This window comes from Pseudomonas fluorescens (assembly GCF_902497875.1).
GTDB classification, from domain to species: Bacteria; Pseudomonadota; Gammaproteobacteria; order Pseudomonadales; family Pseudomonadaceae; genus Aquipseudomonas; species Aquipseudomonas fluorescens_BR.
Genome location: NZ_CABVHY010000022.1, coordinates 56,958 through 114,628, shown reverse-complemented (window position 1 = coordinate 114,628; position 57,671 = coordinate 56,958). Strand labels below are relative to the sequence as shown.

The 57,671-nt window shown below is 61.0% G+C and carries 51 protein-coding genes (2 of these 51 cut by a window edge); 32 read left to right on the top strand and 19 right to left on the bottom strand.

What is annotated here, in order from left to right:
- On the bottom strand, window positions 1-92 hold the start of the coding sequence (locus F8N85_RS21550; protein ID WP_150805548.1) for a LysR family transcriptional regulator. It extends 832 nt beyond the left edge of the window; the window shows 92 of its 924 coding nt (coding positions 1-92); it begins with the start codon at window positions 90-92; its stop codon lies off the left edge, out of view.
- A 125-nt stretch (window positions 93-217) separates the two neighbouring features.
- Between F8N85_RS21550 and F8N85_RS21545 the strand changes: the two genes are divergently transcribed.
- The gene (locus tag F8N85_RS21545) at window positions 218-964 is read left to right on the top strand and encodes a 3-oxoacyl-ACP reductase family protein (protein ID WP_150805547.1); all 747 of its coding nucleotides are present in this window, start codon (window positions 218-220) and stop codon (window positions 962-964) included.
- Between the two features lie 74 nt (window positions 965-1,038).
- Here F8N85_RS21545 and F8N85_RS21540 read toward each other — a convergent pair whose 3' ends face one another.
- Window positions 1,039-1,734 carry an HAD-IA family hydrolase gene (locus tag F8N85_RS21540; protein WP_150805546.1) on the bottom strand — a complete coding sequence of 232 codons (696 nt, stop codon included), beginning with the start codon at window positions 1,732-1,734 and terminating at the stop codon, window positions 1,039-1,041.
- A gap of 238 nt (window positions 1,735-1,972) precedes the next feature.
- Here F8N85_RS21540 and F8N85_RS21535 point away from each other — a divergent pair, with 238 nt between their 5' ends.
- The 11 genes from F8N85_RS21535 (at window position 1,973) to F8N85_RS21480 (ending at window position 9,837) form a co-directional block, all read left to right on the top strand.
- Window positions 1,973-2,227, top strand: a complete 255-nt coding sequence (locus F8N85_RS21535; RefSeq protein WP_150805545.1) for a type II toxin-antitoxin system RelE family toxin — start codon at window positions 1,973-1,975, stop codon at window positions 2,225-2,227.
- Window positions 2,208-2,531, top strand: a complete 324-nt coding sequence (locus F8N85_RS21530) for a helix-turn-helix domain-containing protein (protein ID WP_150805544.1) — start codon at window positions 2,208-2,210, stop codon at window positions 2,529-2,531. Before F8N85_RS21535 ends, F8N85_RS21530 begins: the two co-directional genes overlap by 20 nt.
- Before the next feature lie 307 nt (window positions 2,532-2,838).
- Window positions 2,839-4,050 (top strand): PepSY-associated TM helix domain-containing protein, encoded by a 1,212-nt coding sequence (locus F8N85_RS21525; RefSeq protein ID WP_150805543.1) that lies wholly within the window; start codon window positions 2,839-2,841, stop codon window positions 4,048-4,050.
- Window positions 4,047-4,589 (top strand): thiamine pyrophosphate-binding protein, encoded by a 543-nt coding sequence (locus tag F8N85_RS21520; RefSeq protein WP_150805542.1) that lies wholly within the window; start codon window positions 4,047-4,049, stop codon window positions 4,587-4,589. The genes F8N85_RS21525 and F8N85_RS21520 overlap by 4 nt, the downstream gene beginning before the upstream one ends.
- Window positions 4,590-4,642: 53 nt before the next feature.
- A complete protein-coding gene (locus F8N85_RS21515; RefSeq protein ID WP_191636231.1) occupies window positions 4,643-4,933 on the top strand; it encodes a hypothetical protein in 291 nt (96 codons plus the stop codon).
- Window positions 4,930-5,505 carry a DUF6162 family protein gene (locus F8N85_RS21510; protein WP_150805540.1) on the top strand — a complete coding sequence of 192 codons (576 nt, stop codon included), beginning with the start codon at window positions 4,930-4,932 and terminating at the stop codon, window positions 5,503-5,505. The genes F8N85_RS21515 and F8N85_RS21510 overlap by 4 nt, the downstream gene beginning before the upstream one ends.
- A gap of 34 nt (window positions 5,506-5,539) precedes the next feature.
- A complete protein-coding gene (locus F8N85_RS21505; protein WP_150805539.1) occupies window positions 5,540-6,469 on the top strand; it encodes a metal ABC transporter substrate-binding protein in 930 nt (309 codons plus the stop codon).
- Entirely contained in the window at window positions 6,466-7,230 is a 765-nt protein-coding gene (locus F8N85_RS21500) for a metal ABC transporter ATP-binding protein (RefSeq protein ID WP_150805538.1), read from the top strand. Before F8N85_RS21505 ends, F8N85_RS21500 begins: the two co-directional genes overlap by 4 nt.
- Window positions 7,230-8,129, top strand: coding sequence for a metal ABC transporter permease (locus F8N85_RS21495; protein WP_150805537.1), 900 nt, complete (start codon window positions 7,230-7,232; stop codon window positions 8,127-8,129). The genes F8N85_RS21500 and F8N85_RS21495 overlap by 1 nt, the downstream gene beginning before the upstream one ends.
- Window positions 8,130-9,104, top strand: a complete 975-nt coding sequence (locus tag F8N85_RS21490; RefSeq protein ID WP_150805536.1) for a metal ABC transporter solute-binding protein, Zn/Mn family — start codon at window positions 8,130-8,132, stop codon at window positions 9,102-9,104. It abuts the gene before it with no gap.
- A 379-nt stretch (window positions 9,105-9,483) separates the two neighbouring features.
- Window positions 9,484-9,837 (top strand): DUF6124 family protein, encoded by a 354-nt coding sequence (locus tag F8N85_RS21480; RefSeq protein ID WP_150805534.1) that lies wholly within the window; start codon window positions 9,484-9,486, stop codon window positions 9,835-9,837.
- Between the two features lie 208 nt (window positions 9,838-10,045).
- Here the strand turns inward: F8N85_RS21480 and F8N85_RS21475 are convergent, their stop codons facing one another.
- From F8N85_RS21475 to F8N85_RS21450, 5 genes are all read right to left on the bottom strand, one after another.
- Window positions 10,046-10,273, bottom strand: a complete 228-nt coding sequence (locus F8N85_RS21475; protein WP_150805533.1) for an MbtH family protein — start codon at window positions 10,271-10,273, stop codon at window positions 10,046-10,048.
- A gap of 81 nt (window positions 10,274-10,354) precedes the next feature.
- On the bottom strand, window positions 10,355-11,767 hold the full coding sequence (locus F8N85_RS21470) for an aspartate aminotransferase family protein (RefSeq protein ID WP_150805532.1): 1,413 nt from the start codon (window positions 11,765-11,767) through the stop codon (window positions 10,355-10,357).
- 120 nt (window positions 11,768-11,887) lie between these two features.
- Entirely contained in the window at window positions 11,888-12,394 is a 507-nt protein-coding gene (locus F8N85_RS21465; protein WP_150805531.1) for a GNAT family N-acetyltransferase, read from the bottom strand.
- 266 nt (window positions 12,395-12,660) lie between these two features.
- Window positions 12,661-13,986: an ATP-binding protein gene (locus F8N85_RS21455; protein WP_191636229.1), complete on the bottom strand. Its 1,326-nt coding sequence runs from the start codon at window positions 13,984-13,986 to the stop codon at window positions 12,661-12,663.
- Between the two features lie 2 nt (window positions 13,987-13,988).
- Complete coding sequence (locus tag F8N85_RS21450; RefSeq protein ID WP_150805529.1) at window positions 13,989-14,663, bottom strand: response regulator transcription factor; 675 nt, start codon at window positions 14,661-14,663, stop codon at window positions 13,989-13,991.
- A gap of 189 nt (window positions 14,664-14,852) precedes the next feature.
- Here F8N85_RS21450 and F8N85_RS21445 point away from each other — a divergent pair, with 189 nt between their 5' ends.
- The 4 genes from F8N85_RS21445 (at window position 14,853) to dsbG (ending at window position 19,304) form a co-directional block, all read left to right on the top strand.
- On the top strand, window positions 14,853-15,806 hold the full coding sequence (locus tag F8N85_RS21445) for a tetratricopeptide repeat protein (protein ID WP_150805528.1): 954 nt from the start codon (window positions 14,853-14,855) through the stop codon (window positions 15,804-15,806).
- Between the two features lie 140 nt (window positions 15,807-15,946).
- On the top strand, window positions 15,947-17,689 hold the full coding sequence (dsbD, locus tag F8N85_RS21440) for a protein-disulfide reductase DsbD (protein WP_150805527.1): 1,743 nt from the start codon (window positions 15,947-15,949) through the stop codon (window positions 17,687-17,689).
- Window positions 17,689-18,561, top strand: coding sequence for a TlpA disulfide reductase family protein (locus F8N85_RS21435; RefSeq protein ID WP_150805526.1), 873 nt, complete (start codon window positions 17,689-17,691; stop codon window positions 18,559-18,561). Before dsbD ends, F8N85_RS21435 begins: the two co-directional genes overlap by 1 nt.
- Entirely contained in the window at window positions 18,537-19,304 is a 768-nt protein-coding gene (gene dsbG / locus F8N85_RS21430) for a thiol:disulfide interchange protein DsbG (protein WP_150805525.1), read from the top strand. The genes F8N85_RS21435 and dsbG overlap by 25 nt, the downstream gene beginning before the upstream one ends.
- A gap of 142 nt (window positions 19,305-19,446) precedes the next feature.
- On the opposite strand, the gene F8N85_RS21425 is transcribed toward dsbG, so the two are convergent.
- Window positions 19,447-32,463, bottom strand: coding sequence for a non-ribosomal peptide synthetase (locus tag F8N85_RS21425; protein WP_150805524.1), 13,017 nt, complete (start codon window positions 32,461-32,463; stop codon window positions 19,447-19,449).
- A 373-nt stretch (window positions 32,464-32,836) separates the two neighbouring features.
- Between F8N85_RS21425 and F8N85_RS21420 the strand changes: the two genes are divergently transcribed.
- A complete protein-coding gene (locus tag F8N85_RS21420; protein WP_150805523.1) occupies window positions 32,837-33,385 on the top strand; it encodes an RNA polymerase factor sigma-70 in 549 nt (182 codons plus the stop codon).
- Between the two features lie 205 nt (window positions 33,386-33,590).
- Here F8N85_RS21420 and F8N85_RS21415 read toward each other — a convergent pair whose 3' ends face one another.
- The 3 genes from F8N85_RS21415 to F8N85_RS21405 form a co-directional block, all read right to left on the bottom strand.
- Complete coding sequence (locus F8N85_RS21415; RefSeq protein WP_150805522.1) at window positions 33,591-34,604, bottom strand: GNAT family N-acetyltransferase; 1,014 nt, start codon at window positions 34,602-34,604, stop codon at window positions 33,591-33,593.
- A gap of 100 nt (window positions 34,605-34,704) precedes the next feature.
- Window positions 34,705-35,487, bottom strand: a complete 783-nt coding sequence (locus F8N85_RS21410) for a substrate-binding periplasmic protein (protein WP_191636228.1) — start codon at window positions 35,485-35,487, stop codon at window positions 34,705-34,707.
- 107 nt (window positions 35,488-35,594) lie between these two features.
- Window positions 35,595-36,227 (bottom strand): TetR/AcrR family transcriptional regulator, encoded by a 633-nt coding sequence (locus tag F8N85_RS21405; protein WP_150805520.1) that lies wholly within the window; start codon window positions 36,225-36,227, stop codon window positions 35,595-35,597.
- Window positions 36,228-36,410: 183 nt separating this feature from the next.
- Between F8N85_RS21405 and F8N85_RS21400 the strand changes: the two genes are divergently transcribed.
- The 8 genes from F8N85_RS21400 to F8N85_RS21365 all read left to right on the top strand — a co-directional run bounded on the left by F8N85_RS21400 (window position 36,411) and on the right by F8N85_RS21365 (window position 45,738).
- Window positions 36,411-38,201, top strand: a complete 1,791-nt coding sequence (locus F8N85_RS21400; RefSeq protein WP_150805519.1) for an acyclic terpene utilization AtuA family protein — start codon at window positions 36,411-36,413, stop codon at window positions 38,199-38,201.
- A gap of 12 nt (window positions 38,202-38,213) precedes the next feature.
- Complete coding sequence (locus tag F8N85_RS21395) at window positions 38,214-39,083, top strand: SDR family oxidoreductase (protein WP_150805518.1); 870 nt, start codon at window positions 38,214-38,216, stop codon at window positions 39,081-39,083.
- A gap of 3 nt (window positions 39,084-39,086) precedes the next feature.
- Window positions 39,087-40,703, top strand: a complete 1,617-nt coding sequence (atuC, locus tag F8N85_RS21390; RefSeq protein WP_150805517.1) for a geranyl-CoA carboxylase subunit beta — start codon at window positions 39,087-39,089, stop codon at window positions 40,701-40,703.
- Between the two features lie 27 nt (window positions 40,704-40,730).
- Complete coding sequence (atuD, locus tag F8N85_RS21385; RefSeq protein ID WP_150805516.1) at window positions 40,731-41,888, top strand: citronellyl-CoA dehydrogenase; 1,158 nt, start codon at window positions 40,731-40,733, stop codon at window positions 41,886-41,888.
- Window positions 41,885-42,682: an enoyl-CoA hydratase/isomerase family protein gene (locus tag F8N85_RS21380; protein ID WP_150805515.1), complete on the top strand. Its 798-nt coding sequence runs from the start codon at window positions 41,885-41,887 to the stop codon at window positions 42,680-42,682. Before atuD ends, F8N85_RS21380 begins: the two co-directional genes overlap by 4 nt.
- A 140-nt stretch (window positions 42,683-42,822) precedes the next feature.
- Complete coding sequence (locus F8N85_RS21375) at window positions 42,823-44,784, top strand: acetyl/propionyl/methylcrotonyl-CoA carboxylase subunit alpha (protein WP_150805514.1); 1,962 nt, start codon at window positions 42,823-42,825, stop codon at window positions 44,782-44,784.
- Between the two features lie 52 nt (window positions 44,785-44,836).
- A complete protein-coding gene (locus F8N85_RS21370) occupies window positions 44,837-45,376 on the top strand; it encodes an exonuclease domain-containing protein (protein ID WP_150805513.1) in 540 nt (179 codons plus the stop codon).
- A 77-nt stretch (window positions 45,377-45,453) separates the two neighbouring features.
- Entirely contained in the window at window positions 45,454-45,738 is a 285-nt protein-coding gene (locus F8N85_RS21365) for a pyrimidine/purine nucleoside phosphorylase (RefSeq protein ID WP_150805512.1), read from the top strand.
- 76 nt (window positions 45,739-45,814) lie between these two features.
- Here F8N85_RS21365 and F8N85_RS21360 read toward each other — a convergent pair whose 3' ends face one another.
- Complete coding sequence (locus tag F8N85_RS21360; RefSeq protein WP_150805511.1) at window positions 45,815-46,621, bottom strand: MOSC domain-containing protein; 807 nt, start codon at window positions 46,619-46,621, stop codon at window positions 45,815-45,817.
- A gap of 90 nt (window positions 46,622-46,711) precedes the next feature.
- A complete protein-coding gene (locus tag F8N85_RS21355) occupies window positions 46,712-47,647 on the bottom strand; it encodes a chemotaxis protein CheV (RefSeq protein ID WP_150805510.1) in 936 nt (311 codons plus the stop codon).
- A 581-nt stretch (window positions 47,648-48,228) separates the two neighbouring features.
- Between F8N85_RS21355 and F8N85_RS21350 the strand changes: the two genes are divergently transcribed.
- The 3 genes from F8N85_RS21350 to F8N85_RS21340 all read left to right on the top strand — a co-directional run bounded on the left by F8N85_RS21350 (window position 48,229) and on the right by F8N85_RS21340 (window position 50,503).
- Entirely contained in the window at window positions 48,229-48,699 is a 471-nt protein-coding gene (locus tag F8N85_RS21350) for a hypothetical protein (protein ID WP_150805509.1), read from the top strand.
- A 254-nt stretch (window positions 48,700-48,953) separates the two neighbouring features.
- Window positions 48,954-49,847: a sensor histidine kinase gene (locus tag F8N85_RS21345; protein ID WP_150805508.1), complete on the top strand. Its 894-nt coding sequence runs from the start codon at window positions 48,954-48,956 to the stop codon at window positions 49,845-49,847.
- The gene (locus F8N85_RS21340; RefSeq protein ID WP_150805507.1) at window positions 49,844-50,503 is read left to right on the top strand and encodes a response regulator transcription factor; all 660 of its coding nucleotides are present in this window, start codon (window positions 49,844-49,846) and stop codon (window positions 50,501-50,503) included. Before F8N85_RS21345 ends, F8N85_RS21340 begins: the two co-directional genes overlap by 4 nt.
- On the opposite strand, the gene yegS is transcribed toward F8N85_RS21340, so the two are convergent.
- Window positions 50,487-51,410 (bottom strand): lipid kinase YegS, encoded by a 924-nt coding sequence (gene yegS / locus F8N85_RS21335; protein ID WP_150805506.1) that lies wholly within the window; start codon window positions 51,408-51,410, stop codon window positions 50,487-50,489. The two genes, F8N85_RS21340 and yegS, sit on opposite strands and share 17 nt — an antisense overlap.
- A gap of 291 nt (window positions 51,411-51,701) precedes the next feature.
- On the opposite strand from yegS, the gene F8N85_RS21330 reads away from it, so the two are divergent.
- On the top strand, window positions 51,702-51,926 hold the full coding sequence (locus tag F8N85_RS21330) for a hypothetical protein (RefSeq protein WP_150805505.1): 225 nt from the start codon (window positions 51,702-51,704) through the stop codon (window positions 51,924-51,926).
- Between the two features lie 53 nt (window positions 51,927-51,979).
- On the opposite strand, the gene glp is transcribed toward F8N85_RS21330, so the two are convergent.
- Both glp and moaB read right to left on the bottom strand, forming a co-directional pair.
- Window positions 51,980-53,206 carry a gephyrin-like molybdotransferase Glp gene (gene glp / locus F8N85_RS21325; RefSeq protein ID WP_150805504.1) on the bottom strand — a complete coding sequence of 409 codons (1,227 nt, stop codon included), beginning with the start codon at window positions 53,204-53,206 and terminating at the stop codon, window positions 51,980-51,982.
- Window positions 53,190-53,729, bottom strand: coding sequence for a molybdenum cofactor biosynthesis protein B (moaB, locus tag F8N85_RS21320; protein ID WP_150805503.1), 540 nt, complete (start codon window positions 53,727-53,729; stop codon window positions 53,190-53,192). The genes glp and moaB overlap by 17 nt, the downstream gene beginning before the upstream one ends.
- A gap of 79 nt (window positions 53,730-53,808) precedes the next feature.
- Between moaB and mobA the strand changes: the two genes are divergently transcribed.
- Window positions 53,809-54,411 carry a molybdenum cofactor guanylyltransferase MobA gene (gene mobA, locus F8N85_RS21315; protein WP_150805502.1) on the top strand — a complete coding sequence of 201 codons (603 nt, stop codon included), beginning with the start codon at window positions 53,809-53,811 and terminating at the stop codon, window positions 54,409-54,411.
- Window positions 54,412-54,488: 77 nt separating this feature from the next.
- The gene (locus tag F8N85_RS21310) at window positions 54,489-54,710 is read left to right on the top strand and encodes a YgdI/YgdR family lipoprotein (protein WP_150805501.1); all 222 of its coding nucleotides are present in this window, start codon (window positions 54,489-54,491) and stop codon (window positions 54,708-54,710) included.
- An 84-nt stretch (window positions 54,711-54,794) separates the two neighbouring features.
- On the opposite strand, the gene F8N85_RS21305 is transcribed toward F8N85_RS21310, so the two are convergent.
- The 3 genes from F8N85_RS21305 to F8N85_RS21295 all read right to left on the bottom strand — a co-directional run bounded on the left by F8N85_RS21305 (window position 54,795) and on the right by F8N85_RS21295 (window position 56,482).
- Window positions 54,795-55,685 (bottom strand): pseudouridine synthase, encoded by an 891-nt coding sequence (locus F8N85_RS21305; protein WP_150805500.1) that lies wholly within the window; start codon window positions 55,683-55,685, stop codon window positions 54,795-54,797.
- Between the two features lie 80 nt (window positions 55,686-55,765).
- Entirely contained in the window at window positions 55,766-56,086 is a 321-nt protein-coding gene (locus F8N85_RS21300; protein WP_150805499.1) for a transcriptional regulator, read from the bottom strand.
- Window positions 56,087-56,245: 159 nt separating this feature from the next.
- Window positions 56,246-56,482 carry a glutaredoxin family protein gene (locus F8N85_RS21295; RefSeq protein WP_150805498.1) on the bottom strand — a complete coding sequence of 79 codons (237 nt, stop codon included), beginning with the start codon at window positions 56,480-56,482 and terminating at the stop codon, window positions 56,246-56,248.
- A gap of 215 nt (window positions 56,483-56,697) precedes the next feature.
- On the opposite strand from F8N85_RS21295, the gene F8N85_RS21290 reads away from it, so the two are divergent.
- On the top strand, window positions 56,698-57,671 hold the beginning of the coding sequence (locus F8N85_RS21290) for a monovalent cation:proton antiporter family protein (RefSeq protein ID WP_150805497.1). Its footprint extends 985 nt past the window's final position; the window shows 974 of its 1,959 coding nt (coding positions 1-974); it begins with the start codon at window positions 56,698-56,700; its stop codon lies beyond the right edge, outside the window.

Genomic DNA, 57,671 nt, shown 5'->3' with positions numbered 1-57,671 from the left:
GCCGGGGTCAGACTCAAGCGCCGCGCGGCTTCGGCAAAGCTGCCGACCTCGGCGCTGCGGACGAAGCATTCGATACTGCTGAAGGTTTCCATGACCGCCACTATAAACTTTTAGTTTACACAGACTATAGCAATTACCCTCTACTCAGCTGGTAATCCGAGGTCGATACTCGACTCCAACAACAAGGCAGTCCGCCTTGAATTTTTTGGAGAACGACATGACCACGCAAAACCTCAGCGGTAAAGTAGCTCTGATTCAGGGCGGCTCCCGCGGCATCGGTGCCGCCATCGTCAAGCGCCTGGCCGAGCAAGGCGCCGCAGTGGCCTTTACCTACGTCAGCTCGACGGCCAAGGCTGAAGAACTGCAGAACAGCATCACTGCCAACGGCGGCAAGGCCCTGGCGATCAAGGCTGACAGCGCTGATGCCGCGGCCATCCGCAACGCCGTCAACCGCACTGTGGAAACCTTTGGCCGACTGGACATCCTGGTCAACAATGCCGGCGTTCTGGCGGTCGCACCGCTGGAAGATTTCAAGCTGGAAGACTTCGACCAGACCTTGGCCATCAACGTGCGCAGCGTGTTTATTGCGACTCAGGAAGCCGCCCGACACATGACCGAAGGCGGTCGCATCATCAATATCGGCAGCACCAACGCCGAGCGCATGCCCTTCGCCGGTGGCGGCCCGTACGCCATGAGCAAAGCCGCGCTGGTCGGCCTGACCAAAGGTCTGGCCCGCGACTTGGGCCCACGGGGCATCACCATCAACAACGTGCAGCCCGGCCCGGTCGACACCGACATGAACCCGGCCCACGGTGATTTCGCCGACAGCCTGATCCCGTTGATGGCGGTAGGTCGTTACGGCAAGGTCGAAGAAATCGCCAGCTTCGTCGCTTATCTGGTCGGCCCGGAAGCCGGATACATCACCGGTGCCAGCCTGACCATCGACGGTGGTTTTGCTGCCTGATTAACGGGCCATAAAAAACGCCGGGCAACCTCGATCAGGTTGCCCGGCGTTTTGCTGTATCGGTGTTGGGCCCATCAGGCCCATTCGAGCACCGGCAACCCGCAGGCACCTGGCTGGAACGCCTTCAGCGAACGGATAATCCGGTCTGCATGGGCGTATCTGGCGTCCGCCATCGCCGCATCAGGCACGGCAATCGCGGTCATCCCCGCAGCTTTGGCGGCCGTGACCCCAAAGGGCGAATCCTCGAATACCAGGCAATCCTGCGGCGCCACGCCTAACCGTCGTGCCGCTGTCAGGAAGATATCCGGCGCTGGCTTGGCAGCGCCCACCTCGGGATCGTCCGCCGTGACAATGGTGTCGAACAGCGCGAACCAGTCGCCATGCAGCGTGGTTTTCTGCCCGAAAGACTGGCTCGAGGAACTGGTGCCCACCGCAATCGGGATGTTATTGGCCTGCAGATGCCGCACCAGCTGCTGCGCCCCCGGCATCGCCAACGCACTCGGAAAACGCTCGCGCATCAACGGCTCGCGCACCCGCAGAAACTCCTCGGCGGTGATCGGCAAATCCAGCGCCTCGACGATATACCGCGCCAGATCCCCCGCCCCCAGGCCGATGATGTTCTGCTTGACGCTCCAGTCAAAGGTGCGGCCATAACGCTCGGCAATGATCTGGGTGACCTCGGTGTAAATCCCCTCGGTGTCCAGCAACAACCCGTCCATGTCGAAAATCACGGCCTTGATCGGGCCGAACTCATCCAGCTGTGCATTCATCGCATCTGATCCGTTAACAAAATACATCCCGGGAGCGGCTCAGGTACGGCCAGTGTGAGGATCGATTAAAGGATTCAGCAGGATAACCAGCAGCGTCCACATGAGGCAACAGTTTGGGCCGATCAAGTCTCGGCAAGCGACCTAGGGTTTGTCATGAGCAAAACGAAAGCCAAGGGCTTTCGGCACATTGACTTATAAAAAACCCTTGCAAACCTTATAAAAGACTTATTAATATCCTATGAATCAAATCTACTGGACCCGAAAAGCCGTGAAGCAACTGCTAAGGCTACACACCCAGCAGCAGGTTCACATTCGCGATGCGGTGACAGGGCTCGAGCACATGCCTGATGTGACTCACGTTAATGCACTGTCCCATCACACTTACGGCTACCGACTGCGTGTCGGCAATTACAGAGTCCTTTTCGACTGGGACGGCGGGATCCAGGTTGTCAGCATCCAAGAGGTTAAAAAACGTGACGAACGCACCTACTGACGTACAAATCATCAATGGCCCGGATGGCAAACCGGCCTTCGTCGTCATTCCCTATGCGCAATACAAGGCTCAGGTTCAAGACGAGTTGATCCCCCATGAAGTGGTCAGCCGCATCGTCGATGGCGCCACCCCGATCCGCGCCTGGCGTGAATACTTGAACCTCACTCAAGAGGAAGTGGCAAATCGCCTGGGGATTTCACAGCCGGCTTTTGCGCAACAGGAAGCGGTGAACAAACCACGCCGGGCCACCCGGGAGAAAATTGCCCTGGCATTCGGGATCAAGGCGGATCAGCTGGAGTTGTAAAAGGGCAAGATCGGAAGATCGCAGCCTGTGGCAGCTCCTACGGGGGGATTGTGTACACCTCCAGCAATGCGGGTGTACGTAGCCTGCGATATTTTGATCTGGGACCGGATGCCCGCCCCCTGAAAAATCGATTCACCCAGCCCTCTGAAACATTTTCTTTCATATCGCCTTGCGGGTTTTATGATTCTCATTCGTCTTAATTAGATGCAATCAGACCGCGTAGGCAACAGCCACGGTCGGTTTTACTGGAAAGCGGCGCAAGCGACAGGCTTGCGTCACTCCACTCATCGAATCAAGACCCTTATTCATGTCGAAGAAATCCCGCTCGAAACTCTGGTTCCTCGTGCATAGCTGGCTGGCGTTGCCCATCTGGTTCTTCGTGCTGATCGTGTGTGTCACCGGCACCCTGGCGGTGGTCAGCCAGGAGATTGTCTGGCTGGCCAACCCGGACATCCGCGCCAGCAAACCCTCGGACGACGCCGAACTGCTCAGCTATGACCAGGTCGTCGCGGCGATCAAGCGCGCCGAGCCGCAAACCCTGGTTGAGTCCATCAGCCGTCCCGACGAGTCGCATTTTGCCCTGGACGTGGACGTCAGCTATCCGGATGGCCGTTCGGTGACTGTCTACGTCAACCCTTACACCGGAGTCATTCAGGGCATCAGCCCGCAGTTCAATTTCAAAGCCTTCACCCGAGCGCTGCATGGTTGGTGGCTGGTGCCGTTCACCAATGGCTTCAGCTGGGGCTGGTACCTGGTGTCGTTCCTCAGCCTGCCGCTGCTGGCGTCACTGGTGACCGGGCTGGTGGTCTATAAACGCTTCTGGAAAGGCTTCTTCCGGCCGACCCTGCGGATCAGTCACGGCGCGCGGATCTTCTGGGGCGATTTCCACCGCCTGAGTGGTATCTGGTCGATCTGGTTCATTGCGGTGATTTCCATCACCGGGCTCTGGTTCCTGATTGAGGCGTTCCTGTTCGACAACCAGATTTCCATCTCCAGCGAACCAATCGTCCCGGTGATCTCACGGGAAAGCGTGCCGATGTCTGCCACGGGCGGACCAGCACCGATGATCGGTCTGGACCAGGCGATCCAGATCGCCACCCAGAAAATCCCCGGACTGGAAGCCAGTTTCGTCAGTTTGCCGAGCAATGCCTACAGTCACCTGGTCATTGGCGGGCGCGGCTGGTATCCGCTGATGTTCCAGACCGCCTCGATCCACCCCTACAACAGCGAAATCGCCGCCTCGCGGCTGCTCTCGGACCGCACCGGCCTGGAGTTCGTCACCGAATCCATGCGCCCGCTGCACACCGGTGATTTCGGTGGGCTGTGGATCAAACTGATCTGGTTCTTCTTCGGTCTGGTCCTCAGCATGATGGTCCTCAGCGGGCTGCTGATCTGGACCAAACGTACCGCCCTGGCCACGGCTAACGCCTTCAAGCGCAGCACTAAAAAAGCCCAACCTGCCGCAGTCGCCCAAGTGCAACCGGCCATGCATTCCCAGACTCCGGAGGGCAACCAGTGAGCAAGGCAACCACCGCACCGCAACCATCGCGCCTGAACCGGCTTTGGCACACATGGCGCTTCCACCTGAGTATCTTGCTGCTGCTGATTCCACTGGGCTTCATGCCCAAGTACTTCGCCGATGCCGCTCTGTTTCGCGGCGACAACGGCCTGGGTGAACGGGAAGTCGGCGAAATCCAGGTCGGGCCCTGGAGCCTGCGCCTTGCCGAGTTACGCAACGAGGCACCGCTACTGTCCGGCCCGGCGGGTTACATGAAGAGCTTTAACGCCGCCCTGTGCGAAAGCTGCATCAATCAGGTCAAGGCCACCTACCTGCGCATTGGCAAACCCCGCAGCCTGCGCGCCGCCGGGGTGATTTTCTTTGGCACGCCCTATCGCATGGGAGCACAGCTGCCGATACCGGAAAAGACCAAGGCCGACGCTGAGATCTGGATCACCATGGAAGGCTGGGACGGCAGCATGCATCAAGCGGCGGTGCCGCTCGGCAAGGCATCCCCGGCCACCCTCGCCTGGCTGAACAAACAAGGAGGCAAACCATGATCGTTGCTGCATGCACTACCCGCCTGCGCCTGGCAGGCATCAGCGTATTGTTGATGCTCGGTGGCGGTTTCAGCGGCACTGCGCTGGCCCACAACCCGATGTGCGAATGCAAGGAAATCGACGGCGAACAGATCCGCTGCACCGGTGGTTTTTCCGATGGCAGCGGCGCACCGGGGGTAACCCTGGACGTGATCGGCTACGACGAAACCATCCTGCTGCCGGGCAAGCTCGGTGCCGACTCGACGCTGACCTTCAAAAAGCCTGGCGCAGAGTTCTATGTACTGTTCGATGCGGGCCCGGGCCACGTCGTCGAGATCGACCAAGCCGATATCGAGGCCCCATGAGCACGCCGACCACACACGTTGTCCGCCCGGCCGGTGCCGGCCATGAAACCCTCTATGTGCTGCTGTTGTGCCTGATGATTCTGGCGGTGGCCGGTTCGGTGGTCGCCTCGCGCGGCGAAACCCAGACCATCGAAAGCGTCGCAACCCATCAACTCGATGCGCGGCGCGACCTCAGCGCCGCCGAGCAAGGCATCTACGCCGACCTGCGAGTGACCCTCGACGAGATTCAATTGCTGCGCCAGGAACAACAGGCCCTGCCCTCGCCTGAACGACTCGCCGAGGAAGGTTTTGCGCCCTTCGCTCAGGACGCCAGTTCGATCAGCCGTGGCGGCCATGCCTGGAACTTGCTAGAGGCCCAGGCCTACCTCGGTCTCAGCCGGACGCCAGCGGTGGCCGGCTCGTTCCTGATGCGCATCGGCACCACAGAAGGCGCCAGCGCCGACATCTGGCTCAACCGCGACGCGGCGCTCACCGCCCCTGACCCGCTGGACGATCAGGCACTGATCAGTGCCGGTTGGCAGCAAGTGGTCGCGCAATTCGATGCTGGAGTGACTCGTCAGCATCGGCACTGAACCTTCGTATTGATCCGAGAGAAGACCGCTCCCCATGTCTATTTCATCTCAACGCCGCCCGCTGTTGCGGCTGCTGCTGGTCGGCCTGTTCGCCAGCTTTTTCGCCAGTCTGGCCAGCGCCGACCAGGCCAAGCGCCTGCGCATCGGTATCACCCTGCACCCTTATTACAGCTACGTGAGCAATATTGTCGGCGACAAGGCCGAGGTGGTGCCGCTGATTCCTGCCGGCTTCAACCCGCACGCCTACGAGCCGCGCGCCGAGGACATCAAGCGCATCGGCACGCTGGATGTGATCGTGCTCAACGGGGTCGGCCATGACGACTTCGCCGACCGCATGATCGAAGCCAGCGAGCGCCCGGACATCCCGGTGATCGAAGCCAACGCCAACGTGCCGCTGCTGGCCGCCACCGGGACCGCCGCTCGCGGCGCCGGCAAGGTGGTTAATCCGCACACCTTCCTGTCGATCAGCGCCTCCATTGCCCAGGTCAATAACATCGCCCGGGAACTCGGCAAGCTCGATCCGGCCAATGCCAAGACCTACACGCAAAACGCCCGTGCCTATGGCAAACGCCTGCGGCAGATGCGCGCCGACGCCCTGGCCAAGCTGACCAGCGCACCGAATGCCGACCTGCGGGTGGCCACGGTGCATGCCGCCTACGACTATCTGCTGCGCGAGTTCGGCCTGGAAGTGACCGCCGTGGTCGAACCGGCCCATGGCATCGAACCGAGCCCGAGCCAGTTGAAAAAAACCATCGACCAACTGCGTGAGCTGGACGTCAAGGTGATCTTCTCCGAGATGGACTTTCCCTCCAGCTACGTCGACACCATCCAGCGTGAGTCCGGGGTGAAGCTCTACCCGCTGTCGCACATTTCCTACGGCGACTACAGCGCCGAGAAGTACGAAAAGGAAATGACCGGCAACCTCAACACCGTGGTTCGGGCAATCCAGGAGGCTGGCGCATGACCGTTGTCGAAACCCTGGCCGCGCACAGTGTCGGCCCGACCATCGAGTTCGCCGACGTCGACCTGACCCTGGGTCGCACAACGATTCTCGACAAGGTCAGTTTCCAGGTCCTGCCCGGCAGCGTGCACGCCCTGGTCGGCCCCAATGGTGGTGGCAAGAGTTCGCTGATCAAGACTCTGCTCGGGCAGATGCCCCACCAGGGCAAACTGAGCCTGCACTGGCCGAGCGAACCCGGGACTATCGGTTACGTGCCGCAGGCGCTGGAGTTCGATCGCGGCTTGCCAATGACCGTCGACGATTTCATGGCTGCCATGTGCCAGCGCCGCCCGGCCTTTCTTGGCATCAGCCGGCATTACGCGGCGGCCATTGGCGAGGCACTGGAGCGGGTCGGCATGCAGGACAAACGCAAGCGACGGATGGGCGCGCTGTCCGGCGGCGAACGCCAGCGGGTGCTGCTGGCCCAGGGGCTGATCCCCGCGCCGCAGTTGCTGGTGCTCGATGAACCGATGTCGGCCCTCGATGAAGCCGGCATTCAGGTATTCGAACGCCTGCTCGGCGACTGGCGCCAGGCCGGGATCACCGTGCTGTGGATCGAACACGACCTGGAAGCGGTGGGCCGTCTCGCCGACCGTGTCACCGGACTCAACCGCCGTGTGCTGTTCGACGCGGCGCCAAAGCAAGCACTGACGCCGGAGCGGCTGCTGACCCTGTTCTCTACCCATCCGCGTGCCGGACAAGCGACTACCGGGAGTGCCGCCTGATGAGTTACGAAGCCTTTCGTTTGATGATCCAGGGCTGGGCCTCTTCCGGTTATCTGCCTGAAGCACTGGCCTATGGTTTTGTGGTTAACGCGCTGCTCGCCGGCCTGTTGATCGGCCCGGTGCTGGGCGGTCTGGGCACGCTGGTGGTGGTCAAACGCTTCGCGTTTTTCTCCGAAGCGGTGGGTCACGCAGCCCTGACTGGCGTGGCCATCGGCATCCTGCTCGGCGAACCCTACACTGGCCCTTACGGCAGCCTGTTCGGCTACTGCCTGCTGTTCGGCATCCTGCTCAACTACCTGCGCAACCGCACCGGCCTGGCGCCGGACACGCTGATCGGCGTATTCCTTTCGGTGTCCCTGGCCCTGGGTGCGAGCCTGCTGTTGATTCTGGCCGGCAAGATCAACGTGCATATTCTCGAGAACGTACTGTTTGGCTCGGTGCTGACCGTCAACGGCAACGACCTGCTGGTACTGGCCATCGTCGGCACCTTGGTGATGGGCCTGAGCCTGCCGCTGTACAACCGCATCATGCTCGCCAGCTTCAACCCGCAATTGGCGGCAGTGCGTGGGGTGGCGGTGAAAACCCTGGATTACCTGTTCGTGATCCTGGTGACGCTGATCACCGTGGCCGCGGTGAAAGTCATCGGCGCGATTCTGGTGGGTGCGCTGTTGGTGATTCCAGCGGCAGCGGCTCGGCTGTTGAGCCAATCGTTGAAAGGCTTCTTCTGGTGCTCGGTGCTCATCGCAACCGTCAGCACCCTGTGCGGGATCCTCGCGCCGATCGTCTTCGACCTGCCGATCCCGTCCGGCGCGGCGATCATCCTCGTCGCCGGTATCGCCTTCGCCCTGGCCGCCATCGCCCGCGGCACAGTCCCCGCTCTGAAAGGGAATCTCGGATAAATGCACAGCCCCTTGCGTCAACTGACGTTGGCCCTGGCCCTTTGCGGCCTCGGCAACACCTCGCTCCATGCCGCCGCCGACGCCTTCGAGCCGATGCGGCTGCTGGCCAACAATGGCGTGGGCAATACCGCGCTGTTTGCGGCCACCTCGGCTCCTCAGCTACGGGTGCTGGCCGCGCTGCCGATCACCTATGGACTGGGGAAAATCCTGCTGGAAGGCACGGGCATTACCCTGGAACGCGCAGCGCCGGCCAATCTGCCCGGCTCGCGGCAGACCGCCTACTTCACCGGCCGCGGCGCACCGGCTCTGCACAAACTGGCGGTCGAAGCCGACGCGGTGATCGGCCTGCGCTCGCTATGGCCTGACGACCCGCTCTACCCGGTCGCCCGCCGCAGCAACATCCGCATCGTCGAAATCGACGCGGCGCGCCCGGTGGACGGCGGCCTGCCAGGTATCGCCGTGCAACCGGGCCAGGTCGACGGGCTGAACAGCCAACCCTGGATGGCCAGCAACAACATGGGCCGCATGGCCGACGTCATGGCCGCCGACCTGGCGCGCCTGGCGCCCGAGGCCAAACCACGGATCGACGCCAACCTCGCCGCCCTCAAACAGCGGTTGCTCAAGCTCAGCGCCGACAGCGAAGCGCGGTTGGCGAGTGCCGACAATCTGAGCGTGGTGAGTTTGAGCGATCATTTGGGCTATCTGGTCAGCGGGCTGAATCTGGAGCTGATCAAGGTCGATGCACGGGCTGATAACGAATGGACGGCTGAGGCGCTCAAGCAATTGAGTGAGATGCTCAAGGACAATGATGTGGCGATGGTGTTGCATCATCGCCAGCCTTCGGATGAGGTCAAAGCGGCGATCAGCGCTGCTGGTGGTCAGTTGGTTGTGTTGAGTACCGACGGGGCGGATCCGGTGGTTGAGCTTGAGGGCAATGTCGATCAGGTGATCAAGGTGTTGTCCTCCGGGGCATAGGCAGGCAGATCCACCGTGCCATCGTTCATCGCGAGCCTGCTCCGGGCGGCGTTCCGACGATTGCGGTCTGATAGGCGAGGACTTTTCTGACAGGTTTTCGGGGTTGCTTTGGGCACGGTGCGCGGATAATCTTCGCGGGTCGCTGCCCATTCAGCGAACGGGTTTCGCAGCCCTGACCAACTCTAGGCGCACAGCGTCCACCGTCCGAGAGCAGACGCTTTTTTTATGTCTGTCATTTCGTGTTATGGCGGCTGTGCGTGGGAGACCTTCGGGTCTGCCGGGTTCCTAGAGTCCCGGTCTGCGAACCCGCGTACAGCTGCCACCCTATCTTCGTTTCGCAGCGATTCGTGGCAGCTCCACTACTCTAGGAGCTTCACTCATGCACAAAGTCACCCCCAGCCCCCCTGAAATACCCAGCGTTTCTCCCTACGACCCCCTCGATTCCAGCAAGCTTCACGACGCCGCGCAACGTGCCCTCGATCACTATCTGAGGCCGCCAGCCTCGGACGACCCTCCACAGCAGATCTTCGTCGTCGCCCCGAACATCAACACCCAGGCACTGTTGGTCAATGCTTATGAAACCTTCTCTTCGGCAAGCACCTTGGCTCTCGACCTTTCCGATGATCTGGAAGGCAAGCACCGTAACCTGGCGCTGGCGGTTCAGCAGTTGATGGAGTTGGGGTTAATGTTGGTTGGCAAGGCGCTGGATCGAGAGTATTCGGTCAAGCTGTAAGGCCCGGCTTGTCAGTTGGATCAGGTTTGCCGCCAAAAGATCGCAGCCTGCGGCAGCTCCTACGCCGACCGTGTTCAGCCGCGATATGGCAGGTGTACGCAAATCCCCTGTAGAAGCTGCCGCAGGCTGCGATCTTTTGATCTTCAAACGCCGCAAAAAAAGCCCGCTGACCATTCAGGTCCAGCGGGCTTTTTGTCGGGGGCGATCTTCAGTGAGCCACTGCCGCCTGTTCTTCCATCTTCTGGCGCAAGCTCAAGGGGCGCATGTCGGTCCACACCTCTTCGATGTAGGCCAGGCATTCTTTTTTGAAGCCGCTCTTGCCGACGGTGCGCCAGCCTTGGGGGATGGCTTTGTAGTCCGGCCAGATCGAGTACTGCTCCTCGTGGTTGACCACTACCTGAAAGAGGATGTCCTCGCGGTCAAATACTGAAGTCATTGCTTTTCTCCATCGCTGTAGGGGTTGGCGGCGACTAATGCGCAGCCGTTGTGTAGAAGAACGTATCAAGGCTGCGAAAAATTAGAGACTGGCGAGCGCCGCGGGCAGCGCCCTGCCGAAAATCTCCGCGACCTGGTCGATTTCCCCGGCGGTGATCACCAGTGGCGGCAGGAAGCGCACCACGCTGCCGTGGCGCCCGCCCAGTTCGAGGATCAATCCGCGCTTGAGGCATTCGCGTTGCAGCAATGGTGCCAGTTGGGCAAAGGCGGGTGGATGACCTTGGGCATCCAGTGCGCCTGCCGGATCGACCAGCTCCACACCGAGCATCAAGCCGCGGCCGCGGATATCACCCAGCTGTGGGAAATCACGCTGCAGAATCCGCAGGTGTTTACTCAGACGCTCACCCATGGCGCTGGCATGCGCGGCGACGTCGTGTTCCTTGAGATAACGCATCACCGCCGAACCTGCGGCCATGGCCATTTGATTGCCGCGGAAGGTGCCGGCATGGGCTCCGGGCAACCAGGTGTCGAGCCAGTCGCGATACACGACCACCGCCAGCGGCAGGCTGCCGCCAATCGCCTTGGAGAGCACCACCACGTCCGGAATGATGCCCGCGTGTTCGAAGGCAAACATTTTGCCGGTGCGCGCAAACCCGCTCTGGATCTCATCGACGATCAACGCCACGCCAGCCTTCTCGGTGATCCGTCGCAAACCGCGCAGCCAGTCCAGATCGGCCGGAATCACCCCGCCCTCGCCCTGCACCGCTTCAACGATGACTGCCGCCGGCAATTGCACACCGGCTTCAGGGTCGTTCAGCAGGTTTTCCAGGTAATGCAGATTGACCTTCACACCCTGCTCGCCCCCCAGACCGAACGGGCAGCGATAGTCGTAAGGGAATGGCAGGAACTGCACGCCGTTGCTCAACAGCGCGCCCAAGGGCTTTTTCGGCCCCAGGCTGCCCATCAGGCTCAACGCACCCTGGCTCATGCCGTGATAACCGCCCTGGAACGACAGCACCGTGCTGCGTCCGGTGGCGGTGCGCACCAGTTTCAGCGCGGCTTCCACCGCGTCGGTGCCGGTGGGCCCGCAAAACTGGATTTTCGCCTCGCGGGCCAACGCCTGGGGCAACAAACCGAACAAATCCTGCACGAACTGATCCTTTACCGGCGTGGTCAGGTCGAGGGTGTGCAGGGGTAATTCGTCGGTCAGTACCTGCTGGATCGCCTCGATCACCACCGGGTGATTGTGCCCGAGCGCCAGGGTCCCGGCACCGGCCAGGCAATCGATGAAACGGCGGCCTTCGACATCTTCGAGATAAATCCCGCGAGCACGCTTGAGCGCCAGAGGAATACGTCGCGGATAGCTGCGCGCGTTCGATTCCTGCAGGCGTTGGCGCGCCAGCAACGGGGACTCGTTGAACTGATAGAGCGTCTCGCCCGGCACAGGGTTGACCCGAACCGGCTGATCTTCGACAAGACTGGTAACGACTGACATCTCTCCAACCCTCAATACGCTGGTAATAGCGACCCAAAGCGCACAGCTGTCAAACGGGTGCCCGATCCAGGTGCGCTTGCAGGTTTTCCTGTTCTGGAAACGCTCCAGCGCCGCGAGGATTTACACCTTCGGGCGGCTTTCTATGAGGGGGGGCGCCAATGGCTTGTGCATCGGCGTTGCCGTGAGCCCGGCGACCGTGAAGCTTTCAGCCGATTGCCGATACCCCAGCCGAGTATAAAAATCCAGGCTGGTGCGGGTACTGGTGAGCAGTGCCTGGGTCCATCCCTGGCTGCCCAGCCAGGCTTCCAGATCGCCCACCAGGGCCAACCCGGCACCCCGGCGGAACCATTCGGGCTGAACATAACAGAAGGTAATCCGGCCAGAGTCCGCGGCCATGCCGACCCCGACCGGTTTGTCGTGAAGCAGCGCGATATTCAGGTATCGCCGCCGGTCGGCCAGCCAGGGCTGCACATGATCGACGGTCTTGTTGCGGGTCCAGGCAGCGACAATTTGCGGGTTATTGCGATGATCGATCGCACAACCGACTTTGATCGAACATTGAAGTATCCGGCTGATAATTCCGGCGTCGGCGGGCCCTGCCTTGCAGATTTCTATCGGTGCATCCATGGCGCTATAACCTCAATCCATTGGGTTCGGCGCGGTGGACATTACCGTCACCGGAGCCGCAATAGCGAATGGATTGAGGTTACATTTCTTGTGTGAGCACTGTACCTGTGGCGAGGGAGCTTGCTCCCGCTGGGGCGCGAAGCGGCCCTGAAACCTGCAATCACATTTCGTCATGCACACCGCATTTACAGGTTTTACGACTGCTGCGCAGCCGAACGGGGGCAAGCCCCCTCGCCACAGGGTTTGCGTTTGTGGCGGCCTCTTTCTTAGCTGACTGCCTGCAACGGCATGGTCAGCTCGACCCGCAGGCCATCGGGCCGGCTGTCGAAATGCAGGGCACAGCCACACCGCTGAACAATCGCCTGAACAATCGCCAGGCCCAGGCCACAGCCGGTGCTCTTGCCGTTGCGCCAGAAGCGTTGAGTCAGGTGCTGCAGGTCGTCCTGAGCAATGCCGGGGCCATGGTCGCGAACCTGGAAACGTACCCGGTTGCCGAAGGTTTCCAGGCGCAGCTCGACCGCCGCATCGTCCGGAGTGTGGCGCAAGGCGTTGTCCAGCAGGTTGCGCAAGGCGGCGATCGACAGTACCGAGGGCATTTCAACCGGTGCTGAAGAGACGTCGTCGGGCACATGCAATTTGATCCGCTGACGATCACCGCTGGCCGCATCCTGGATGGCCAGCCGCGCCACCTGCTCGGCGTTGCATTGCACGCCGTCTTCGAACGACAGGCTGCCTTCGACCCGGGCCAGCAGCAAGAGCTGCTCCAGGGTTCGGTGCAAACGGTCAGCGCCTTCTTCAGCCCGGGCCAGGGATTGATCCCGCGCCGCGCCCTCGGTCATCCGCGCCACTTGCAGGTGAGTCTTGATTGCCGTTAGCGGACTACGCAGTTCGTGAGCGGCATCACCGGTCAGGCGGCGCTCACGCTCGATGGCCTTGCCGATCCGCTGAAACAACTGATTCTGGGTATCGAGCAGAGGTTGCAACTCGCTGGGCAGCTGGATCTGCAAGGGCTCAAGCGAATCGGCGCTACGCCGCATCAAGGCATCGCGCATGCGATTGAGCGGCACCAGGCCCTGGCCGATACCCAGCCAGAGCAGGCACAGGCAACCCAGCAAGGCCACCCCCACTGGCACCGACGCCGCCAGCAGCACCGAGAGGTTCAGCGCCTCACGCTCGACCTGACGGTCCGCGGTGGTAATGCGTAAATCGCCACGAGCCAGGGTAAAGCTGCGCCAGCGCGCACCGTCGATTTCCTGATCATGGAAGCCCATTTTCTCGGCTTCCAGTTTCTGCTCCGGGGTGCTGTGGCTGCGGGCCAGAATTTCGCCGCGCAAGGAGCTGACCTGACAGGCCATGCCACCAGGAATATTGAGCTGCTCGGCACTCAGGTGGGTGCCATCGCCGTTGCTCGGCAAGGCCGGCAGTTGCTCCAGCAAGCCGGCGACCATACGTGCCGAAGCCACCAGCCGCTGGTCGAGGGAAAACATCATCTGATTGCGCAGGTCACTGAGCATCCAGGCGGCCGCCAATGCCCAGATCAGCGCAAAGGCCACGCCCAGGGTCAGGCTCAGACGCAAACGCAGACTCATCACGGTTATTGCTTCCCACCATCCGCCGGTCCCAGGCGATAACCCAGGCCGCGCACGGTTTCGACGATACCGTTACCGAGTTTGCGCCGCAGGTGGTGGATATGCACGTTGAGGGCGTTGCTTTCCAATTCATCGTTGAAGCCGTATACGCTGTCTTTCAACTGCTCGCTGGACAGCACGCGGCCACGGTTGTGCAGCAACGCCTGCAACAGCGACTGCTCACGCCGAGACAGGTCCACCGGCTGACCGGCCAAAAAGGTTTCCCTACTGCTGGGGTTGTAGGTCAGGCGCCCGTGCTCGATCAGATTGACGCTGCGTCCGGCGACCCGGCGCAACAGGGTGTGCAGACGGGCGGCCAATTCGCGCAGGTCAAAGGGTTTGAGCAGGTAATCGTCGGCACCGGCCTGCAAGCCGTCGACCCGATCCATTACCGAGTCGCGCGCGGTGAGAATCAGCACGGGTAGCTCCAGCCCTTGATGACGCAGCTGCTGCAATAGCTTCAGGCCGTCTTCGTCCGGCAGGCCGAGGTCAAGCACCATCACGTCGAACTCGGCCACACGCAGCATCGCCCGCGCGGCCGCCGCCGTGGCGACGTGCTCCACCGTCAGCCCCTGGGCGGTGAGACCGGCAACGATGCCGCTGGCAATCAGCTCATCATCTTCACAGACGAGTACGTGCATGGTGAGACCTGTAGAAAAGCGTTGATTAAGAACGCTGCGGATTAACCGGGGATTATGCCTTGGGCCAGCGACTGCTGTCTTTTCTCAAAGACTGGCGGCGTGCCCTATATATGTAACGCCCCCCTCCTTCCTGCGTGAATAACCTGTGTTGCGTACCACCCAACTTATCCATCAACACAGGCATTGACTATGTATACGCACTCAGACGCTTTGACGACGCTGTTCAATTTGCTCAACACACTGACCACGCTGATTACCCAATTGACTGATCAGCAGAAAGCCGCCAGAAAAAGGGGGCTGGAACTGTACCACCTGGGGGAATACCGGGACTCGGAGGCCTATTTGATTATTGCTGCCAGCGCGGGAGATCGTGAATCGCAGTTCTCTTTAGGTGAAGTCCTCAAGCGACGCAATGGCAGCGTCACGGCGGACGCCAAAAAATGGTACGCACTTGCAGCGGCTCAGGGCGACGTCTATGCCTTGCTGCGATTGGCTGATGAAGCGTCCTTGCAGCAAGCTAAAGAGCTTGCGCAAGAACGTGCCGATAACGGCGATGGCGAAGCCATGCTGCAGCTGTATGAAATGACCAAAGATATTGCCTGGCTGCAAAAATCTGCTGAAGCAGGCTTTCATGAAGGGCAATACATTCTTGCAATGGTGTATGACAAAGACCACACCCTCATTGCGGATGATAGTGAACGCAGATCCACTATCGATGACTGGTTGAAACGTGCTGCCGAGGCGGGATTTTCGCGAGCGATGCACTGGTACAGCAATCGCCCACCCATCAGCCAAAACCTTCCTGCCAGGCGAGAATGGGTTATAAAAAGAGCGCAGTTGAACGATCTCAATGGGGTGCTCAACTACGGGTATGGGCTTAGTGGTATCTATGAGGATGACGACGGCGTCGATAACGAATATGGCTTTGAGAAGGATCTGATCAAAGGTTATGGTCTCGTTTGGCTGGTACTGGACACCACTCGGGAATTTACGCAATACAGCAGCGCCTCAGACAATCTTTCGATCATCGCGGCAGAAATGACTACCCCACAGATAGAGGCCGGCAAAGCGTTTGCCCAAGAGTGGAAGCGTACTCACCCCGCGATGTCGGAATTCAGATTGACCTACAGCGAGCTTCGATAATCCACGGGGACGATTCGCGCTGCGAATCTTGAATTTCAGCGCGAATCAGTCTTGGAAATGAATCCGTCCTTCTCGTTAACACCCGGTTAATCCGTAGCCTTCATCGTGCTCGGCAATTGCAATTCTTTAAGGCTTTGTCGATGCGTAGTTATTTTATTTTGCTGTTCTGGTTGTTTGCCAGCCTTGCTCAGGCACAGCCCGGCAACAATCCGTTCGAAACCAAAGCCGATTTTCTCCCGGTCGGCAAAGCCTTCTCGTTCACCTCCGAACGACTTGAGTCGGGTGAAACCCAACTTTTCTGGCAAATTGCCGACGGCTATTACCTGTACCAGCAACGGATGAAATTCGATGGTCTGGCCGATGCCGACAAACCGTCGTTGCCTGAGGGCGAAGCCCACAGCGATGAGTTCTTCGGCGAGCAACAGGTCTATCGCCAAGGCCTGGAGTTGCGGATCCCGGCGGGAGCCAGTGGCCAGATCAAGGTCGGTTTTCAGGGCTGCGCCGATGCCGGCTTGTGTTATCCGCCGCAAACCGAGGTGGTCGATCTGGGTGGCAGCACGACGCTGGCAAATGCAACGCAAGCGCCGGATCAAGCACTGGCCAGCGGCCTGCAACAACGGGCGCTGGGCTGGAGCCTGCTGGTGTTCTTCGGCCTGGGGCTGCTGCTGGCGTTCACCCCTTGCTCATTGCCGATGTTGCCGATTCTGGCCGGGCTGGTTGTCGGCAGTGGCGCCAGCCCAGGACGTGGTTTTTTCCTGGCCGGCAGTTATGTGGTGAGCATGGCGCTGGTATACGCCGCGATGGGCGTGCTTGCCGCCCTGCTCGGGGCCAACCTGCCGGCACTGTTGCAGCAACCCTGGCTGCTGGGCAGTTTCGCCGCGGTGTTCGTGCTGCTGTCATTACCGATGTTCGGTTTTTTTGAGCTGCAATTGCCGGTCGCCTTGCGTGATCGCCTGGAAGGCGTCGGGCGCACCCGCCGCGGTGGCAGCTTGATCGGCGCCGGCGTGCTTGGGGCCTTGTCCGGTCTGCTGGTGGGCCCGTGCATGACCGCGCCGCTGGCCGGTGCCTTGCTGTACATCGCCCAGAGCGGAAATGCCTTGCATGGCGGCTTGATCCTGTTCGTCATGGGTATCGGCATTGGCGTGCCATTGTTGCTGCTGGTCACGGTCGGCAATCGCTTCCTGCCCAAACCCGGCAGCTGGATGAACCTGCTCAAGGGCATCTTCGGCTTCCTGTTCCTCGGCACCGCGATCCTGATGCTTCGCCCGGTGCTCGATGAGTCGCTGTGGATTGGCTTGTGGGGCGCGTTGCTGCTGGTCATGGCCTATGCCGGCTGGCAGCAAGCTGCCGGTTTCAGTCGCTCCACCCATGTGTTTGGCGCCAGTTCGCTGCTGTTCGGGCTATGGGGCAGTATGTTGCTGATCGGTGCCGCTGGCGGTAGCGATGATCTGTGGAAACCGTTGCAGGTCTATACCGCGACGCGTGCCGGTGCCGTCACAGGGCCGACGGCACACGATGCGTTTACCAGCGTCAAAGACCCTGCGGCATTGCAACGCGAATTGGACAGCGCCAGGGCCCAGGGAAAATGGGTGCTGCTCGACTACTACGCTGACTGGTGCGTGTCGTGCAAAATCATGGAAAAACAGGTATTCGGCAAGGCTCACGTACTGCAAGCCCTGACAGACGTGCACCTGGTGCGCCTCGATGTCACCGCCGACAACGCCGCCAGCCGCGAACTGCTCAGCCGCTATAAAGTACCCGGACCACCGAGCCTGCTGTGGATCGGCCCGGATGGCGAAGAACGCCGCAGCCAACGCATCACTGGCGAGGTCGATGCCGCAGGCTTCCTGCAACGCTGGACTATCACTCGGGACGCCCGTTGATGTTGACCTTTACCATCGGCACTTTTGCCATCGCGCTCAACCACCTGTTGCTGATCAGTGCCCTGATACTGGCCACGCTGGTCGGCTGGAGGATGGCCAAGCGCGGTGGCGAGAACCCCGAATCGGTCCTGTTCAGCCTGTTTCTGCTGGGGATGCTGGCCGCTCGTGTGGGGTTCGTCCTCGCTTACTGGACCCACTACCGCGATGACCTGTGGCAGATCATCGATCTGCGCGACGGTGGTTTTCTGGCCTGGCCGGGCGTCATCGTCCTGCTGCTCGGTGCAGTGCTCTGGTGCTGGCGCCGGCCAGCACTTCGCCGCCCGTTGGGTGCGGGTGTAGTCAGCGGTCTGCTGTTCTGGCTGTTGGCGAGCTTTTCCCTGACTATCTACGAGCAAGGCACTCGTCTGCCCGAGATCGCACTGCGCAATGCCAACGGAGAAACCGTGCAACTGAGTGACTATCAGGGCGGGCCACTGGTGATCAACCTCTGGGCCACCTGGTGCCCGCCTTGCAGGCGGGAAATGCCTGTACTGGAGAACGCCCAGCAGCAACGCCCGGATCTGACCTTCCTGTTCGTCAACCAGGCCGAAAGCATGCAAAGCGTCAGCACCTTTCTCGAGACCCAGGGCCTGAGCCTGTCAAACGTGCTGTTCGATGGCAGCGGTCGATTGGGTCAGGCCGTCGGTTCCATGGCGTTGCCGACTACGCTGTTCTATAGCAACGACGGTCGCTTGCTGGGCAGCCATCTGGGAGAGCTGTCGGAAGCCAGCCTGGCCCGCGCACTGGAAAACTTTGATACCCCGAATCCGACCTCGGCCACGCACACCGCCCCTTCAAGGAAATCGCCATGCCCCGCCTCCGCCACCTGCTGACCCTGACGCTGGGCGCCGCCCTGCTGCACCTGCCGTCGGTACAGGCTGAAGAATTGCCCGAAGCGATCAAGAAGATCGAAGCCAAGGGCGCCAAAATCGTCGGCAGCTTTGACGCACCTGATGGCTTGCGTGGCTATGCGGCGCAGTACCAGAACCGCGGCATGGCGTTGTACCTGACCCCGGACGGCAAGCACGTGCTGCTCGGCAATCTGTACGATGCCGAGGGCAAGGACCTGACCCAGGAGCCGTTGCAAAAGCTGGTCTACGCACCGATGGCCAAGGAAATCTGGGGCAAGATGGACGCCAGCAACTGGATCGCCGACGGCAGCAAGGATGCACCGCGCATCGTCTACCTGTTCAGCGACCCCAACTGCCAGTACTGCAACATGTTCTGGCAACAGGCCCGACCGTGGGTGAAAGCCGGTAAGGTCCAGCTGCGGCACATCATGGTTGGCATCATCCGCGAGGATAGCCCGGGCAAATCCGCCGCCTTGCTGGCCAGCAAGGACCCGCAGAAAGCCCTTGCCGACCACGAAAAATCCGGCCAAAGCGGCGCGCTGAAACCGCTGACGACTATCCCCGAAGCCATCCAGGCCAAACTCGCCGCCAACATGCAGCTGATGGAAGACCTGGAACTGGCCGCCACTCCGGCGATTTTCTATATGGACGACAAGGGCGAGTTGCAACAACAGCAAGGGGCGCCGTCGCCGGACAAGCTGTTGAAGATTCTCGGACCGAAGTGAAGATCTGCGTCGCCTGAGCGGACGCTATCGCGAGCAAGCTCGCTCCCACAGGGTTCAGTGAGGATCACAAAAAAGTGATTTCACCGAGGACCATTGTGGGAGCGAGCTTGCTCGCGATGAGGCCCTTACAGACGCCCGAGAACTACAACCCCTCCAGCTCCGCCATCAGATCATTCAACCGGTCGACCTTGTCCTCGGTCATGTCGGTCGCGGCAAGCCCGTCGATGTAGCCCGCCAGTTCTTCCACCGTGCTGCACTCGAACATCGCTCGCAACGGTACGTTGCGTTGCAGGGCTTTTTGCACCCGCGAGGCGATTTGCGTGGCGAGCAGCGAGTGGCCGCCGAGTTCGAAGAAGTTGTCGTGGATGCCGACGCGTTCGACCTTGAGCACCTCGGCCCAGATGTCGGCCAGGGTCTGCTCCAGTTCATTGCGCGGTGCCTGGTAGTCCTGGCTCTGCAACTGGCCGATCTCCAGCACCGGCAGGGCCTTGCGATCGAGTTTGCCGTTGGCATTGAGCGGCATGCGTTCCAGCCACAGCCAATGCAGCGGCACCATGTATTCCGGCAGCTCGGCGCGCAGGCGCTGCTTGATTCGCTCCAGCCATTCGCTCGGATTCAGCACCGACTCAGCCGCCACCAAATAACCGACCAGATGTTTGCCGTTGACGCCCTCCTGCACACCGACCGCCGCTTCGCGGACTTCCGGTTGCTCATGCAGACGCGCTTCGATTTCCCCCAGTTCGATGCGGTAACCGCGAATCTTCACTTGATGGTCGATACGCCCGACGTATTCCAGCACCCCGTCACTGCGACGTCGTGCCAGATCACCGCTGCGGTACAACCGCTCGCCAGCCGCGCCAAACGGGTTGGGTACAAACACCTGAGCAGTGCGCAACGGGTCGCTGACATAGCCGCGCCCTACCCCGGTACCGGCCACGCACAGCTCGCCCACGGCGCCCTGCGGCACCAGTTCCAGGGCACCGTCGAGCAGGTACAAGCGGTTGTTGTCGGTCGGCGTCCCGATCGGCAGGTAACTGCCGCGAGTCGAAGCCAGATCGACGCGGAAGAACGCCACGTCGTCCGAGCACTCGGCCGGACCGTAGGCATTGACCAGGCCGATGTCCGGGTAGCGCAGCAACCACTGGTGCGCCAGTTCCGGCGGCATCGCTTCACCGGTCGGCAGCATCCAGCGCAGACCGTCGAGGCTCATACGCTCCTGGGCAAGCATGCCTTGAATCAGCGACGGTACGCTCTCCAGCACCGTGATGCCCTGTGCCTGAACATGCCCGAGCAAGCCTTGCGGATCATGGGCGATGCTGTTCGGCACGATGTCCACCCGCGCACCGAACAAGGGTGCAGCGAGGAATTGCCAGACCGAGATGTCGAAGCTCTGCGAAGCGGTCTGGGCGATCACATCCGCCTCGGTCAGTTGCAGATACGGCACTTTGCTCAACTGGTTATTGAGCATGCCGCGCTGCTCGACCATCACCCCCTTCGGCAGGCCGGTGGAACCCGAGGTGTAGATCACATAGGCAAGGTTGTCCGGGCCGCTGTAGATGCCTGGATTGCCCGGTGAATAGATACCCTGCTGAATCTCCTCCCACACCAACAGCCGTGGTCGGTTGGAACAGGCGAACTCCTCGAGCAAGGCCAGTGCCTGTTCGCGGCAAGCCTCGCTGCACACCAGCACCGGCGTGCGGCTCAGCTCGATGATCCGGCTCAGGCGTTGACTCGGCAGTCCCGGGTCTAGCGGCAGGTATCCGGCACCGGCCTTGAAGCTGCCGATGATCATGCCCAGCAGTTCAAGATTGCGTTCGGCCAGCAACGCCACCGGCTGATCCAGCCCGACACCGGCCGCGACCAGGGCATGGCCGAGGCGGTTGCTGCGCTGGTTCAGTTCGGCATAGCTGTAGTGCTGATCGAGGCAGCTGGCGGCGACCCGCTGCGGATGCTGAGCGACCCGGGCTTCGAACAGTTCGAGGTAACTCTGCTCCAGTGGATAATCGTGGTCGCTCTGGTTGCAACCCTGGATCAGGAAATCCTGCTCCTCGGCACTTAACAACGGCAGGTCCGCCATATCGCCATGGAAGCCGTCGACCAGGGCCAGCAGCAGGCGCTTGAATTCACCGAGCATGCGCTGGACGGTGGCTTCGTCGAAGTATCGCTGGTCATAGGACAGGTGCAAGCCGAGGTCGTCGCCCGGGTAGCAGACTGCGGTCAGCGGGAAGTTGGTATGAGTCCGGCCCGAGTCAGAAGTCGCCTTGAGGCTTTGCGCGCGGTCCAGCACCGAGATTTCCACCGGGGCGTTTTCGAACACGAACAGGCTGTCGAACAGCGGCTGGCCCTTGGGCAGTTCGCTGTTTTCCTGAAGGGTCACCAGCGGCAGGTAGTCGTACTCGCGCAGCTCCATGTTGCTTTCCAGCAAGCCACCGAGCCACTGACGAACACTGCAACGCTGAGTGTCTTCAGGCATCTTCACCCGCAGCGCGATGCTGTTGATGAACAGGCCGACGGTGCGTTGCATGTGCGGCATGTCCACCGGACGCCCGGCCACCGTCACGCCGAACAGCACGTCACGATCGCCGCTCAAGCGCCGCAGGACCAAGGCCCACGCCGCCTGGGCAAAGGTGTTGACCGTCAGTTGATGCTGCTGCGCCAGTTCACGCAATTGCGCACCGTCGCGGGCATCGAGGCGGGTGTAACAATCGCCGACCAGCATGCCGCCACTGTCACCGGCATGTTCGCGCAGGAACGGTCGATCACTCGGGATCGGTGTGGTGCGTTCGAAACCTTGCAGGTTCTGTCGCCACCACTGGCGTGCTTCGGCCAGGCTCTGACGTTGCAGCCAACCGATGTAGTCGCGATAGCGCGGCGCCAGCGCCAGCTGCGCTTCACGGCCTTCGCCAAGGGTGGTGTAAATGTCGAAGAAGTCGTTCATCAACAACGAGCGACACCAGGCATCGATGAGGATGTGATGGTTACTCATCATGAACCAGTAACGGCCCACGCCAACGCGGATCAGCCGCAGGTGGAACGGCGCCTGATTGAGCAGATCGAATCCGCTTTCACGCTCGCGCTTGAGCAACGTCTGCAAACGCGGCTCTTGCTCGGCTTCAGGCTCGGCACTCCAGTCCAGATACTCGATCGGCGTGCTGCCGGGCTTGTGGATAATTTGCAGCATGTCTTCGCCGACGTTCCAGCAGAACGAGGCCCGCAAGGCTTCATGCCGGGCAATCACCGCCTGCCAGGCCTGAGCGAAGCGCTGTGGGTCGAGCTCGCTGTTGATCCGGTAGCGGTCCTGCATGCAGTAGAGACCGGTGCCTGGCTCCAGCAGGGTGTGCAGCAACATGCCTTCCTGCATCGGCGTCAGCGGGTAGACATCTTCGATAACGGCAGCCGGCACCGGCAGCGAATCCAGTTGCAACTGAGTCAGGTGCGCCAGCGGGAAGTCCGAGGGTGTCAGGCCGCCTGCATCGTCCTCGAGGCAGTGCTCGATCAGGCTCTGCAATTCGTTCAAATAAGCATCCGCCAGTTCGGCAATGGTCTGCCGGTCGTGGCGTTCGCGGCTGAAGGTCCAGCGCACTACCAGCTCACCGCCATACACCTGGCTGTCGATGCTCAGCTCGTTGGGCAGCGGCGCCTCCGGGTCATGGGCGGGACCGACCGATTCGTCCAGTGGACGCAACAGTGCATCGGTGCCGAAGCTCTGATCGAACTGCCCGAGGTAGTTGAAGGTGACGGGAGCCATCGGCAAGGCGGCCATGGGCTGCTGGCACAGTTCATCGGCCAGGTAGCGCAGCACGCCATAACCCAGGCCTTTGTGCGGTACCGCGCGCAGTTGCTCCTTGATTGCCTTGATCGAAGCGCCCTGCCCCGCGGCATCTTCGATCTGCACCGGGGTCAGGCGCAGCGGGTAGGCGCTGGTGAACCAACCAACGGTGCGGGTCAGGTCGATCTCGTCGAACAGCGTTTCGCGACCATGGCCTTCCAGCTGAATCAACGCTGATTCAGCGCCGCTCCAGCGGCACAGCACCCGCGCCAATGCAGTCAGCAGCAGGTCGTTGACCTGGGTGCGATAAGCGCTTGGCGCCTGTTGCAGGAGTTGCCGGGTGCGCTGGGCATCGAGGCGTACGCTGACGGTCTCGGCGTGACGGTTTTGCTGACCACCTTGAGGACGCTCGCAAGGCAGGTCGCCGTTTGCGCCGGCCCGTTGCGACTGCCACCAGCCAAGTTCTTCGCGCAAGGATTCGCTGCCGGCATAGGCCTGCAAACGCGCCGCCCAATCGCGCAAGGCGCTGGTTTTCGCCGGTAACCGAATGGCCTCCCGGGCTTCCAACTGCCGGTAAGCCGTTTGCAGATCCTCCAGCAGCACCCGCCACGACACGCCGTCGACCACCAGGTGGTGTATCGCGATCAACAGCCGTTGCTGCCCCTCGGGCCCGTCCACCAGCAGGGCGCGCATCAACGGCCCCTGCTGCAGATCGAGGCTGCGCTGGGCATCGGCAAACAATACCGAGCATTGATCCAGCGCCGGCACCCGCACTTGCCAGAGCACAGTAGCCTCGCAGACCGGTTGATGCTCGGCACGCCATTGGCCGGCCACCTGGCTGAAGCTCAACCGCAGCGCGTCGTGTTGCTCCAGCACCGCGAGCAGCGCCTGCTCCAGCCGATGGGGCTCAAGGGCCACGGTCGGCTCCAGCAACAACGCCTGGTTCCAGTGCTGACGCTGGGGAATATCGGTGTCGAAAAACCAGTGCTGAATCGGCGTCAGGCCCGATCCGCCGCTGAGCAGGCCTTGTTCGGCGCTGACCTGCTCCTGGCGGGTGGCGACGGTCGCGAGGGTCTGCACCGTCTGATGCTGGAACAGGTCTCGCGGGCTGAAGTGAATGCCCACCTGCCGGGCCCTGCTGACCACCTGAATCGACAGGATCGAATCACCGCCCAGTTCAAAAAAATTGTCGTTGAGACCGACTTGCCCGAGGTTCAACACCTCGCACCAGATCCCGGTCAACGTCAGTTCAAGCGCGTTGCGTGGTGCCACATACTGCTGACGATTCAACTCAGGGTCCGGCGCTGGCAACGCGCGGCGGTCGAGTTTGCCGTTGGCGGTCAGCGGCCAGCGAGCCAGCAGGATCAGGTGCGTCGGCACCATGTAATCCGGCAGCCGGGATTTCAGCTGAGCCTTGACGGATTCGCGCAGTGCGGCTTGTTGCGCTTCGTCCTGCTCGGCTACTTGCGTGACCAGATAACCGACCAACTGTTTGCCGCCCGGTGCGTCGAGCGCCAGCACCACGGCTTCGCGCACCGATTCATGTTCCAACAGGCGGGTTTCGATCTCGCCCAACTCGATGCGGAAACCGCGAATCTTCACTTGGTGGTCAATACGTGCGAGGTACTCCACCAGACCATCGGCGCGCTGGCGCACCAGGTCGCCGGTGCGGTACAGACGTCCACCGCCGGAGACGAAGGGATTCGCCACGAAGCGTTCGGCCGTCATCCCCGGACGCTGGTGATAACCCTGGGCCAGGCCGGCGCCACCGACATAGAGTTCACCGCTCGCACCTTGCGGCACCAGCGCCAGATCGGCGTCGAGGATGTACGCCAGCCGCGCGCCGATCACGCTGCCGATCGGCACACTGCCGGCGCCCTCTTCCAGTTGCTCCGGCGCCAGACTGGCCAGCGGCATGACCACGGTTTCGGTCGGACCGTAGGCGTTGAAGAACAGGCTCGGGGTAAATGCCGCGCGAATTCGTTGCAGGTGTTCGCCGGTCAGGGCTTCGCCACCGGTGATGCACATCCGCACTGGCAGGGTTTCGACCTGGGTTGCCAGCCATTGCGCCAACTGGCTGCCGTAGCTGGGGGTGAAGCCGAGAATATTGATTCGATGCTGACGAATCAGTTGGCAGATTTCCTGCGCATCCCATTGACCCTGGGCGCGCACTACCACCTGTGCGCCGCTCAACAGCGGCACCCACAGGCGCTCGGTGGCGGCGTCGAAGTTGATCGAATAGAAGTGCAGCTCGCAGTCGTCCGGGCGCATGCCGAAACGCTCGATCACGGCGCGACAATGCATGGCGATTTCGCCGTGGCAGACCACCACGCCTTTCGGCTGACCGGTGGAGCCCGAGGTGTAAATCAGGTAGGCCTGATGCTGTGGCAGGCTGATAAACGGCAGTTCGCTGGCCGGGTAATTGGCCAGTTCGGCGGCGTCCTCTTCCAGGCACCAGCGGGCGACTGTTGCGGGTAACGCACCAAGTGCCTCGAACATTGCGGCATCGCTCAACAGCAAGCCAATCCCACTGTCCTCGATCATGTAGTGCAAGCGCCCCAGCGGGTATTCCGGGTCCAGCGGCACATAGGCGCCGCCGGCCTTGAGGATCGCCAGCAGGCCGATGACCATCTCCAGCGAGCGCTCAAGGGCCAGGCCGACTCGCACTTGCGGGCCGACTCCACGTTCACGCAGCATCCAGGCCAGGCGATTGGCGCGACTGTCGAGTTCGGCGTAACTCAGGGTTTGTCCGGCAAAGGTCAGCGCCGGAGCGTCGGGACGGGCCAGGGCCTGCGAGCTGAACAGCTGATGAATGCATTGGTCGAGCCGATGGTCACCCGCCTCGATGCCGAGACCGTCCAACAGGTTCTGCTGTTCGTTAGCATCGAGCAACGGCAGTTCACTGAGACGCTGCCGCGGATCGGCGAGCAAGGCTTCCAGCAAATTGCGCCAGTGTCCCGCCATCCGGGCAATGCGCGGCTCGTCGAACAGGTCGGTGCTGTAGGTCAGGCAGCAGCCGAGGCGATGGTCGAGGTCGGTGACTTCCAGGTTGAGGTCGAACTTGGTTGCGCGGGCATCGTTGGCCAGGTACTCGACCGTCATCCCCGCCAACGTACGGCTCTGCTGGAACTCCCAGCGCTGGACATTGCACATCACCTGGAACAACGGGTTGTAGGCCGTGCTGCGCGGTGGCTGCAAGGCTTCGACCAGATGATCGAACGGCAGGTCCTGATGGGACTGGCCCTCGATCACGGTGTGCCTAACCTGCTCGAACAACTCGCCGACCGACATCTGTCCGTCGAGCTGGCAACGCAGCACCTGGGTGTTGAGGAACGCGCCGATCAAGCCTTCGCTTTCCGGACGAATCCGATTGGCCACTGGCGCGCCGATGCGCAAGTCGGTCTGGCCGCTGTAGCGGTACAGCAGCACGGCCAGCGTGGCGGTCATGGTCATGAACAGGGTCAGGCCATGTTGCGCATTGAACGCCCGTACCCGTGCGGCAAGCTCAACGCTCAGGTCGAAGCGATACAGCTCACCCCGGTGACTTTGCACTGGCGGCCGTGGCCGATCAGCCGGCAGCTCCAGCAGCGGATGTTCGTTGCCCAGTTGCGCGGTCCAGTAATCCAGCTGGCGCTGACGTTCACCGGACTCCAGCCATTGGCGCTGCCAGACGCTGTAATCCAGATACTGCACCGGCAGCGGTTCGAGCGGCGACTCGCGGTCGTCGAGAAAGGCTTCATACAGCGCACTCAACTCGCGGGCGAAGATGTCCATCGCCCAGCCTTCGGTGACGATGTGATGCAGGGTCAACACCAGGTAGTGTTCATGCTCGCCGGCCTTGACCAGACAGGCGCGCAGCAGCGGGCCGGTTTCCAGATCGAAGGGCCGGTGGGCTTCGCTGTCGGCCAATTGCTGCAAGTGTTGCTGGCGGGTCTGGGCATCCAGCGCCGAGAAATCCTGCCAGGCCATGCGCATGCCGGTTTCGGGATGAACCCTCTGTTGAGCCACTCCGTTGACGCTCGGAAAAGTCGTGCGCAAGGTTTCGTGGCGCATGATCAGCGCTTGCAACGCCGCCTCGAAACGCCCGACATCCAGCACTCCGCGCAAACGCGCCATACCGCCGACGTTATAGGCCGGGCTGTCCGGCTCCATTTGCCAGAGGAACCACATGCGCTGCTGGGAATAGGACAACGGCACGGGTTGGCTGCGGTCGACCTTGTCGATCGGTGGCTGCTTGTTGCGTTTGCCGCACGCCTGAACCAGACGCACTTGCTCGGCAAAATCGCCCAACTCACTGGCCTCGAACAACGCCCGCAACGGCAGCTCGACATCGCAGGCCTGACGGGTCCGGGAAATGATCTGGGTGGCCAGCAACGAGTGGCCGCCGAGGGCGAAGAAGTCGTCGCGCAGACCGATCCGCGCCTGACCCAGCACTTCACGCCAGATCGCCGCGAGCTGTTGCTCCAGCGCGGAGTTCGGTTCGAGGTGTTCGCGCACTTGCCATTGCGGCTCCGGCAAGGCGCGGCGGTCCAGTTTGCCACTTGGGCTCAGGGGCATTTCATCCAGCCGCATCAACTGCGCCGGGACCATATACTCCGGTAGCTCGGCGGCCAGCGCGGTTTTCAGGCGTGCGCTTTGCGCCTGTTGATCTTCAGTGAAATCCGTCGCGGTGTAGTAGCCGATCAGCTGCGCACCGGCCGCCGTCTCGCGCACCAGCACCACGGCCTGTGCCACATCGCCCTGGGCCAGCAGACGCGCTTCGATTTCTTGCGGCTCGACGCGAAAGCCGCGCAGCTTGACCTGCTGATCGAGGCGCCCGAGGTACTCGAGCACGCCATCGGCAGTCCAGCACGCCCGGTCTCCGGTACGATACAAACGCGTGCCGGCCTCGCCCAGCGGATCGACAACAAAACGCTCGGCGGTCAATCCCGGACGCCCGAGATAACCCCGGGCCAGGCCGGTGCCGCCAATGCACAGCTCGCCCGGTACTCCGGCCGGCAGTGGATTGAGTTCAGCATCGAGCACCCGACAGAGCACGTTACCCAGCGGTCGGCCGATGGGCGAGCGTTCGCCATCGGTGGTGGTGCAGTACCAGTGGGTGACATTAATCGCGGTTTCGGTCGGACCATAGCGGTTGTGTAACTGAACGGCCGGCAGTTGTTCCAGCACGCGGTTGCGCAGTTCAGCCGGCAAGGCTTCGCCACCCGAGAACACCCGGCGCAGGCTGCTGCACTCGCTCACCAGCGGCTCGTCGATAAACAGTTGCAACAGTGGCGGCACGAAGTGCAGCGTGGTCACGCCATACTCCTGGACCAGCTGGGCGATACGCTGCGGATCGCGATGTTCACCGGGAGCGGCAATCAGCAAACGGCAGCCGGTGATCAGTGGCCAGAAGCATTCCCAGACCGAGACATCGAAGCTGATCGGCGCCTTTTGCATCAGCACGTCACTGGCGTCCAGCCCATAGGTAGCCTGCATCCATGCCAGACGTTCGCTCAATGCGGCGTGGGTATTGCCGACGCCTTTGGGCTGGCCGGTGGAACCCGAGGTGTAGATCACGTAGGCCAGGTTGTCGCCGTGCAGATGCAGACCCGGCGCATGACTTGGCCAACTGTCGAGCTTGAGGCTGTCCATGGCGATGGCGCTGACGCCGTCGGTAACCGGCAGGCTGTCCAGCAGGTGGCTCTGGGTCAGCAGCAGTTCGACGCCGCTGTCGCTGAGCATGTAGGCCAGACGCTCGGCCGGGTAGTCCGGGTCGAGCGGCACGTAGGCACCGCCGGCCTTGATGATTGCCAGCAGACCGATCAACAGTTGCGGCGAACGTTCAGCAGCGATTGCTACGCAAACGTCGGGGCCGACGCCTTTGTCGCGCAGGTAGTGGGCCAGGCGGTTGGCCTGGGTGTGCAGCTCGGCAAAATCAAGACTGCCACCTTCCCAGACCAGCGCCGTGCGTTCCGGGGTCTGCCGCGCCTGTTCATTGAGCAGCTCAGGCAGCCACTGCATTGCCTGCGCACAAGGTGCGGCGCCCCACTGTTGCTGCTGCGTCTGCTCAAGGGGACTGAGCAATTGCAAATCGCCGATGGCCCGTTCAGGGCGCTCGCAGACTTCGCGCAACAGGCTGACGAAGTGCTCGCTCAGGCGCTCGATGGTCGCCGCCTCGAACAGTTCGGCGGCGTAGTCGAAGGACAGACTCAGGCGACCGTTGCGATCTTCTTCGCTGTGCAGTTGCAGATCGAACTTGGCCTCGCGACTGTGCCACGGCAGCTCTTCGGCGAGCAGTCCCGGCAGACGGCGCAAGGCACCGAGGTCGCGCTGTTGATGGTTGAACATGACCTGGAACAAGCCTTGTTCCCGCGCCTGCGGGAAGGCCTCGACCAGCTGTTCGAACGGCAGGTCTTGATTGGCCTGTGCGGCCAATGCCGCTTGACGGGTCCGTGCCAGCAGCTCAACGAACGGCAAGCGTGAATCCACTTCACCGCGCATCACCTGGGTGTTGATGAAAAAGCCGATCAGCCCCTGGGTTTCCAGGCGTGGGCGGTTGGCATTGGGCACGCCGACCCGAATATCCCGCTGGCCGCTGTAGCGATGCAGCAGGCTCTGGAAGGCAGCGAGCAACAGCATGAACGCCGTGGCTTGGTGAGCATGGGCCGTCTGGCGAATGGCTTCGCTCAAGCTCGCATCAAGACGCAGGCTGTGACGCGCGGCACTGTGCACCTGTTGTGCCGAACGCGGGTGATCGGTGGCCAGACTAAGGGGCGGATGCTCGTCACCCAGTTGTTCTTTCCAGTATTCCAGTTGACGCTGGCCCTCCCCTTGCGCCAACCACTGGCGCTGCCAGCTGCCATAGTCGGCGTACTGCAGTGGCAACGGCGCCAGCGTGGCGGCGTGGCCCTGGGACGCAGCGGCATACAGCCGCGAGAACTCGTCGATCAGCACGTTCAGCGACCAACCATCGGCGATGATGTGGTGCATCGTCACCAGCAGTTGATGGTCTTCGTCCTCCAGGCGTACCAGTGTCACCCACAGCAGTGGACCTTTTTCCAGATCGAACCGGGTGCGGGCTTCGTCCTCACGGATCTGCCGGGCGTGGGCTTCACGCTCGGCGGCTGGCAAGTCGCTGATGTCGATCAGCTGCAGATTGAACTCGCCTGCTGCATCGACTCGTTGCAAGGCCACCCCGTCGCGCTCGAAGAAGCGCGTACGCAGGGATTCGTGACGCTCGACCAGCTGCTGGAAACTGGCGCGCAAGGCGTCTTCGTCCAGCTCGCCACGCAGGCGCAGGGCGCCGGGAATGGTGTAGGCGCTGCTCTGCGGGTCCAGTTGCCAGGTGATCCACAGACGGTTTTGTGCCTGGGATTGCGGTAAGGCTTCAGTTCGTGGCAACCGGCTGATCGCACCCTGGGCCAGGCCGCCGTCCTGTTGCTGTTGCGCCACCAGGGCGGCAAAGGCACCGAGAGTCGGCGCTTCGAACAGCAGCCGCAGATTCAGCTCCAGGGCCAGCTCTTCTCGCAGTCGCGCGACGACCTGCGTGGCGACGATCGAGTTACCGCCCAAAAGGAAGAAGTGATCGTCAGCGGCCACCTGTGCAACCTGCAGGTGTTCGCACCAGATCCGTGCGATCTGGCTCTGCAGACCGGAGGTCGATTCGTTGCTTATCGGGTCGACATCCGCCTGCGGATCAGGGAACCGCGCATAACTGTCGAGGCTGCCATCGGCTAAACGGCTGCGACAGGCCGAGCGTTGCAACTTGCCGCTGGAAGTCTTCGGTAACGCCCCGGGATTGAGCAGCACCACCACGCTCGGTGCTTCCTGGCAAGCCTCGGCCACCGCTTGGCGAATGGCGTTGATCAGCGCTACGGGCGGGAGAATTTTCTGCACGCTACGGCTGATTTCCGCGGCGATGCCGATGCCCTCGTGGCCTTGATTGTTGACCGCGAATGCCGCGACCCGGCCCTTGCGCACCACCTCCACTTCACGCTCGATGGTCTGCTCGATGTCCTGCGGATAGAGGTTGTGCCCTCGGACGATCAGCATGTCTTTAAGGCGTCCGGTGATGAACAGTTCGCCGTCGCGGATAAAGCCCAGGTCACCGGTACGCAGCCAGGTGCGCCCGGCACGTTCGATGAAGGTCTTGGCCGTGGCCTTGGGGTTGCGCCAGTAGCCGTGGGCGATGCTCGGACCGGCTGCCCAGACTTCACCCACCTGGTTGTCATCAAGCGCTGCAAGGCTTTGCGGGTCAGCGATCAACACCGCGTGCTCGGGCTGGCTGCTGCCGCAACTCATGATCGGACTGCCCTCGCCCGGCTCGGCGCGGTGTTGCGCCAACGCCTGTTCGTCCAGGCGCAATGCCGGGATGCCGTGGCCGCGAGTGCCACCGGCAACGAACAAGGTCGCTTCGGCCAGACCATAGGAAGCGAAGAAGTTGTTCGGGGTGAAACCACAGGACGCGAATTTCTCGGCGAAGCGCTCCAGGGTGTCCAGGCGAATCGGCTCTGAACCGGAATACGCCACGCGCCAGCCGCTCAGGTCCAGACGTTCCAGCGCCGATTCGCTGACCCGCTCACTGCACAGGCGATAGGCGAAATCCGGCCCGCCACTGATAGTGCCGCCGTATTCGCTGATCGCTTCGAGCCAGCGCAATGGCCGGGCGAGGAAGTACGCCGGCGACATCAGCACGCAGGGCACGCCGCTGAAAATCGGCTGCAGCAAGCCGCCAATCAGTCCCATATCGTGGTAGAGCGGCAGCCAGCTGACAATCACGTCATCGGGGTTGAGATCGATGCCGAAACCGTGGCGGATCAGCAACTCGTTCGCCACCAGATTGCCGTGGCTGACTTGCACGCCCTTGGGCAACGCGGTGGAGCCAGAGGTGTATTGCAGGAATGCGATGTCGTCCGCGTGTAACTGCGGCTCGATCCAGCGTTCAGCCAAGGCAATGTCCAGGGCCTCGACACACAGCAGTGGCGGCGCGTTTTGCGCCTGCAGCTCGCTCATCTGCAACAACGCATCGCGCTGCTCGCCGCTGGTCAGCAACAGACACGGTTCGGCATCGGCGATGATCGAAATCAACCGCTGCTGATGATGGCGACGGGTCGACTCCGGCGGATAGGCCGGCACCGCAATCACCCCGGCATACAGGCAAGCAAAAAAGGCCGCGACGTAATCCGGACCACTGGGGAACAGCAGCACCACCCGATCCCCCGGTTCGGTGCGAGCCTGCAAGGCCGCGGCAATGGTCCGCGCACGAAGGTCCAGGTCGCGATAACTGAGGACCACAGCCTGCTCCGGGGTTTCACCGAGAAAACGCAACGCCAGCCGATCCGGCGTCAGGGTCGCTCGACGTTGAAGGGCCTGGACCAGAGTGCTGGGGAGTTCGAACGCGTCCATCATGAGGTTTCCTGCCTGAATTCGGCTTGCCATTGGAATCGGGTTTTCAAAGGTCACACGCGCAAAAATGCGTGAAGACCGCGGGCCTCGATCGATCGCGCGAGGCCGCTGGAGAGCGGGGTTAGCGGGCGAGTTGCCGGTAACCATTCACCAATGAGAACGGATGGCACCCAGGAATAATTAGTCCGCAGCTTCGACAGGGCTACTGGCTGCAGCCCGGCAACGTGCAGCAGTTCTCACTCCGCTCAATCGGGCCGCATTAATTCTCTTTCTCAATTGACAATCATTATCATTCAGCCTAATTTGTGGCTCAATGTGTAGGACGGCTTCGCCCCCATGGCCGTCTCGCTAACTACTTCGCAGCAAGGTGATTTCCATGACGGAACCAATGTCCACAAGCAGGTGCGATTCACCGATACTCCAGGCATTCGTCGATAACCGCTTGATCCTGGTGAAAATCGCGGCACGCATAACCGGCTGCCGCTCCCGCGCCGAAGACGTGGTACAGGACGCTTTTTTCCGCCTGCAATCGGCACCGCAGATCACATCGTCATTCAAGGCCCAGCTCAGCTATCTGTTCCAGATCGTGCGCAACCTGGCGATCGACCACTATCGCAAGCAGGCGCTGGAGCAGAAGTATTCGGGTACCGAAGAGGAAGGCTTGAATGTGGTCATTCATGGCGCGTCACCCGAAACCTCGCACATCAATTTTTCCACCCTGGAAAACATTGCCGACGCCCTGACCGAACTCCCTGGCCGCACCCGCTACGCCTTTGAGATGTACCGCCTGCACGGGGTCCCGCAAAAAGACATCGCCAAGGAACTGGGCGTCTCGCCGACCCTGGTGAACTTCATGATTCGCGATGCCCTGGTGCATTGCCGCAAGGTCTCGGGCAATCGTGGCGATACCTTTGCCCGGCGTTGAGATAGGTGGCAGGGAAACTTCGAAAACCTTTGGTTGGTAATCCATTTTGTGGCGAGGGGGCTTGCCCCCGTTCGGCTGCGAAGCAGTCGTAAAATCGGTGCACGCGGTGTGCCTGACACAATGCGCTGGCCAGTTTTAGGGCCGCTAGGCGACCCAGCGGGGGCAAGCCCCCTCGCCACAGTAGATGGGTGTCGCGCCCCCTACCTCACGCCAACGCACAGCGATCAAAAAAACGCTCTCGCCCCAGGATCATCAATGCCGCGCGCTTGTGCGGGAAGTCGAATTCTTTCTCGCAGTGGAAACACTGATTCTGCATATGGCTGATCATCCGTGCATTGTCGGCACGCGGCTCGGCCACCACCCGTTGGGTGCGCGGATCGTCGAGAAACAGGTAATGCACCAGCGCCGATAACCAGCTCGCGACCTTGTGCGGGCCGCGATGGTTTTCTTCTCCGACCAGCATATGGATCCCCCGATCATAATCGCCGGCGTCATAGAACGGGGCGATGCGATCTTCCTTCGCCCAATAGGCTTCGAAGTAGGCGAATGGCTGATCGTCGAAACAGCCAATCAGGGTCAGGGTGTGCGGATCGGCCTCAAGCTTGCTCAGGTAGTCGTGGTGCTGCTCGAGGCTGCCGCCTTCCTGCCAGAAGTTCAGCACCCGCGGGCTGTTCTGCCAGCGGTTGAAGCGGGCCAGATCGTTGTCGATTTCCACGGTCCGCAGAGAGACCCACGCGCCGAGGCGCGCATCGAAACGTCGATAGACTTCGCCGCGAGGTTTCAGCGCGCGACGTGGATGACGCTTGCCGTCGCTGATCATCATCTGCTGCGGATAACTGCCTGACGCTGACTCGCCCAACCAGGGTTGCGGCAGTTGCCAGAACAGGGCGCGCTCGCACAGGTACTGGCCAGCATTTGGCGTCGTAACCAGCAGACCACTGAGCAATGCCTCATCCGGTCGCTCATCAAGGTGCCAGGTCAGCTGCCGACATTCGGGGTCACGGGCAAACAGCCAGTAACACGCGGCCCACAGTGCCTGCCCGAGGGCACGGCCGTAGCGTTCGCAGACCCGTAGATGCAGATCAGGATCACGCTCCAGACTCAGTTGGATCAGCAGCTGTCCTTCGAGCATCAGGCTCAGCCGGCTTTCGCTTTGATCGGCGCTGAGGCTGCGGCCCAGGGGCAGGAGCAGGGATGTCAGGTCATTCAGATTGGACATGGGTCGGGCTCACGGTAAGCGTTGACTGTTCAACGATGTGACGTGAGCCGGAGCAGGAAATTTAGGGGGACAATGCAATCAGCGGCTTGCTGGGGTCATTTCAGTTTTGCGCCACTGGCATGACGGCGATCTGGTACGGATCGAAAATCTTCAGCATTTCGCCGTTTTCCCGCAGACGCTTGAGCAGCTCGCCGAACGCCTCACCGCTGATCGGTGCGGTCGGGCGTATCAGTGCATAGTGGTGATACACCTGATCGATACGCTCGGAGACCAGCAGTTGGTCTGCCACCTTGCGATTGCGCAGCAGGTAGTCGCTCAAATATGAACGCGTCACCAGCGCAATGTCTGCCCTGCCCCGCAGCACCATGAGCAGATTACTGTCGTGGGAATAGGTCAGCGTGGCGCTGTAGTTATCGGCGAGGTATTTGGGGTCGGCATTGAAGTTGGCGAAGGCGTAGTGGTAACCGCTGAACAACGCCAGACGCTTGCCTTTCAAGTCGGTGAAATAGTTTTGCTGGTGATCGGGTTTGCGTTGCGCGACAAATATTTCGGCATCTTCCAGGCCCATGTCGACGCTCGAATGAGCAATTTCTTTCCAGCCCCAATCGGGGTTCTCGAAGATCGCCATATCGATCCGGCCTTGTTTGAAGTCGCCGAAACGCCGGGGAATCGAGGTCGGCACCAGCACAAACTGATAGTCGCTTTGCAACTGGTTCAAGGCCTCGACCAACTGCGGCAGCAGCCCCGTATCGGCACCGGTTTCCGGGCGCACGGTATAGGGTGGGAAATGCGCTGCGCCGACCCGTACCAGCTGCGCTGCCGAAGCGGGCAGAATCCATAGCGCACCGAGCGCAACCCACAACATCCGCGAAGCCGTCCGCATTGGCAAAGACCTCAAAGCGACCCACCCCAGGAAATACCGTCAAGCCAGACAAGCTAGGCGTTTTCACCCACTTAAACAACGTGGTACCGAGTATTTAGTCAGTTGCGTTACATTCGCTGAGGATCTGCCAGTACCAGGATCAGCGCTTCATCGGCCAGTTGATCGAGACTCATGCTGCCCTCCGCACGAAACCAGGTGGTGGTCCAGGACAAGGCACCCGTCAAAAAGCGCCGGGTGATAAACACATCGCCTCGGACATAGCCGGCGTCCCTGGCCTCCCCCAACACCTGCAGCCAGATCTGTTCGTAGATATCGCGCAGCGCCAGCACCCTGGCCTGACCCTCTTCGGACAACGAGCGCCACTCATACACCAGCACCGCCATCGCTTCGCCGCTGCCGCCCATGATCGATTGCAGCTCGCAACGGATCAACGCCAGCACCCGTTCGCGCACGCTGCTCGCTTCAGCCAGGGATGCACGCATCAGCGCGGTGTTGTAGAGGATGGTTTCCTCCATCACCGCGCGCAGGATTTCATCCTTGCTTTTGAAGTGATGAAAGATGCTGCCGGACTGGATACCCACGGCGCCGGCCAAGTCACGCACCGTGGTGCGTTCGTAGCCTTTGTTGCGAAACAGGTGAGCGGCCGTTTGCAGCAATTTTCCACGGGCACTTTCGGGGTCGGTCAGTTGCCCCTTGTCGACCAGGTCGCGCATTACCAGCAGGGCTTTTTGCTCGTCCAAGCGTTCTCTCCTGTATGCGCTTCAATCAAGGGTACGGCCGCCCGGTAAACCGGGAGGTTGCGCGGGCATTTTAGCTGGCGAGGACCACCAAGCAAGCGCTTGGATAGAAGATATTTTCAGCGTTTACAAACCAAGCGCTTGCTTGGTAATCTCAAGCCAATTCTATCGCAGAAGGTCTCAGTCATGAGCAGGACCGTGCGTATCGGTTGCGCCAGCGCGTTCTGGGGCGACACTTCTACCGCCGCGGGGCAATTGGTGGAAGGTGGCCGCCTGGATTATCTGGTGTTCGACTACCTGGCTGAAATCACCATGTCACTGCTGGCCGGGGCGCGGATGAAAGATCCCCGGGCCGGTTACGCCACTGATTTCGTCGAAGTCCTCAGCCCGTTGCTCCCGGAAATTTCCCGACAGAACATCCGCGTCGTCAGCAACGCCGGCGGGATCAATCCCAAGGCTTGTGCCGCGGCGCTGCAGGCGGCCTGCGATCAAGCGGGGGTGGCGCTGAAGATCGCCGTGCTGCTCGGCGATGACCTGCAACCGCAGTTCCCGCAATTGAGCGGCCGCGGCATTCATGAAATGTTCAGCGGCGCGCCGCTGCCAGCGTTGTGCGTCTCGACCAATGCCTATCTTGGCGCTCCGGGTATCGTCGAGGCATTACGTCTTGGGGCGGATATCGTCATCACCGGGCGAGTGGTCGACAGCGCGGTGGTCAGCGCCGCGCTGGTGCATGAGTTCGGCTGGTCCTGGCATGACTACGACAAACTGGCCCAGGCCGCACTGGCCGGACACCTCATCGAATGCGGCGCCCACTGTACCGGCGGCAACTTCACTGACTGGCGCGAGGTGCCGGACTACGAGCACATCGGCTTCCCGATTGTCGAAGTCAGCGCCGACAGCCAATTCATCCTGAGCAAGCCCGAAGGCTCCGGCGGGTTGATCACGGCGCTGACCGTGGGCGAACAATTGCTCTATGAAATCGGCGACCCGCAAGCCTATCTGCTGCCCGACGTGGTCTGCGATTTCACCCAGGTCAAGCTCCAGCAACAAGGCAAGAACGCGGTCCGGGTTCACGGTGCCAAAGGCCTTCCACCCACCGCCCACTACAAAGTCAGCGCCACCTACCCGGATGGTTTCCGTTGCACCGCCAGTTGTCTGATAGCCGGGATCGATGCCGTCGCCAAGGCGCAGCGGGTCAGCCAGGCGATCATCGCCAAGACCGCGGAAATGTTCAGCCTGCGCGGTTGGGCACCGTACAGCGAAGTGAATATCGAACTGCTCGGCAGCGAAGCCACTTACGGCCCCCATGGCCGACGCCAGGACAGCCGCGAAGTGGTGATCAAGCTGGCGGTGCGCCATCCGGATAAACAAGCGCTGGTGCTGTTCTCCCGGGAAATCGCCCAGGCCGCGACCGGCATGGCGCCGGGGCTGACCGGGATAGTCGGTGGCCGGCCGACGGTATACCCGCTGATCCGGCTGTTCTCGTTCCTGATCGAAAAATCCGCCTGCCAACTCGACATCGATCTGGCCGGACAACGGCATGTCTGCGCCCTGCCCGAACTCGATCAGCTAGATCCCGCCGCCCTGCCCGTCCCGTTCGAGCCGCCCAGGGCCGAGGGCCGCGCCGACGCCAGTGTGGCGCTGGTCAAGCTGGCAGTCGCACGCTCTGGCGACAAGGGCAATCACAGTAATATCGGGGTTATGGCCCGCGAGCCGCAATTCCTGCCGTGGATTGCCGAAGCCTTGACCCCGGCCGTGATCGTCGACTGGATGAGCCATGTCCTCGACCCGGTCCACGGGCGGGTCGAGCGCTGGTATCTGCCGGGCACCCACAGCCTGAATTTTCTCCTGGAAAACGCCTTGGGCGGCGGCGGTGTCGCCAGCCTGCGGATCGACCCGCAAGGCAAGGCCTTCGCCCAGCAACTGCTGGACATCCAGATTCCGGTGCCCCAGAGCATCGCCGACCTTGTGAACTAGAGGACTGTCGTCGTGGCCTATAACTCCATCTTCAAAGCCGATCTGTTCGCTGGTCAGACCCTCATTGTCACTGGCGGCGGCAGCGGCATCGGCCGGTGCACCGCCCACGAACTGGCGGCCCTCGGCGCCCATGTCATAGTGATCGGACGCAAGGCCGACAAGCTGAAAACCGTCACCGCGGAAATTCTCGAAGACGGCGGTCAAGCCAGTTACCAGACCTGCGATATCCGCGACGAAGACGCGGTCACCGTGCTGATCAGCCAACTCATTGAGAAACACGGACCGATTCACGGTCTGGTGAACAATGCCGGTGGTCAATACCCGGCCCCCTTGGCATCGATCAACCAGAAGGGCTTTGAAACTGTGCTGCGAACCAACCTGGTCGGCGGGTTCCTGATGGCCCGGGAAGTCTTCAACCAATCCATGAGCAAACACGGCGGCGCGATCGTCAACATGCTCGCCGATATGTGGGGCGGCATGCCCGGCATGGGCCATTCCGGCGCGGCGCGTTCGGGCATGGACAACTTCACCAAGACCGCCGCCTTCGAATGGGGCCACGCCGGGGTCCGGGTCAATGCCGTGGCACCCGGCTGGATCGCCTCCAGCGGTATGGACACCTATGAAGGGGCGTTCAAGGCAGTGATTCCGACCTTGCGCGAACATGTGCCGCTCAAGCGCATCGGCACCGAGTCGGAGGTCAGCGCGGCGATTGTGTTCCTGCTCAGCCCGGCGGCGGCGTTTATCAGCGGCAGTACCCTGCGCATCGACGGTGCCGCCAGCCTGGGAGGCCGCGCCTGGCCGATCCACAAGGCGCAGAACAGCGAATCGTACAACGGTTTTCACCGGGCCTACTGGCCCGATGTGCTCAAAGACAAGGAATAAGCGATGCCGGCCATTCAGTCGCAAGTAGACCCGTTCAGCGAACAGTTCGCTCACAACCGCGCGGCAATGCTGGTGGGCATCGAGCACGTCCGCCAGCTCGAACAAAACCTGTTGAACAAGGCCGCCGAAGCCAAACCCAGGTTCGACAAGCGCGAACAACTGCTGCCCCGTGAACGCCTCAATCTGCTGCTGGACCCCGGCGCACCCTTCCTCGAGCTGGCGAGCCTGGCCGGCTACAAGTTGCACGACGACAAGGACGGCAGCTCGGCCGGTGGCGGTTTGATCGCCGGAATCGGCTACGTATCCGGCATTCGGGTGCTGGTGGTGGCCAACAACAGCGCGATCAAGGGCGGGACCATTTCCCCCAGTGGCCTGAAAAAATCCCTGCGCCTGCAACAGATCGCCATGGAGAACAAACTGCCGGTGATCACCCTCGCCGAAAGCGGCGGCGCCAACCTCAATTACGCCGCGGAGATTTTCGTCGAGGGTGCTCGCAGCTTTGCCAACCAGGCACGGATGTCGGCCATGGGTTTACCGCAGATCACGGTGGTCCACGGTTCCGCAACCGCTGGCGGTGCTTATCAGCCGGGGTTGTCGGATTACGTGGTGGTGGTGCGCGGCAAGGCCAAGCTGTTTCTTGCCGGCCCGCCGCTGCTTAAAGCCGCCACCGGCGAAGTCGCCACCGATGAAGAACTGGGCGGCGCCCAGATGCACGCGCAAACTGCCGGCACCGCCGAATACCTGGCCGAGAACGATGCCGATGGCGTGCGGCAGGTGCGCGAGATTGTCAGCCTGTTGCCGTGGAATGCGCGGTTACCTTTAACGCCTGCGCGACACTGGGAAGAACCGCTCTACCCCATCGACGAGCTGCTCGGGCTGATTCCCGATGACCCGAAAAAACCCTATGACGTGCGCGAGATCATTGCCCGGATTGCCGATGGTTCGAACTTCCTCGAGTTCAAGGGCGAGTTCGATCAGCAGACCGTCTGTGGCCATTTACAGATTCAGGGCCGCGCCTGCGGTTTTCTCGGTAATAACGGTCCGATCACCCCCAAGGGCGCGAGCAAAGCCGCGCAGTTCATTCAGCTCTGCGACCAGAGCCAGACGCCGCTGCTGTTCTTTCACAACACCACGGGGTTCATGGTCGGTACCGAGTCGGAACAGCAGGGTGTGATCAAGCACGGCGCAAAGATGATCCAGGCGGTGGCCAATGCCCGCGTGCCGAAACTGACCCTGATCGTCGGCGGTTCCTACGGCGCCGGCAATTACGCCATGTGCGGCCGCGGTCTCGACCCACGCTTCATCTTCGCCTGGCCCAACAGCCGCACCGCAGTAATGGGCGGCGCCCAGGCCGGCAAGGTGTTGCGCATCGTCACCGAAGCCAAGCAGACCAAGGACGGGTTGATCCCCGACCCGAAGATGCTCGACATGCTCGAACAGGTCACCGCGCACAAGCTCGACAGCCAGTCCACCGCGCTGTACGCCAGCGCCAATCTGTGGGACGACGGCCTGATCGATCCACGGGATACGCGGATACTCTTGGGTTATCTGCTGGATATTTGCCACGAGGCCGAAGTTCGTCAGCTACAACCCAACAGCTTTGGTATCGCCCGTTTCTGACCACTCGGCCTAAGGAGAACAATAAAAATGATCTTCACCCAGGAACACGAAGAACTGCGTCGCACGGTGCGTCACTTTGTCGATCGCGAGATCAACCCTCACGTCGAGGAGTGGGAAAAGGCCGGGCGCTTTCCGATCCATGAGATTTTTCGCAAGGCCGGCGAACTCGGCCTGCTGGGGATTTCCAAGCCGGAGAAATTCGGCGGCATGGGCCTCGATTACAGCTATTCGATAGTCGCCGCCGAAGAATTCGGCACCATTCATTGCGGCGGCATTCCGATGTCCATCGGCGTTCAGACCGACATGTGCACCCCGGCGCTGGCGCGCTTCGGCTCCGATGAGTTGCGCGAAGAGTTCCTGCGCCCGGCCATCAGCGGCGAACAGGTCGGCTGCATCGGGGTCTCCGAAGTCGGCGCCGGTTCCGACGTCGCCGGGCTGAAAACAACTGCCCGCCAAGACGGCGACGACTATGTGATCAACGGCAGCAAGATGTGGATCACCAACTCGCCAAGCGCCGATTTCATCTGCCTGCTGGCCAACACCTCCGACGACAAACCCCACGTCAACAAATCGCTGATCATGGTGCCGATGAACAGCCCCGGCATCAGTCTCAGCGCGCACCTGGACAAGCTCGGCATGCGCAGTTCGGAAACCGCCCAGGTGTTTTTCGACAACGTGCGCGTGCCGAAGCGCAATCGTATTGGCCATGAAGGCGCCGGGTTCATGATGCAGATGCTGCAGTTCCAGGAAGAACGGCTATTCGGCGCGGCGAACATGATCAAAGGCCTGGAGTACTGCGTCGACAGCACCATCGAGTACTGCAAGGAGCGCAAGACCTTCGGCAGCGCGCTGATCGATAACCAGGTGATCCATTTCCGCCTGGCCGAACTGCAAACCGAAATCGAATGCCTGCGTGCACTGGTCTATCAGGCCACCGAGCAATACATAAAGGGCCAGGATGTCACGCGTCTCGCCTCCATGGCCAAGCTCAAGGCCGGGCGCCTGGGCCGCGAAGTCAGCGACAGTTGCCTGCAATACTGGGGCGGCATGGGCTTCATGTGGGATAACCCGGTAGCCCGGGCCTATCGCGATGTGCGACTGGTCTCGATTGGCGGCGGTGCCGACGAAATCATGCTGGGGATTATCTGCAAACTGATGGGCATCCTGCCCGGGAAAAAACCATGAGCCCGCTACCCGCCTGCGACACGCTGTTGCTGGAACCCCACAGCGGCGTGTTGCATATCACCTTGAATCGACCTGAAAGCCGCAACGCCATGAGTCTGCAGATGGTCGCGGAGTTGCGCGCGGTGCTGGCCGCGGTGCGTGACGACCGACAGATCCGCGCCTTGGTCATCAGCGGTGCCGGCGGGCACTTCTCGGCCGGCGGCGATCTGAAAGACATGGCCAATGCTCGAACCCAGGGACCGCAGGCGTATCGCCAATTGAACCGAGCTTTTGGCGCCCTGCTGGAAGAAACCGAACAAGCCCCGCAAGTGGTGATCTGCGTGCTGCAAGGCGCGGTCCTGGGTGGTGGTTTTGGCTTGGCCTGCGTCAGCGATATCGCGCTGGCCGATCATCAAGCGCAGTTTGGCATGCCGGAAACCAGCCTCGGTTTGCTGCCGGCGCAGATTGCTCCGTTCGTGGTCAAGCGCATCGGACTGACCCAGGCCCGCCGACTGGCGCTGACCGCGGCGCGGTTCGACGGCAACGAAGCCGAGCGTTTGGGGCTGGTGCATTTTGTCGAGCAGGATCCGCAAGCCCTGGCCGAACGCCTTGATGAAGTGCTCGCCCATGTTCTGTGCTGCGCCCCGGGTGCCAATGCCGCGACCAAAGCGCTGTTGCTGGCCAGTGTCGAACAGCCTCAAGGGGCATTGCTCGATCAGGCCGCCGAGTGGTTCAGCGCTGCGGTGACCGGGCCGGAAGGTGTCGAAGGGACCACCGCTTTCGCGCAAAAAAGACCACCAAGTTGGGCGCCGTAAGAGCATCGCGAGCAAGCTCGCTCCCACATTAGATCCAAGGCGATCATCCAGTTTTGTTCACCCCGAAGAACCCCTGTGGGAGCGAGCTTGCTCGCGATAGGGCCATCACAGACACCGCAAAAAACAAAGGGAATCAACCCATGCCCGCCTTCAGCAAAATCCTGATCGCCAACCGCGGTGAAATCGCCTGTCGCATCCAGCGCACCGCTCAGGCCCTGGGTTACCGCACGGTCGCGGTGTTCAGCGATGCCGATGCCGATGCCCGCCACGTGCAGCTGGCCGACGAAGCCGTGAACATCGGCCCGGCGCCCGTGCAGCAGTCCTACCTGAACATCGCCGCGATCATCGACGCGGCACAGCGCAGCGGCGCTGATGCAATCCACCCCGGTTATGGTTTTCTTTCGGAAAACGCGGCATTCGCCACGGCCTGCAAGACTGCCGGGATTGTCTTTATCGGTCCGAGCCCCGAGGCCATCGAGCTGATGGGCAGCAAACGGTTGTCCAAAGTCGCCATGCTCGCCGCTGGCGTACCCTGCATCGGCGGCTATCAAGGCGTTGATCAGGACGATGCCACCCTGAGCCGCGAAGCCGAGCGTGTCGGTTATCCGTTGATGATCAAAGCCAGCGCCGGGGGTGGCGGACGCGGCATGCGCCTGGTGCAGCAGACCAGCGACCTGCTGGAGCAAATCCGCACCGCCCGCTCCGAAGCCCTGCACGCGTTTGGCAGCGACGAACTGATCCTGGAACAGGCACTGATCGAGCCGCGACACGTGGAAATCCAGCTGTTCGGCGACCAGCACGGCAACCTGATCTACCTCGGCGAGCGCGATTGCTCGATCCAGCGCCGCCATCAGAAAGTCATCGAGGAAGCACCCTGCCCGGTGATGACCGCCGAGTTGCGTCAGGCCATGGGGGACGCGGCACTCAAGGCCGGTCGCGCGGTGAACTACGTCGGTGCTGGCACCGTAGAGTTTCTGCTGGATCAGCGCGGGCAGTTTTACTTTCTGGAAATGAACACTCGGTTGCAGGTCGAGCATCCAGTGACCGAACTGATTACCGGCCTCGACCTGGTGGCCTGGCAACTGCAGGTCGCCGCCGGACTGCCGTTGCCCTTGCGCCAGGAGCAGGTCGAACTCAAGGGCCATGCCATTGAAGTGCGCTTGTACGCCGAGGACCCGGCTGCGGATTTCCTGCCGCAGACCGGTCAGGTGGGGCGCTGGGAACCGGCACTGCAAGACGGTGTGCGCATCGACCACGGCCTGCTCGAGGGCCAGACGGTCAGCCCGTTCTACGACCCGCTGCTGGGCAAAATCATCGCCCATGGCGCCACCCGCGAAGCAGCGCGGCGCAAGTTGCTGCGAGCGGTGGAGGACAGCGTCTTGCTGGGCCTGCAGAGTAATCAGCGCTTGCTGGCCACGTTGCTGGAACACCCACAGTTCATCGCCGGTGAGTTCAGCACGGCGTTCATCCCTCGGCATTTTACCGACGCATCCTGCCTGCACCCACACACACCGAGCACCGAAGCACTGGCGATTGCCGCCGCGCTGTTCTATCAGCGTTCGGCCAGCCTCCATTGCGCCGAGCTGGCGGGTTGGCGTAACAACGCCAGTGTGCCGCTGCACTACCGGATCGGTCTGGAGAGAGGGCAATGGTTACTGGAACTGAACGTCCAACCCGGCGGGCAGTTGCACATTCAGGTCGCCGAGCAAACGCTTGAACTGAAGGTGCTTGATGTCGACGGCCGCTGGGCCATCCTTGAGATCAATGGCATCCGGCGGCGCTACGCCTACCGGCTCGACGCCGGGCAATTGTGGCTGTTCACCCGTCCCGGCAGCCTGCAGCTGTGGGATCAGACCCAGGCGCTGGTCAGCAGCCAGGTCAGTGTCAGTTCCGGCACCCTGAAAGCGCCGATGGCCGGCGCTATCGTCGACGTGCTGGTCAGTGAAGGCAGCCAGGTCAGCAAAGGCCAGTTATTGCTGGTGCTCGAAGCGATGAAAATGGAGCATCCGCTCAAAGCCGGTATCGACGGGGTGATCAAGCGTATCCGGGTCAGCCGGGGCGATCAGGTCCAAAACCGACAAATTTTACTGGAGGTCGAATAAGCATCTAGCTACGCTCAAGGTTCATCAGAACGCGGATATCAGGAAGCCTGCAATGCCTCACTGGCTGGTAATTGATCTCGAAGCTACAACCGACGACGGCGGCTGGCCGATCACCGAGATGGAAATCACCGAAATCGGCGCCACACTGGTGACCCGCGACGGCCGGGAGCTGGACAGCTTTCAGCGGTTCGTGCGGCCGTTGCGTCGACCGCAGCTGACGCCATTCTGTCGTGAACTGACGCACATCACTCAAGCCAATATCGACGCCGCGCAGACCTTGACCGAGGTCTGGCCACAGTTCGAACGCTGGCTTGGCCAGCATCAATCGCAGCTGGTGGGTTGGGTCAGCTGGGGCGAGTACGATCGCCGGCAACTGGAACAGGATTGGCAGCGCCTGCAGTTGACCAGTGCCCTGAGTCAGGTGCCCCACATCAACCTCAAGCAGCGCTTTGCCAAGGCCCGTCGGCTGGAACGACCGCTGGGGCTCAATGGTGCGCTGCAACTGGCCGGGATGCAGTTCAATGGTCAACAACACCGGGCCCTGGAGGACGCACGCAATACCGCGCGCCTGTTACCGCTGAGTCTTTCGTAGGCCTCTACAGAGGGTGACGGGCTATTTAGGCTTGTGCATACTGGCCAGCCTTTTTAGCCCTTTTCGAGGAATCGCCCATGTTTAAAGTCAACGAGTACTTCGACGGCACCGTCAAGTCGATTGCCTTCGCAACCACCGAAGGTCCGGCCACCATCGGCGTCATGGCCCCGGGCGAATACGAATTCGGCACCAGCCAGCGGGAAATCATGCACGTGGTGTCCGGCGCACTGACCGTCAAACTGCCAGACAGCAGCGACTGGGAAACCTTCGCCGCCGGCAGCCAGTTCAATGTACCGGCCAACAGCAAGTTCCAGTTGAAGGTTGCGGTCGACACCGCTTATCTGTGCGAATACCGCGGCTAAAACCTGAAACAGGTTTTTGTGATACAGACAAAAATGCCCGTCTCTCGCGATGCGGGCATTTTTTATTCAGGGCAATTCATTCGAGAATCGTCACCGGCATCCCGACTTCAAGCCAACCATTACCGTCGTTGACCAGATTCTGGCCGAACATCGCCCCGTCCTCTTGCGAGCGGTACTTCTGCAGCGTGGCCAGGGGCTCGCGATCGGCGTTGCGTTCGCCGGTCTGCGGATCGATGGTGGTGAGGATGCAGCGCGAGCAAGGCTTGACCACACGGAACTCGATATCGCCGATGCGGATGCGCTTCCAGCCATCCTCGGCATAGGCTTCGCTGCCTTCGATCACCAGATTGGGCCGAAACCGCAACATCTCCAGCCCACGGCCGACGCGTTCCGACAAGTCATCCAGCGACCCCTGACCGATCAGCAGCAACGGAAAACCATCGGCAAATGCGACCTGATCATCGTCTCTGCCGTAGCCTGCCTGAGTGGTGCGTGCGCGTTCGACCGGCACCTGAACCAGCCGCGTGGATTTGCCGATGAACTCGCTGACCCAGGCGCCCGCCTCATCGCCAGCATCGGGAACGCGCAGGGTGTCACGCCAGATGGTCACGCCGCGCAGTTGCGCGTCTGCGGTGGGCAACGGGACCTCGATGGGTGAGAGGCCGCAGGCACTGAGTGACAGTCCGCCAGCTGCATTCCACAAGGCCGAGAGTTGACTCATCTGCGGGACCGCGCGCTGGGTCAGGAAACGCCCGCTGGCTTCATCCACCAACATCCAGCGTCGATCCCCGTCCAGCCCCAGCTTGTCCAGGCGGACCTGTTGCAAGGGTTCGCCCTTGCCGGACTTGAGTGGGTAACGATAAAGCGCGCTGAGACGCAGCATGAGCCAGCTCCCTGTTGGGCCAAAAACGCCACCCTATACGAGCTTGATCGCCGAATCAAAGGCAGACTGCGTGCTCAATGCCCTGCCTCGTCAGGCGGTGACTTCATCCAGCATCAAGCGTTGACGGACCACGTCGACCAGTTTGTCCGGCTGGAATTTGGAGAGAAAGTTGTCGCAACCGACCTTCTTCACCATTGAATCGTTGAAGCTGCCGGACAACGAGGTGTGCAGAACCACATACAAACCGCGCAGGCGTGGATCGTTGCGGATCTCGGTGGTCAGACGGTAGCCGTCCATCTCTGGCATTTCCGCATCGGTGAAGACCATCAGCAGCTTGTCGGTCATGACCACGCCGGTGTCGGCCCAGGCCTTGAGCATATTCAGTGCCTTCAAGCCATCTCTGGCAATGTGCATCTTCACCCCAAGCTGACCCAGGGTGTCGCGCAACTGCGACAAGGCCACGTTGGAGTCATCGACCAGCAGCACTTCACGGCCGCGAGCACGTTCCAGCAGCGGGTCTTCGAGTTTTTCCCGGGATACCTTGGCGTTGTACGGGACGATCTCGGCCAGGACTTTTTCCACGTCGATGATCTCGACCAGTTGATCGTCAACCTTGCTGATGGCCGTCAGGTAGTGCTGGCGACCGGCGCTGGTCGGCGGTGGCAGGATCGCCTCCCAGTTCATGTTGACGATGCGATCGACACCACCCACCAGGAACGCCTGCACCGAACGGTTGTACTCGGTGACGATGATCGTGCTGTTGGGTCCTGGCACCAATGGCCGCATGCCGATCGCCTGGGACAGGTCGATCACCGGCAGCGTCTGGCCACGCAGATTGACCACTCCGCAGACAAACGGATGGCGCTGAGGCATCAGCGTCAACTTGGGCAACTGCAACACTTCCTGCACCTTGAAGACGTTGATCGCAAAAAGCTGGCGCCCGGCCAGACGGAACATGAGAATTTCCAGGCGATTCTCACCCACCAGCTGCGTGCGTTGGTCTACCGTGTCGAGAATGCCGGCCATTATGACTCCTGGGCTTGTTCTGATGAATTCACTAAAGAGAGTTATCGGCCGATACCACGCGACCTTGACCCCAGTAGCGTGCGCGGCTGCAAGTGGCCACTGAAAGAATTGATATCATATTAACATCATGGTTTACTGATTGCCTCAGCCCCATCCATACATTGCACGGCGCGCGACCCAGGTTTGCGTGTAAGGTTCCCTTGCCTAAGGGAATCCCCTAGCGACAATCAGGCCCGACCTGATATTCCCGATATCCAATAGCCATTAATGTGACCCCCTTCTCATTGCATGAATGGAGTCAGGCTTTTGGTTGTAATCGCTGGATCCTGGCCTGGCGCCCTCTCGAGCTCTTTCGTCGCCTGCGCCATTCAAGCCGCACGGCTGGCAATCTCTGTCCAGCCACATGCTATCTGCCCCGCATCCTCCTGCCTGAGTGATGAGCCAGGAGCAATCAGCACGTTTTTCCCGGTCCAGCAACAATCAGAAACGGACTACATACACCCGTCGACAGTCGGCATTAACTTATCGCCGCTCGCCACACGCGACATTCCCCCACCTGACATGACGTTGTGGAGAAAAGCATGCTGAACGACGGAAAGGAATGGCATCAGCGACTTCCCGAGTTTCTTCTCGAAGCCGAGACGCTATTGACCAAGACCGAGGAGTGCCTGACTCATCTGCTATTGATCAGCAATGACCAGGATGCCATCGACTGCCTGCTGAGCACCTTGCTCAAGCTTGCCAATAAGGCCGATGCCCTGGCGATCCAGGCTGTTTCCGAGTTCTCTCGGCAAATTCACGCTTTGCTGAGTCAGGCGCACAGTCACATGGATTGGCACGAGCAGGCGCTGGGGGCGTTGAAAGACTGCTTTAGCTTGATGGCCTGGCAACTCGAACTCATCGATCCAACGACCGGCAAGCTCAGCCTTGATGACAATGAGCAGTTCACGCTGATTAACGCCCTGGCCTTCCAGATGGGTCAACGCCAATGCACTGTCCCCTTGCATCCGAAACCGTTCAGCCTGGTGTCACTGGCGCAAAGACAGCCATGAGTGTGGAAAAACCGCAAAACCAATGTCCGAATCAGCGGAATTCCTGACCATCCGGACCTATATGCCGAACGCGACCAACGGTATCTTAGGTGGTATTATGCCGGGCCTTAGTTGATTCACTTTACGGCACAGTGACTTCCGACCGAGTGCGCTTATTTGAAACCAGGACTGCACATAGCACTCTTTTCAAACACAGGCCCGTCAGTCACCAGGACCGGTCTACCCGCAGCGAACATTTATTGGCTCCATTCGCTATGTACGCTAGCCTCAAGTCCTTTATCGCCTGGCCCCCCTCCCGAAAAAACGCGCGCCAGCTCAGCCTGTTGCTGTGTCTCTGCTCGGCCCTCGGCAGCCTGCTGATCTACATTCAATCCAGCGCACTGCCCTTGAGCTTATTGGTGCTCAACCTGGCGGCGTTGACCAGTGTCTGGGTGCAACATCGTCACTCGCTGAAATCGATCAAGTTTCAGCCCCAGGAACTGGCCGACCGCCTGCTGCAAGTACAGGAAAACGAACGGCATCGACTCAGTCGAGAGCTGCATGACGACATTGGTCAACTGCTGACCGCGGCAAAACTGCAAAGTGAATGGCTTAAACGCCGTTTGCCCGAAGATCTGAACGGTCAATTTTCGGTGCTTTGCGACACCCTGGAAGAAACCCTGACAAAAGTCCGCGATGTATCGGCCATTCTCAATCCCAGACAGTTGGCCAGTCTTGGGCTGGAGGCCAGTTTGCGCGCGCATCTGCTCAAGACCCTGGCAAATACCCCGGTGCACTGGAGCCTCGAATGCCAGCAACGCTTGACCGGTATCCCGGAAGAGATGGCTGTGGCGGCCTTCAGGATTACTCAGGAAGCCATCACCAACATGCTGCGCCATGCCCAGGCCAGGAATCTGCTGATACGCCTGCAACGGCTGCCCCAAGGTCTGGCACTGTTCATCAGCGACGACGGCCTGGGTTTCTCTCCTGCCGCCAATCCGGCGCAGGAAGGCCAATGCGGAATGGCCGGAATGCTGGAAAGGAGTGTTCAGCTCGGTGGGACGCTAACTGTCACCAGCGAACCCGGCAAGGGCACTCGGATTGAAGCACTCTTCCCCTGGGCCCCGCGCGCCCTCGAACGGGCCAGCCCCCATAAGGTTCTACATTGACCTGTAACTTACTTCTGGTGGATGACCACTCGCTGATCAGGGCCGGTGTGCGTGCATTGGTCCTGGACATTCCGGGCTATGCGGTAATCGGTGAAGCCAGCGATGGCGCACAGTTACTCGAGATGGTCGAGAAACTGCGTCCGGATATTATCCTGCTGGATATCTCGATGAAAAACACCGGTGGCCTGGAGGCTCTGCAACGGCTCAAGGCCGTACGCCCGCAGAGCAAGGTGCTGATTCTGTCCATGCACACCGACCCGGCGTTGATCATGCAGGCGCTGGAGTCAGGTGCTCACGGCTATCTGCTCAAGGACACCACCGCCACCGAGCTCGAACATGCGCTGCAGGCCTTGCGCAGCAACGAGCGCTACCTGAGCCCGGCCATCGCTCACACGGTGATCAATCAGGCCCTGGTCCGCTCCCGGGAAAGCCCGCCGCCACAGACGCCAACCCACAATCTGACGGCCCGCCAGCTGGAAATCCTGCGCCTGATCGTCCGCGGGAAATCCACCCGGGAAATCGCCAACGGCCTGGGTTTGAGCATCAAGACGGTCGAAACCCATCGTTCGCAGATCATGAAGCGCTTGCAGATCTACGACGTTGCCGGTCTGGTGCTGTTTGCCGTGCGCGAACAGATCATCAGCCTCGATGACTAGGGGCCGATGAATCCTCCCCCCCAAGCAATGGCGAATCCGCCGCAAGATGGACCCGCAATGCTCTCGGGCGCGCCGAAAAACGCAGGTTGTCGCCCTCCATGGGTTCGCCATCGAGGTTGATGTACAGCCCTTCCGAGACCTTGATTTCAACCCACGGCAAGCGCGCCCGGACAAACATGTTGTCGATACCCAGGCCGCCGGACAGCAGGTCCCTCAAGGTGCCAACCAGCTCCTGCGGCGCTGGCAGAATACTGATATCGAGCAAACCGTCATCGACCAGTGCCTGCGGACACAACAGTTGCCCGCCGCCGGCCTGCCGACCATTGCCGATTCCCAGCGCCAGCAGATCACCTTGCCAATGGAAATCCGGTCCGTGCAACTCTCCGTAGGCTGAATGCAATTCACTGAAGCGCGTTAGCCCGGTGAACAGATAGGCCGCCCCGCCGAGAATTTTCTTCAGGTCTTCAGAAGTGTTGGCCGTGACCTGGCTGCCGAAGCCTCCTGTCGCCATGTTCAGAAATATCTGACCTCCGACCTCACCCAGGTCGATTGCCCGGGCTGGCACATCGAGCATTCGCAATGCTTCCTGGGGGTCCAGCGAAACACCGGCTGCGCGGGCAAAATCGTTGGCCGTGCCCAAGGGCAACAACACCAGACTGGTATCGCCGGCGTTCAAGGTCATCGCCTCGGCAATATCGCGCAAGGTGCCATCGCCGCCACCGGCAATCAGTTGTGTGTAACCCGCGGCGACTGCCTCATCGACCAGACGCCGCGCATCGCCCGCCTCCCACGTCAGCCGCACCGCCAGTTGCCAGCCTTCCGCCCGCTTGGCTTCCACGGCTTCGCGAACCTGTTCGTTGAGTGCTTGCTTGCCATGCAGAATCAATAGCGCCTTGCGCTCACTCATCTTTCATCACTCCACTGATTGGAAGGGCCTTGCAGGATGTTGACCTGCGGCAATCGAAAAAAAGCCCGGAAAGATCGATTTATTTCGAAACCGCCACGTTGCATCGACCCCGCTCGGCAGGCAATGGCCGGCGACTCAGCGCTGTTGCCAAGGTAAACGTGCAAGCTATATAGAGAAATTTCCTGCAAGTGGTTGGGAATCAGACCAATTGACCAACAGGAGCAAATATTGGAACGTTCCGGTGTAGCGTTCAACAGGCCTGCGACGCCTCACACAAGGAAGTGAATTGACATGAACCATAAAAAGTTCTTCAAGGGCTCGAATCAGTTGCGTGCAAATCTCCCACTGACCCAGGTCGAACAGCACCGTATGGAACTCGATAAAACACCCGCTAACGGCAGATCCATCAAGGCCAGGCTCGTCTGCTCGGCAGCAGCGATACTGGTGTTGATTGCTCTCCTGACCTGGATTTCCAACAGCCGCTTTGGTCAGCTTCTGCAGGTGTTGCTCCATTAAGGTATTGCGAGCCATTGCGCCCGGTCCTTCAGACCGGACGCAATGCCGACGGCTTACCCCAGCACTTCACTCAACGGAATGAAGTTCACCCAATCACCCTCGACCAGCGTGCGATTCTCCAGCACTTCGACCAGCCCTTCGGCCCAGGCAGCGCTGCGCAGTACCCCGGAGCTCTGGTTTCGATAGATGATTGCCCGACCTTGCTCCAGCCGCCCTCGAAGGTACTCTCGACGGCTACCAGGTTTGGGCCAGGCAAACCCTGCCGGCACTTGAAAGCGCAATGGCTCGACCTTCTCCACTCCCTGGCGGCGCAACAGATAAGGCCGGGCCAGCAAGGCAAAGGTCACCAGGCTCGATGCAGGATTGCCCGGCAAGCCAATGACCGGAACTCCGCGAAAATGCCCACACGTCAGCGGCTTGCCCGGCTTGATCGCGAGTTTCCACAGCGCCAGTTCACCGTCTTCACGCAAAGCGATGCCGAGAAAATCCGCGTCTCCCACCGAGACCCCGCCAGTGGAAAGGATCAGGTCAACGTCCCCCAGCTCAGCGAGTCGGTTGCGGGTAGTCGGCAAATCATCGGGCAGGATCCCGGCATCGATCACTTCACAACCCAGACGCTGTAACCAGCTGCACAGCACCACTCGATTACTGTTGTAGATCTGCCCCGGCCCGAGCGGTTGTCCTGGCTCGATCAATTCGTCGCCCGTGGACAGCACCGCAACCCGCACCCGACGGATCACTGCCAGTGTCGCGCAGCCCAGGGAGGCGGCCAGACCTTGCTCGATAGGCCCCAAACGAGTACCCGCCGACAAAACCACTTCACCGACGGTGGTTTCCTGGCCTTGTGGGCGAATATTCTGTCCCGCATGCAACGTCTCGCGCAAGCGTACCCGCCCATCGGCCAGCACTTCGACATTTTCCTGCATCTCGACGCAGTCGGCGCCCTCCGGCACTGGAGCGCCGGTGAAGATTCTCGCGCAGGTGCCAGGTGCCAAAGGCTCGGGGGCCTGGCCGGCAAATATTCGTTGGCTGACCGTGAGCGCTTCACCGCTGTAATCGGCAAGCCGCAGGGCATAGCCGTCCATAGCACTGTTAGGCCAGGGCGGAAGATCCAGGGTCGAGATCAAATCGTCAGCCAGAACCCGGCCTTGCAGGGCTGCCAATGGCAGTTGCTCGCACTCGCGAATCGGCGAAGCTTGCGCCATCGCCAGCAAGCGGGCCAACGCGACTTCGACTGGCATCAGGGCGCCGGTCTTGCCCGGCTTACCCACGGGGTTCACAGGCTGCAGCCTGCTTCAGATGAGGGACAAAGTTGCAGGGCCGATGCCGCGAATCCAGTTGCTCGGCGAGGATCCCGTCCCACCCGGTGCGAACCGCATTGGTCGAACCTGGCAGGCAGCACACCAGCGTGCCATTGGCCAATCCGGCCAAGGCGCGGGACTGCACGGTCGAAGTGCCGATGTCCGCGACCGAAATCTGCCGGAACAGCTCGCCGAAACCATCGACCTGTTTATCGAGCAGGCAGTTGACGGCTTCCGGGGTGCTATCGCGCCCGGTGAACCCGGTACCGCCGGTGATCAGCACCACCTGCACCTGGTCTTCGGCAATCCAGGTCGCGACTTGCGCACGGATTTTGTAGAGATCATCTTTAAGCAGGACCCGCGCCGCCAGGTTATGCCCGGCAGCGCTCAGTCGGTCGACGAAGAGCTGTCCGGAGGTATCGGTTTCCAGGGTACGGGTGTCGCTGACAGTCAACACCGCGATATTCAACGGTGCAAAAGGTACATCAGCCTTGGCTTTCATAGGCTCGATCCAGTTGTAGGAGAAACAGCCCGGTGTTATATCACAGCGCCCCATTTCGCCGCCCCTGTGGAGACGCGCCATGAACTCGAACACTCACCTGCCACCCTGCTCCATTCTGCTCCTGGCTGGAGGGCGCGGCCAACGCATGGGTGGCCAGGACAAGGGGCTGCTGGAGTGGCGAGGCCAGCCGTTGATTGCTCACCTGCAGCACAAGACCCGTGAATTGAGTGACGATCTGATCATCTCCTGCAATCGCAACCAGGAGAAATATGCACCCTTTGCCGACCAACTGGTCCAGGACGACATCGACGACTTCCCCGGCCCACTGGCCGGCATTCGCGCCGGTCTGGCGGTAGCTCGCCATGAATGGCTGCTGGTACTGCCGTGCGATGTGCCGCAAATCGATGCCAACCTGCTCGATGCCATGCGCGAAACCGCCAGCCAACATCCCGAAAAGCCGCTGATGCTGCGCCACGGGGAGCACTGGGAACCGCTGTTATGCATCATCCCGACAGCGCTTGCGGGTGATTTCGAACGTGCTTGGGAGGAAGGTGAACGCAGCCCCGGCAGACTCATGCGCAGACTGGGGGCCGTGGCCTTGCAATGCCCCGAAAATGATCAGCGACTGGCCAATCTGAACACCCCTGAACTCTTGCGCCAGTACAATGCTGAATCAGAATGACACTAGCCAAGGAACTTGCGCACGCTGTATACGTCTCAAGATCATTAATCAAAAATAATCATTTTAGGAGACACATCATGACTCAACGGACCCTTTCCACTCTTATGCTTGCACTGGGCCTCGCGGCGCTCGCCGGTTGCTCGTCGCCGGCTGTGATTACCTTGAATGACGGTCGCGAAATCCAGGCTGTCGACAGCCCTCGATATGATTCAAAATCGGGCTTCTATGAATTCGAACAGCTGGATGGCAAACAGACCCGCGTCAATAAAGATCAGGTTCGTACCGTCAAGGAGTTGTAAGCCCGACGGCTATACCGTGCGCCAGATAAAACCTGCCTTGTGCGGGTTTTATCGTTTATTGCCTGGCAACGGCCATTGCCAGAATCACCATTGCAAAGTGATTTCGCTTTCGAAATGGCGCTCCAGCCCACTCAGCGGGTCGATAAACCGCAAGCCTTGCGCCAGCAGCTTCAGCGGGTTGGCATAGTCATCCTCCGCATCCTTGAGGACCCGGGGATAGAACGGGTCATTGCAAATACCCGCCCCCAACGCGCTCATATGCACCCGCAACTGGTGCTTCTTGCCGGTCACGGGAGACAACGCGTAGCGCCAGAGCTCGCCGTTTTTCTCGCTGATTGCGACCGCCGTTTCGGTGTTGCTCGGCCCCGGTCCCTCCTGCATGCGGAAGAAAGGTTCGCCATCAACCAGTCGGCTTTTGTGAATCAGCGGAAATGACAACTCAGGCAAAGCCCGGGCGATAGCTTCGTAACGCTTCTCGATTTTTCGTGTGGGGAATAACGACTGATAAGCCGAACGGCTCTCGGGGTTGGCCGAGAACAACACCAGCCCCGCGGTATGCCGGTCGATGCGATGCAATGGCACCAGATGCGGGTTATCCAGGCGCCGGATCAGCCGTCGCAACAAGGTCTGTTCGACGTACTCACCCGCCGGAGTGACCGGGAGAAAATGCGGTTTATCGGCCACCACCAGGTGTTCATCGGCATAGAGAATCGACTCCAGTACCGGGATCGGCTTTTCGTCAGGTACCTCACGAAAATAATGAATCCGCAGGCCTTCCTTGTATGGCAGGCCAACGTTGATCGCCACACCCTGGCCATCCAGCACGCGCCCACGAGCGATCCGGTCCAGCCATTGTTCGCGGCTGATGGCGCTGAAGTGTTCGCACAGGCAATCGAGCACCGTCGGCCATGAGCCCGCAGGCAGGTACAAAGTGCTGGCTTGATGCTGTGCAGCGCTAAAAGATGACGTAGACATACAGGGCTCTGGCCATTAATGCAGGCCGGCATTATCCAGCATGGGCGCAAGCGAACCTAGGAGAGATTCCATCACCGGTATCAGGCGTGGATCATTTCAGGTCGCGCTGCGGCTTCGGTAAACTCCTTGAGCCAGCGCAGCACATCGACCGCCTCCCAGCGACCAGGATCATAAAGCGCATACAACAAGCCCTGGTAACCCACGACGTCCAGTTGCTTATGGTATCCGGCACGCTGGAACAAGGCTTCGATTTCAGCGAAGCAGGTATTGAAATGCAGCTTGTTGAAAGGCGTCTTGCCTTCAGTGACCAGACCATCCAGGCGCAGTTCAAGCACCGCCTCGCGCACGACCTCAGCGGACATCCGGTTTACGCTACTCTTCAATTGTTCGACATTGACCATGGTAGATCCCTCTGTTTTCTTGATTCGCCAGGTGAGAGACATGGCAGAACACTTCGACTACTGTACATGCATACAGTAACCGAATAATACATCTCTCGCCAACGCGATTACAGAAGGATCGACAAGTGGGAGGTGGCCGTCGTTAATGCAGATTATGGTTCAACGTAAAAATGCTACCACCTGCTCGGCATCGAACGGCCAATCCAGTTCGGCACCGGTATCAACACGTCGCAGGACCGGGATACGCAACTCGTAGCGTTCAAAGAAGGCTTCGTTTTCGGCAATATCCACCAGTTCCACCAGCAAACCGCCCTCCACCAACGGCATCACTTCAGCTTCGGCGAGTTCACAGAGATGGCAACCAAGGGTGCCGAACAGCTGGCATTCAGGGGGCATGACAAACAGACCGACAAGGAATAGGCGTTCATTCTAGGCCGGACGGGAAAACTCGTCGAGTCAAGGGATGGATCCACCCAGGCAGTGTCAGACAGTGTCAGACAGTGTCACAAAAGAATGACGCACATCATTCTCCCCCAACGTCAATTGCACCATGCTCGCGGCTTTTTTTGCCTCTACGCTCTGTTACGCATGACCCCTGACCGGAGACTTCTGTGTTTGCGAATCTGTTGATCATCCTCGCTTCATCACTGGTGGTGATTGCGCTGTTCCGGCGCCTGCAACTACCGCCGGTGCTGGGCTATCTGTGCGTCGGCCTGTTGGTGGGGCCTACAGCGTTCGACTGGGTGAATGACAGCGAAGACCTGCCGGATCTGGCCGAACTGGGCGTGGTTTTCCTGCTGTTTTCCCTGGGACTGGAGTTCTCCCTGTCGAAAATGCTCGCGTTGCGTTCCGTGGTTTTCGGCCTGGGCAGCCTGCAGGTCCTGATTTCAGGGGTATTGCTGGGTGGAGTGTTATGGCTGTGTGGCGTGTCGATCACCTCGGCCATATTGCTCGGTGCCGGCCTGGCGCTGTCCTCGACAGCCATCGTCAGTAAAGAATTGACCAGCCTCGGTGAAATATTCAGCAGCCACGGTCAGAACGCGATCGGCGTGCTGTTGTTCCAGGATGTGGTCGCGGTGCTCTTGCTGACCCTGATCCCGGTGTTTGCCGGCAATAGTGATCAGGCCTGGTACTGGGCACTGCCGATCACCCTGGGCAAGACCGTCATCCTGTTTGCGGGCCTGCTGTTGGCCAGCCGCTGGCTACTGCCGCGTTTGTTCCATGAGGTCGCCGCTTCCCACTCCGCCGAATTGTTCGTGCTGCTGGCCCTGGTCATTGTCCTGCTGACCGCCTGGCTGACTCACCTGCTGGGACTCTCCCCCGCCCTCGGTGCCTTTCTGGCCGGCATGTTGCTGGGGGAAAGCCATTACCGGCATCAGATCGAAGCCGACATCCGGCCGTTCCGCGACATCTTGCTTGGGCTGTTCTTCGTCAGTATCGGCATGTTGATCGACCTGCAGCTGTTCGTCAGCCATGCGCTACTCATCCTCGGTTTGACCCTGGGGCTGTTGCTGATCAAGGGCATGGTAGTGGCGGCGCTGGTCAAGTGGCGCGGCAACGACGCTGAAACCGCCTGGCGCAGCGG

Bases quoted from the DNA above. Each gene is read 5' to 3' on its own strand.
- F8N85_RS21425 (WP_150805524.1), bottom strand. From the start codon at position 32,463: ATGATGGACGCGTTCGAACTCCCCAGCACTCTGGTCCAGGCCCTTCAA.
- F8N85_RS21400 (WP_150805519.1), top strand. From the start codon at position 36,411: ATGAGCAGGACCGTGCGTATCGGTTGCGCCAGCGCGTTCTGGGGCGAC.
- F8N85_RS21535 (WP_150805545.1), top strand. From the start codon at position 1,973: ATGAATCAAATCTACTGGACCCGAAAAGCCGTGAAGCAACTGCTAAGG.
- F8N85_RS21410 (WP_191636228.1), bottom strand. From the start codon at position 35,487: ATGCGGACGGCTTCGCGGATGTTGTGGGTTGCGCTCGGTGCGCTATGG.
- F8N85_RS21525 (WP_150805543.1), top strand. From the start codon at position 2,839: ATGTCGAAGAAATCCCGCTCGAAACTCTGGTTCCTCGTGCATAGCTGG.
- F8N85_RS21505 (WP_150805539.1), top strand. From the start codon at position 5,540: ATGTCTATTTCATCTCAACGCCGCCCGCTGTTGCGGCTGCTGCTGGTC.
- F8N85_RS21415 (WP_150805522.1), bottom strand. From the start codon at position 34,604: ATGTCCAATCTGAATGACCTGACATCCCTGCTCCTGCCCCTGGGCCGC.
- F8N85_RS21500 (WP_150805538.1), top strand. From the start codon at position 6,466: ATGACCGTTGTCGAAACCCTGGCCGCGCACAGTGTCGGCCCGACCATC.
- F8N85_RS21540 (WP_150805546.1), bottom strand. From the start codon at position 1,734: ATGAATGCACAGCTGGATGAGTTCGGCCCGATCAAGGCCGTGATTTTC.
- F8N85_RS21545 (WP_150805547.1), top strand. From the start codon at position 218: ATGACCACGCAAAACCTCAGCGGTAAAGTAGCTCTGATTCAGGGCGGC.
- F8N85_RS21365 (WP_150805512.1), top strand. From the start codon at position 45,454: ATGTTTAAAGTCAACGAGTACTTCGACGGCACCGTCAAGTCGATTGCC.
- F8N85_RS21350 (WP_150805509.1), top strand. From the start codon at position 48,229: ATGCTGAACGACGGAAAGGAATGGCATCAGCGACTTCCCGAGTTTCTT.
- dsbD (WP_150805527.1), top strand. From the start codon at position 15,947: ATGCGTAGTTATTTTATTTTGCTGTTCTGGTTGTTTGCCAGCCTTGCT.
- F8N85_RS21470 (WP_150805532.1), bottom strand. From the start codon at position 11,767: ATGTCAGTCGTTACCAGTCTTGTCGAAGATCAGCCGGTTCGGGTCAAC.
- moaB (WP_150805503.1), bottom strand. From the start codon at position 53,729: ATGAAAGCCAAGGCTGATGTACCTTTTGCACCGTTGAATATCGCGGTG.
- F8N85_RS21495 (WP_150805537.1), top strand. From the start codon at position 7,230: ATGAGTTACGAAGCCTTTCGTTTGATGATCCAGGGCTGGGCCTCTTCC.
- F8N85_RS21510 (WP_150805540.1), top strand. From the start codon at position 4,930: ATGAGCACGCCGACCACACACGTTGTCCGCCCGGCCGGTGCCGGCCAT.
- F8N85_RS21445 (WP_150805528.1), top strand. From the start codon at position 14,853: ATGTATACGCACTCAGACGCTTTGACGACGCTGTTCAATTTGCTCAAC.
- F8N85_RS21450 (WP_150805529.1), bottom strand. From the start codon at position 14,663: ATGCACGTACTCGTCTGTGAAGATGATGAGCTGATTGCCAGCGGCATC.
- F8N85_RS21355 (WP_150805510.1), bottom strand. From the start codon at position 47,647: ATGGCCGGCATTCTCGACACGGTAGACCAACGCACGCAGCTGGTGGGT.
- dsbG (WP_150805525.1), top strand. From the start codon at position 18,537: ATGCCCCGCCTCCGCCACCTGCTGACCCTGACGCTGGGCGCCGCCCTG.
- F8N85_RS21475 (WP_150805533.1), bottom strand. From the start codon at position 10,273: ATGACTTCAGTATTTGACCGCGAGGACATCCTCTTTCAGGTAGTGGTC.
- F8N85_RS21375 (WP_150805514.1), top strand. From the start codon at position 42,823: ATGCCCGCCTTCAGCAAAATCCTGATCGCCAACCGCGGTGAAATCGCC.
- F8N85_RS21310 (WP_150805501.1), top strand. From the start codon at position 54,489: ATGACTCAACGGACCCTTTCCACTCTTATGCTTGCACTGGGCCTCGCG.
- F8N85_RS21330 (WP_150805505.1), top strand. From the start codon at position 51,702: ATGAACCATAAAAAGTTCTTCAAGGGCTCGAATCAGTTGCGTGCAAAT.
- yegS (WP_150805506.1), bottom strand. From the start codon at position 51,410: ATGAGTGAGCGCAAGGCGCTATTGATTCTGCATGGCAAGCAAGCACTC.
- F8N85_RS21435 (WP_150805526.1), top strand. From the start codon at position 17,689: ATGTTGACCTTTACCATCGGCACTTTTGCCATCGCGCTCAACCACCTG.
- F8N85_RS21380 (WP_150805515.1), top strand. From the start codon at position 41,885: ATGAGCCCGCTACCCGCCTGCGACACGCTGTTGCTGGAACCCCACAGC.
- F8N85_RS21360 (WP_150805511.1), bottom strand. From the start codon at position 46,621: ATGCTGCGTCTCAGCGCGCTTTATCGTTACCCACTCAAGTCCGGCAAG.
- F8N85_RS21305 (WP_150805500.1), bottom strand. From the start codon at position 55,685: ATGTCTACGTCATCTTTTAGCGCTGCACAGCATCAAGCCAGCACTTTG.
- F8N85_RS21490 (WP_150805536.1), top strand. From the start codon at position 8,130: ATGCACAGCCCCTTGCGTCAACTGACGTTGGCCCTGGCCCTTTGCGGC.
- atuD (WP_150805516.1), top strand. From the start codon at position 40,731: ATGATCTTCACCCAGGAACACGAAGAACTGCGTCGCACGGTGCGTCAC.
- F8N85_RS21465 (WP_150805531.1), bottom strand. From the start codon at position 12,394: ATGGATGCACCGATAGAAATCTGCAAGGCAGGGCCCGCCGACGCCGGA.
- F8N85_RS21295 (WP_150805498.1), bottom strand. From the start codon at position 56,482: ATGCCCCCTGAATGCCAGCTGTTCGGCACCCTTGGTTGCCATCTCTGT.
- F8N85_RS21300 (WP_150805499.1), bottom strand. From the start codon at position 56,086: ATGGTCAATGTCGAACAATTGAAGAGTAGCGTAAACCGGATGTCCGCT.
- F8N85_RS21480 (WP_150805534.1), top strand. From the start codon at position 9,484: ATGCACAAAGTCACCCCCAGCCCCCCTGAAATACCCAGCGTTTCTCCC.
- mobA (WP_150805502.1), top strand. From the start codon at position 53,809: ATGAACTCGAACACTCACCTGCCACCCTGCTCCATTCTGCTCCTGGCT.
- F8N85_RS21345 (WP_150805508.1), top strand. From the start codon at position 48,954: ATGTACGCTAGCCTCAAGTCCTTTATCGCCTGGCCCCCCTCCCGAAAA.
- atuC (WP_150805517.1), top strand. From the start codon at position 39,087: ATGCCGGCCATTCAGTCGCAAGTAGACCCGTTCAGCGAACAGTTCGCT.
- F8N85_RS21515 (WP_191636231.1), top strand. From the start codon at position 4,643: ATGCTCGGTGGCGGTTTCAGCGGCACTGCGCTGGCCCACAACCCGATG.
- F8N85_RS21370 (WP_150805513.1), top strand. From the start codon at position 44,837: ATGCCTCACTGGCTGGTAATTGATCTCGAAGCTACAACCGACGACGGC.
- F8N85_RS21420 (WP_150805523.1), top strand. From the start codon at position 32,837: ATGACGGAACCAATGTCCACAAGCAGGTGCGATTCACCGATACTCCAG.